The following is a 40,612-nucleotide window of genomic DNA, read 5'->3' on the forward strand; positions in this document are numbered from 1 at the left end:
AAGCGAATTATCCATGTTGACTGGTATTAAGGGCGTGTTTTACACGAGTGAATATATAACTGAAGAGCCGGATGCGGTAATTCCGCACGTCCGGATCTGTGTGGGGGCGGCTCAGTAATGGGTCGTTCTACCACGATTATCTTAATAACACCAACAATCAGTTACAACAAGTTGCAGCGGCCGGAGCCAAGTTTGCCCCTGGCACTGGCGTGTTGTCAGCACTTTGCCTGGCGCATGGCGAGGGGGTTGTCGGTCAGGCAGCTTTGCACGCGCGCAGTTTGTGCATTACTGATACCAGACTTATACCCAACTATGTTTGTGACGACGCCAGCCGCTCGGCTGAGCTTAGTGTGCCCATTGTGTATCAGGGCGAAATAATAGGCGTACTTGATGCTGAACATGCCCAAGCGGGTTTTTTCGGACAGGCTCAGCAGCAATTCACCGAAGCATTCGCTGCCATTCTTGGGCCACGGCTTGCTAACTTAATTGTCCGCCCACGTATGACAAGCCGCCAGCCGTTTTTTAGCGCTGGCTCGCGTGGTGAGCAACAACACTCAATAGTCGCTGAAAACTGGCTTACGCAGGCGGAGTTCAATAGTACTTTACTGCAGGCATTAAAGCATTTCTACACCCATAGGCGTTGGCAGAGTTTGCCCTTACAACGCCTGGCTTTACTGCAGCAAACTAAGGCAAATACTGCTTTAGCGCAGGGCGCATTGAAGCATCAGCTGGTTGAAGCGATCGCAGTTATGCGTCAACACACTGCAACGGCGTTGTGGGGAAATATCTTACATGCGCGTTACATAGACAAGCAGGACCAATTATCGTTAGCGGACCAGCAGTATATGGCATTTAGTACGCTGCGCCGCCATCAGCAGCTGGCCCAGCAACATTTGCTGCAGCAGTTATGGCAGATGGAACTGTTGTCGCGTTAATTTAAATGAGCACTTTGTTAGCATTTTGTTTGGCCTGGCTTGGTTAAACTGAGCTTGAGTAGACAAACCGCAACAAGGAGGCTCAGATGAAACTGCTTTTATTCGCTACAACATTAACTACCATTGGACTGACTTTGCCGTTACAAGCTGCCCAATACGATTTACCCTTTAAAGGGCAACATTTTGCCGACACAGAAAAAGTGTTTACCCGTGATCATGCTGTAACTACGTCGCAGGAGTATGGCTATGACTTTGGAGGTCGCCGCTACGACTTTGACAATTCACGCTGGACATCGGTAACCACTACACTCGATGCCTACAACGCCAGCCCTACCAACAATAAATACATGATTTACAACAAACCGGTGCACGCAATGCGCGCGGGTAAAGTGGTGGGATGTTGGCGCAATGCACCGGAAAACCCAAGGCCAAAATTGTCAGGGGATTCAGAACTTACTCGCCCATGGCTGCATGCTAATTTTAAGTCCGGTTTAATACCCGGTGGTGGCAACATGTTGTGGGTTGAGCATGACGATGGCACTCGTATGTTATATGCACACATGATACCCGGAAGTATAAGCTCGCGGCTTTGCCCTCACAGTGACAATCTGTTCCCTGCTCCTAAGGGCAGCAATAGTGAGTTTATCTATGTCGGCGTAGAGCCTGCGCAACAGGCTATGATCAGCAAGGGCCAATATCTTGGCCGGGTCGGTAATAGTGGCAGTTCTACCGGGCCACATCTGCATGTACATTTGCAAAATAGCAGTGGTGTTGGCCAGCCAATAGTATTTAACCGCGGTATTGCCACAGTGCCTGATAATACTAAACCTTATGGCGATAGCTGGAAGAGTTTCGCAGGCAGTACTATTCCGCAGGGGAGCCAGCTGATTTGGGCTCCCAGAACGGTAACCACACGTTATGCGCGGCACGCAGTTAAAAGTGAGGCCTATCAGGGGGTGTTTCAGCATCTGGCAGATTCTGGCTTTAAACCAAGCTGGCTGGATGGTTATAATGCCAGTGGCAGTGTGTTTTACAATATGGTGTGGCAACCGTCTAATCTGGCATGGCGTGCCTATCATGGCCGCAGTTCAGCGTCTTATCAAACCGTGTTTAATCAGGCTATAGCAGATGGATATGTGCCTGTTCATGTTGACTCACACAGCAGCGGTATTGGGCCGCGTTACAGTGTAATCTTTGAAAAGAAAGCTCTGGCAACGTTGGCGCGGCACGACCTTAGCTATGCGCAACATGTTGGTGTGATGGAGCAGGCTAAAGATTTAGGCATGCGCCCGGTAAGTGTGTCCGTTATTTCCAGTGGCGGCGAGCGTCGATACACTACGCTGTATCACAAAGCACCGGTAGGCAGCTGGACTTTAAGTTCACAACTATCGTCAGCGGCATATCAGAGCAAAGTGTTAAATGAAAAAGCCTCAGGACGCCGGCCTATATATGTGACGTCTTACCGGCATCAGGGCAATATCAACTACAGTGCGGTATTTGCACAGTTCCCATTAAAAACCTGGGAGGCGCGTCATGGCCAAAGCTCGGCCACTTATCAAAACAACTTTAATAGTTTTACCGAGCAAGGGTTTAATGTTGAAACTGTTGCAGGTACCGATGGTTTGAACTTACAACGCTTTGTCGCAATCTGGGCCAAGTAACCTAAGTTGAGTGGCAGCGCTGGTTTTGGCTTGCGCTGTCTGTTATTTCAGACGACTGATTATTGATGAGAACATATGATACCAACTAGTACACAACACGTTATTGCACAAAGTGATTTTTACCTTGAGCCTGAGCTCTTTTATGTTGCGCAGGTAAGTAAGGTGAACACGCCAGGCCTTCACCGATTGGTGTGCCAGGATGAAAAAGAAACAACAGTGATAACCACCGAATCGGGTCTGGCTGATCTTGATGTGATTGCCCGTAATAAAGAGCACTGGAACCTATTCGTGATTAACTGCGCCAACCCGTTCTACTGTGTCGGCTTCTTAACCGCCATTTCTACCGCCATGACTAATGCAGGCCTGGATATTTTGCTCACATCTACTTTTAGCCGTGATTTGGTATTTGTGCCGCAACAACATAGTGCCCAGGCAACAGAGTTGCTGCTACAGTTGGGGTTTCGCCAGCAACAAGCCATTCCGGCATAGTTGCAGCACCTAAGCCAAAACAGGGCTAAAGCCGCGAAATACCTTGCAATTGTGCTCTAAATCAGTAAAATGCTGCAGCCCTTCAGTCTGACTGGAGGTGTTGTTATTTTTTATAAAACCTGAACGATAAAATTAGAGGGCCTTATGGTAACTATTCGTTTACAACGTGGTGGCGCGAAAAAGCGTCCATTTTACCAAGTTGTGGTAGCGGACAGCCGTTTTGCTCGTGATGGCCGCTTTATTGAGCGCGTGGGTTTCTTTAACCCAATCGCTGGCGGTACTGAAGAGAAACTGCGTCTGGACCTGGATCGCGTTAATCACTGGGTAGCACAAGGTGCTTCACTGAGTGATCGCGTTGCAAATCTGGTAAAAACTGCTGAGAAAGCATCTGCTTAATTAGCAAAAGGTCGTGTGGAGTAGTCAGCTTGAGTGAGAAAGATTTAGTCGTTCTTGGCAAATTTGGTGCAGTTTATGGCATCAATGGCTGGCTGAAAGTTAATGCTTACACCGACTTCCCGGAAGGGATTTTTGATTACACACCCTGGCAAGTTAACTATCAGGGTAACTGGCAACCAATGCAGGTTTCCAGCTGGAAGCGCCATGGTAATGGCCTGATAGCGAAACTGGACGGCGTCAATGATCGTGATCTGGCACAGCGTTATGTTAATGCTGATATTGCCGTAGCAAGCCACGCACTGCCTTCGTTAGAAGACGGTGATTATTACTGGAAAGACCTGATGGGCTTGGCAGTAATAAATGTAGCAGGTTACCACTTAGGTGAAGTGACCGACATGATGGAAACTGGCTCTAACGACGTTCTCGTGGTTAAGGCTAATCGTACCGATGCATTTGGTCAGAAAGAAAGGTTGTTGCCGTTTTTAGTTGATACTGTAATTAAAAGCGTCGATTTAACCGAGCGTCGCATTATCGTAGACTGGGACCCGGCGTTTTAATGCCTGAGAACAATAAGTTGTGGATTGGCGTAGTATCGTTATTTCCGCAGATGTTTGAAGCAATAACGCAATATGGGGTAACCGGCCGGGCTGTAAAGCAAGGTATTATACAGTTGCAATGCTGGAATCCGCGGGATTACGCCACGGACAAGCATCGCACCGTTGATGACCGGCCTTATGGTGGTGGCCCAGGTATGCTGATGATGGTGCAGCCGCTAAGTGACGCAATACGCGCTGCTAAGCAAGCTGCAGGTGAGGGTGTACACACGGTGTATTTGTCGCCGCAAGGCCGCAAGCTAGACCAGCAAGGTGTCACTGAACTGGCGCAACGTTCTAAGCTATTGTTAGTAGCTGGCCGTTATGAAGGCATTGATGAGCGCGTAATAGAAAGCGAAATTGACGAAGAATGGTCAATTGGTGATTACGTGTTAAGTGGCGGTGAATTGCCGGCGATGACACTGATAGATTCAGTTTCTCGTTTAGTACCTGGTGTACTTGGGCATGACCAATCAGCAGAGCAGGATTCATTTGCATCCGGTTTGCTGGATTGTCCGCACTATACAAGGCCTGAAGTGTTATCAGACAAACAGGTGCCATCAGTATTACTGAGTGGTAACCATGAAAATATACGACGCTGGCGTTTAAAGCAGTCTCTTGGGAGAACCTGGCTTAGACGACCGGATATGTTAAATTTCCTGGCTCTGACTGAGGAGCAACGACGGTTACTGGCTGAGTTCCAACGTGAACATCAGCAAGAGTGCCGGACGGGGCAGCAAGAAGACAGTTAATCCAGGTAAAGTGAGATTGTTATGAGCAAAGTTAGCCAAAACATTATCAAAATGCTTGAAGATGAGCAGTTAAAGCAAGACGTTCCAGCGTTCGCGCCGGGCGATACTGTTGTCGTTCAAGTAAAAGTAACTGAAGGTGATAAAACGCGTCTGCAAGCTTTTGAAGGCGTAGTTATCGCAAAACGTAACCGTGGTCTGCACTCTGCATTCACAGTACGTAAAATCTCTAATGGCGAAGGTGTTGAGCGTGTATTCCAGACGCACAGCCCAATGGTAGATAGTATCACTGTTAAACGTCGTGGTGCTGTTCGCCGTGCTAAGCTTTACTACTTACGCGATCGTTCAGGTAAATCAGCGCGTATCCGCGAAAAGCTTAACTAAGCTACTGTTTAAAGGCCGACTCTTGTCGGCCTTTTTTCTTTGTGGCATGGTATTGCTATGACCACACAGCCCGCTCCCTTAGCCGAACCTATTCTTAGCCTGCTTGAAGGCCAGTTACTTAGTATAATTCTGGCATATACCCCTGCGGATCATGTAATCGAAGAGCATTACTTGCTACGGCGATTAGGTCTAAAATTACAAACTGAGATGGCCGTTAGTGAAGATCTCGCGCGATTTCAGCAACACTTTGTGTTGTACCATTTGTTATATCGCATTCAACGGCAGTTGCTTGCACAGCAGCAGGGTTTTCTAAATATAGGCCTGGCCAAAGTGCAATTTTTAGCCATTACACAGGCACCTCAACAGCATAGCGATATTGGCCGGCGCGACTATTATCTGGACTGGTACAATTTCTACAGCATGACAGAGCAATTACTTGAGCAGCAACTAGAGGCGTTTTGGCAGTATGTCGATACACGGCAGACGACATTAAATAATGTGCCTGAGCAGCATGCTCGCAGCCTGCTTGACCTACCAAAAGATTTTAGCCTTATACAGTTAAAGAAAGCCTATCGGGTTAAAGCCTTACTGCTACATCCCGACCGTGGAGGCGATCAGCAGCAATTTATTCTGTTACGACAGGCTTATCAGCAACTTTTGCTGCTTTTTTAGGCTTTATGTGTAAGTTAAATTGTACAGTTTTCAGTGTTGAAAATTAATTGCTCACATCTTGATTTTATTGGTTTAGACTGGGTTGACGCTTAAGGCTTGTATCTTTACTATGTGCAAACTGTATTTAATTGAATACGTGTTGTATTTATAAGTTTACACTTTAGCGCAGCTTAGCAAGGTCAGCGTTTTTACCTATGCTTTATAGCTACAGCACGGCATTGTGGAGTTTAAGCATGAGTATGAAAGTTGATGATTTACGTATTGTGGCGGAAAAGCCGTTAAGTCCGCCGGCAGTGTTAAAAAAAGTCCTGCCGTTGTCAGAGCAAGGCGCAGAGTTTGTGCAGCGGGCGAGAAATGACATCGCTAACATTGTGCATGGCCGGGATAAGCGGTTATTGATAGTAACTGGCCCGTGTTCTATTCATGATCCCGTTGCGGCCATTGAGTATGCACAAAGGCTAAAACAGTTACAGGTTGAGTATGCCGACAGTCTGTACATAGTGATGCGGGTATATTTTGAAAAACCACGCACTACGGTAGGCTGGAAAGGCTTTATTAATGATCCACATTTGGACGACTCGTTCGATTTGGAAACCGGCTTAACCTGGGGGCGTGAGCTATTGCTAAAAATGGTAGAGATGGAATTACCTACCGCCACCGAAGCGCTGGATCCAATAAGCCCCCAGTATCTATCAGACTTAATTAGTTGGTCAGCTATCGGCGCGCGCACGGTGGAATCGCAAACCCATCGAGAGATGGCCAGTGGTTTATCAATGCCGGTAGGTTTTAAAAATGGTACTGATGGCAACTTAAATATCGCATTAAATGCCCTGCAATCTGCAGCCAGTGGTCATAGCTTTATTGGTATTAATCAACGCGGTGAGGTGAGTTTAGTGCAAACTGCCGGAAATCCGGATGGTCATATTATTTTGCGTGGTGGCGCCAAGCCTAACTACGACGAGCATAGTATTGGCGAGGCGCTTGCCAAGCTGGATAAGTTAAATTTACCGCGTGGTATTGTTGTTGATTGCAGCCATGGTAATTCAAATAAAGACCATAACCGTCAGGGTGAAGTCGCACAAAATGTATTGGCTCAGCGTATTGCAGGCAATAAAGCCATTATAGGCATTATGCTGGAAAGCCATCTTCATGCTGGTCGCCAGGACCTGGTTGATGGTAAAGCAGATAAGTATGGCGTGTCCGTTACCGATGCATGTATCGATTGGGATGCCACGGCAAAGCTGCTGGCAAGTTTGCACCAGCAAATGCAACCGGCGGTAGCGGCGGCGTAATATGATAAAGCTCGAAGCACAGCAAGCACTTGCACCTTTACGTGAGCAAATTGACAGTATAGATAGCCAGTTGGTTGCCTTGCTGGCGAAGCGAGCCAAGGTTACTGCTCAAGTTGGTAAAATAAAGCAGCAGTATGCGCTACCGGTGTATGTGCCGGAGCGTGAACAAGCGCTATTAACTGCGCGGCGAGAGCAAGCCGAAGCGCTGGGCGTTTCGGCTGATTTAACTGAAGACGTGTTGCGACGCGTTATGCGCGAGTCATACCAAACGCAAGAAAGTGGTTTTGTTTGCTGTAAAGACGGTGGCGGCAAAGTGGTCGTTGTTGGTGGTGCTGGTGCATTAGGTGCTCGCTTTGTCAGTTTGTTTCGGCGCTCTGGCTATGAGGTTGTTGTGTTGGAACAGCAAGATTGGCCAAATGCGGAATCGCTTTGTTCAAATGCCGTATTGGTATTGATGGCGGTCCCTATTACGCTGACCGTGCAGCTGATTAATAAGTTGCCTGTGCTTGGGGCTAACTGTGTTCTGGCAGATTTAACCAGTATTAAAGCTGAACCGTTGCAGGCGATGCAGGTTAAACACCATGGGCCGGTGCTGGGCTTGCACCCTATGTTTGGCCCTGACATTACCAATTTGGTGAAGCAGGTCGTTGTGGTATGTCATGGTAATCAGGTGGAAGGTTATCAGTGGCTATTACAACAATTAACGGTATGGGGCGCCGAACTTACTGAAAAAACAGCTGCAGAGCATGATAGGGCAATGCAACTTATTCAGGCGATGCGACATTTTTCGTCGTTGGTTTACGGCGTGCATTTGGCTGATGAAAATGCTGACTTAAATGAATTGCTGCAGCTAAGCTCACCAATATACCGGCTGGAACTGGCAATGGTGGGACGTTTGTTTGCCCAAAATGCTGAATTATACGCGGATATCATGCTATCGTCTTGTGATGTCGCGACTTTGCTTGAGCGTTACCAGCAGCGCTTTAGCGTGTTACTCGAATTGCTCAAACACCAAGACAAAGCGGGTTTAATGGCGCAGTTTGGCAAGGGGCAGCAGTTCTTTGGTCAGCTAGCTGGTCAGTTTTTGCACGAGAGTAAGCAATTACTGCAAAAAGCTGCCGATAGCCGCAGTTAAATTTGCCCTAACAACAGATACTGTCAAAGGGCGGCTTCCTTACGGCGGCTTTTTCAAGCAGTAGTCTGATTGTTAGTTATTTTTTAATTTCGCTATAACCTGGCTTAACTTCATAGCATTTGAGCCTTTAAACAACACTATGTCACCACTGATAAGCGCTGAACTGAGTAATTCTGGCAAGGTGGCGGTATCTGGCAAAATTGCGCCCTGAATATTGTCAGGTAGCAGCGGCCATAACGCGGCCATGTTTTTACCCACCAAAAACACTTTATTTACGCCGGCGGCCAAAAGTGGTTTTAGTAAATCGCGGTGCAGTTTCTCCGATTGCGTGCCAAGTTCCAGCATGTCTGCCAATACGGCTATGGCACGACAATCGCGTTGTTGGCTATTTTGATGCTGGGTATATTGATACAGCAATTCCAGGCTTGCTTTCATCGAGGCTGGGTTGGCATTGTAAGACTCGTCCAATAGCACAACGTTTTTTCCTGCTATTTCAATCTCAATTCTTTCGCCCTTACCTGCTTCAGGGCTAAAGCGTTGCAGATACAAAGCATGCTGCTGCCAATTCATTCCCAGTTGCCGCAGCGCGATTAATACCGCCATACTGTTTAACACCTGGTGCTTGCCAAGTTGCCCCATGTTGTAGTGAAACGCCGTACCAAAAACGCTGATCTCAACCTGTCCTGTGGCAAAGTTGTAACTGCGTAACCGAACATCTGCAAGCACACTTTCACCATATAGAATAACCTGAACACTACTATTGCGCGCTTTCATTAGTACAAAATCCAGGCATGGCATATCAGCATTAATAATGGCTGTGCCACCTGCAGGCATGTTGTAAAACAGCGTCGATTTAAGCATGGCAATATCAGCAATATGACCAAACGACTCGGCATGAGCATTAGATAAAGAGGTGAAAATGGCAATATTTGGCCGGACGTAAAACTGGTGATGTTCGAACTTTTGCGACGCCGATACTTCCAGTACGGCATGGTTTGCACCTTGCAGTTTAGTTAGGCTATGTAGCGAGTCTTGAAATAAGTTTCTGTTTTTGCCTTTGGTGACGAATAAGTCGCCGGTGTTAGGGTTAAGCGAAAGCGCTTGCTGTAACATCATAACTGTGCTGGATTTTCCCGCTGAGCCGGTAATGCCTATTAGCCGGCACTGTGAGTAATCCCGCATAAAATTGGCGGCTTTTTTTACCAAACTAAAAGTATTATCTATCACCAGCACGTTAGCGTCGGGCACCAGCGCCAGTAGCGAGTCAGACATGGCATTAGAAACAACGAAGTTGTTATAACCCAGTTGCTGCGCTTTAGTGAGTATTTCAGCAAGGGTTTTATTCGCCTGATTATGTTGCTCTTTGGGCCAACTTTCGTCACGCAGAACAAAAAAACTGTCCGGCCGATAATCATGAAACGAGGAGCTAAAACCTGCGCAAGGTGCAGCAGTCTCACCTTGATAGAAATACAAGCCATCAGCTGCAATGTGAGCAAGCCATTGACTAATACTCAGTCGCTGATTGTCATCCTCTTCATCAACCTTAAAAGGTTGAGCAATAACGGAGTGTTCAGTATCGACCAAGCGCACTTGAAAATCGGTTAGTTTGTTGTCGGTAAGTATTTTTTGCGCGACACTTTGCCACCCATCGCCGTTATCAACCAATGATACAATCAGGCTTTGGGGTGCAGCGCCTAGCTTTTGGTATCGCCCGGGAGAATTAAACACAAAATTACCAATAGAGTAAAAAATCTGGCCAGAGCCAAACTGTTCGATCGTATCGGCTGTGTGGCTACCATGAGCAATAATATAATCAGCGCCAGCGGCGACCATTTCGCGGCACCACTCCTGCTGTTTTACCGTTACCGGCTTGTAGTCAATACCTTGCCAATGTGGGCACATGATAATGGTTGCATCTGGCTCATCGTCTCTAAGTTGCATTAGGGTATCAGCCCAGTACTCGCTGTCTGCATCGGCCACGCCGGCGCTATTGTCGCTGGCAAAAAATCCATAGTCACGGTAGCGCTTGCCAGCCAACATGGCATTGAAAATATAGATTTTTTTAGCGCAATCTGTTGGGTGGTTAATGATGTAAGGTAGGGTGGCGCGTTGTTGGTTTTGTCCCGCACCTATTACGACAATGCCGGCTTGCTCTAGCTGGGTAATCATATCCAACAGCGCATCGGCACCAAAATCCATGCTGTGGTTATTAGCCAGCATCACTGCTGTTACGCCTATTTTTTTTAAGATAGGAATAAATACATCCGGGTTGTCACGTCCAGGATATTGCTTGCCTGCTATAGCTTGCGCCGGCAGACTGCTAAGCACAGCCTCAAGGTTTATAATAACTTCATTGCTGGCATCTAACGCTGGCAATACCTGGCTAAAGAATTCTTCAGGTTGTTGTTGTAGCCGGGAAAAGGCTGCAGGATAGCGTTCACTGGCGCGTTCCAGGTAGTAATACCCCAAACTGGTGTCACCACAAAAACTAATTTTGAAACTGCGAGTCATATCATTCCTCTAAACATCTTGCTTGATATCTTACCCAGCACAGCCGCTGTATCAGAGGACATTTAGTTGATTTCCTCGCGTTTTTGCTGTGCTTTTTTGCGACGCACTATAGCATTCTAAAACCGTTTAGTGGCGTGAAAATGCATTAGGCTTCTAACTGGTAAAAGTCAGTAATTAACTTCCAGGCATGCTCTGGGGTATCAGCGTATTGGATCAGTTCAAGATCCTCCTGGCTAATTAAGCCTTCCTCTACCAGCATGTCAAAGTTAACTAGCCGCTGCCAATAGCTTTTATCATAAAGAATTACCGGTACCCGCGCCGCTTTTTTGGTTTGAATAAGCGTTAATGTCTCAAACAACTCATCCAAAGTGCCAAAACCGCCAGGGAACGCAACCAAGGCACGAGCACGCTGTAAAAAGTGCATTTTACGAATAGCAAAGTAATGAAACTGAAAACATAGTTCAGGTGTAATGTAGGGGTTAGGTTGCTGCTCTCTAGGGAGCACAATGTTTAAGCCAATACTCTTACCTCCGGCATCCATCGCACCGCGGTTAGCCGCTTCCATTACTCCCGGTCCACCGCCACTGATAATAGTCATGTTGCAGTTATCATGGCAGCAGCTAAAGCGGGTTGCCAGGGCGGAAAATTGCTGCGATGCCGCATAATATTTACTGTTTTTCAGCTGTTTTTTAGCGCTGTTTAACGCTTGCTGATGCAACTCGGTATCGGCCTGTGATAGCTGCTGTTCTGCTATCAGCAGTGCCGTTTTTGCCTGGTCTGGTGAGATAAACCGTGCGCTGCCAAATACCACGATAGTGGCATTAATATTGTGCTGTTCTAACACCAGTTGGGGTTTTAAATATTCCAGCTGTAAACGCACATGACGAAGTTCGTCTTGCATTAGAAACTCGTGATCGGCAAAGGCCAGGCGAAAGGAAGGGTTATTTTGTAGTTTGGCAACAGCATCTATTGATTGCTGAGCGGACGCCAAATGGCGTTCGTTTAACTGATGTGGGTTTGTCGTCATAGCAAATCCTTGGCAAGAGTATTCATGATGGTAGCACTACTATACGTAACTCTGTAAAAACGAACAGTTACTTTGATATAGGCTAATCTTTGCTCAGTACAATTGCGTTATAACTACAGTATGTAAACCGACAAGGACTATCCAATGCCTCTTTCTGCTACGCTTGAGTTTATAGGAGCCGCGCAACAAGTTACCGGTTCTTGCTATCTCATCCGTCTTAATAACATGCAAATATTACTGGATTGCGGCATGTTGCAAGGCGCTGATCAAATTCGTGAATGGCATAAGTTTCGCTTTGCTTTTAAACCCAAAGATATTGACCTGGTGATATTGTCACACGCGCATATTGATCATAGTGGTTTATTGCCATTACTGGTGGCGCGGGGCTTTGACGGTAAGATTATTTGTACGCCGGGTACTGCGGAGTTGTTACCGGTATTGTTGAAAGATTCAGTACATTTGTATTTGAAAGACCTGGAATGGCAAAACAAAAAGGCTGCCCGCGCCGGCAAAAAGATACAGGAGCCAGTGTTGTCGGTACACGACGCCGACCGTGTTGCCAAGTTATGTGACCCCATAGGATATAAACAACGGGTTATCCCATTACCTGGGCTTGAATTGGAATTTGCCGATGCCGGCCATATTCTGGGTTCTGCCATTGTTCAGCTTTGGCTCAAAGGCCATAAGGGCATGCGTAAATTAGTGTTTTCTGGCGATTTAGGCAACCCAGCAACGGTGTTGATGTACGACCCAACAGAGATAGGTCAGGCTGATATCGTGTTGATGGAAAGTACGTACGGCAATCGTAATCATCAAAATATGGACATGTCATTGGATGAGTTGGCTCAAGCACTACAGCAGGCCGATAAAGACGGCGGAAACGTGTTTATACCAGCCTTTGCATTGGGCCGTTCGCAAGAAATTCTGTATTACCTTGCGCTGTTGCATCATCAGGGGCGGTTAAAGCAGCGCATGGTGTTTCTTGATAGCCCAATGGCAATTAGTATCACCGCTATTTACAACGATTACCTGCGCACATTGGACCAAAAAGATTTGGCTGCTATCGGCTTTAAACCTGGCATGCAGCTAGAAGATTTACTGCCAATGCTGCGCTGTACTGAAAGCGTTGAAGAGTCTATGGCGATAAACCGTGTTACCCAGGGCGCCATTATTATCGCTGGCAGCGGTATGTGTAACGGTGGCCGTATTGTGCACCATTTAAAACACAATTTATGGAAAAGTTCGAATCATCTTATTTTTGTTGGTTTTCAAGCTTATGGCACTCTTGGCAGGCGTTTGGTTGATGGCGAGCGACGGGTGAAGCTGTTTGGACAGGACATCGTTGTTAAAGCCAAAGTACATACTATAGGTGGCTTCTCAGCGCATGCCGGTCAGAACGAACTGCTGGATTGGGCTCAGGCAATAGGTGGGCAGCCAAAATTTTATCTGGTACACGGCGAGCCAGAATCACAGCTGGTTTTGCAAAATGAGCTTAAAGCACTGGGTATACAGGCTAAGATCCCTGTGAAAGGAGATGTTATCGAGCTGTAATGTAGAATATACAATTTGTTACCTTTGAAGTGTGGTTTGTTATTATGCGCCGACATATAGTTGACAGCTAATATAGATTAACCAAAAGACATACGGACGAGTTGATGCATAAACCTTTTATTCTCTGCAGCGTTTTACTGCTAAGCCATGCTGTGCAGGCAGACAACAGCGAACTGGCAGCCCAGGTTAGCGCACTTTGGAAAACTCAGGATTATACGGCAGCACAGACGCTATTGGCGCCGTTGGTAAATAAAAAAACCAAAGATGCTCAGTTATTAGCATTACTGGGACGGACTGAAGCTGGGCTACAAAATATGGAGGTTGCTGAAGAGCTACTAGAGAAAGCGCTAAAATATAATGCACAAAATGCCGATTATCAGCACTGGTATGGTACAGCCAGTTGTAATTTGGCCAGTTCTGCCAGTATGTTTAGTGCCATGGGTTATGCCAAACGCTGTAAAAAAGCCTATCAGGCAGCACTTGAATTGGAACCGCAAAACCCGCGCAGCTATATCGCGCTGGGTAGCTTTTTAGCACAAGCACCAGGCATTGCCGGTGGTGATAAAGACGAAGCCTTAAAATTGGCGCAGCAGTTAAGGCAACTCGATCCCTTGCAAGGAGCACTGTTGGCATTGAACGCCTCGGATTTATCAGACGATACCGCCTTTAACGCATTGTTAGCGCAAGATGAACTGCTAGCCCAGCGGCCAGAGGCTTATTTACAGCGCGGAATTGCTTTTTCGCGTGCGGACGAACATGTTACCGCTATCACATTATTTGAACAGGCACAGGCCATGGAAGCCACTGATGAAGAAGCGCGCGCAGCTAAACTGCAGGCACTCTATCAAATAGGCCGCTCAGCGGTCGTTGGGAATGTCGATTACAACAAGGGTATTGCAGCATTACAGCAGTTTATTCAACAGCAGCCTGCGGCAGATAACATTGGCTGGGCAAAACTGCGACTTGGCCAATTATTTATTGCACAACAACAACGTGAAAAAGCCATTGCAATATTAGAACCGTTAATGGCGATAACGAAAGATAATCAGTTAAAGGATGAACTGCAAAAATTGCTCTGAACGGCTAAACACACTTAGTGTAAAATGTGAGTAACTTTGGGTAGTTCATTAGGCATTTTATGTTAAGACCAACATTGAAAGCCATTCATCATGTGGCAATAATTTGTAGCGATTACCCGTGCTCAAAACGCTTTTATACTGAGCTTTTGGGCTTGGTTGTCATCGCTGAAAACTATCGTCATGAGCGCGACTCCTGGAAACTCGACCTGGCGCTGCCAAACGGTAATCAGCTTGAGTTATTCAGCTTCCCAAACCCACCACCGAGGCCAAGTAAGCCAGAAGCACAGGGGTTGCGTCACCTCGCTTTTTTGGTTGAAGATGTTGCAGAATTTGTCGCTTATCTTACCAATGAGGGCGTAACAGTAGAGCCTATTCGTATCGACGAATTTACCGGTAAGGATTTTACCTTTTTTCAAGATCCTGACGGTTTACCACTGGAGATATATCAGTGCTAATTACTTTTTGTGAACGGATTATACTTTTACACCATATAGGCACAAATATTTTAACGGCCATATTGCTTAATATTTTGGCCTTGGATATGTTTGATTACATTTTTTAAACCATCATCCCCACGTAAGTTCAACCTTAACAATACATTCTTTCTAAAGGATCAAATATGACATTAAATAGCGTAATGGCAGTGCTCTGTGGCACGTTGTTATTGACGGCATGTGGTGGAGGTTCTGACTCAGGCGATACCGGAACGGGAGGCGGACCAAGCGCTCCGCTTAGTACCGCGTATTATGGCATGTGGCAACTTGATGGTGATACCTATGTGGGTATCTCTGAACGATCGATTACGACCTATGTTAATGATCCTACACAAGGTTGTATGGAAGTAGGCTTGTTTAACATTTTATCCAGTACGGCCAACTCTGTCGTCACTGAAGATGTTGAGACGAGCGAGCGCAGCACATCGCGCTTTGCAATGAGTAGCGGAAATTTGCGGGTAACAGAAGATAATGTAACACTTGAGTTCGTCCCCGGCGATTATCCAGATTTATCTAACGGTTGTGGTAGTGCAAGCAGCGTAAGGAGCATGACATTTTCGCTGGCGCTGGACTATTTGCCTCCTGCGGTCAGCATTAATCGTGGTGTGCAACTCACTGGCCGGGTGGAGTACCAGTATGGTGTGCATTTTGATATAAACCGCAACAATGTTGCGGATGCGGGCGATGTACTTGTGCAGTTACAGCATTTTAAATCAGCATCTGGCAGCGCTGAGGAAACTGCATTGTCCAATCTGGGGGCTAATATTTGGGCAGTGTTTCCGCGAAAACAGGCGCTAGGAACAACAACTACATCCTCAAGTAATAGCGCTAACATGGTTCAGGTTCAACAAAATGATTCTGTGTTGACATTCAACGTTGATGTGAGAACGCACCCCCTTGTAGGATTTATTGACGCCCAGACACCAATGTTTGTTTACACCTACATCAATTATCCTCAGCCCGAAGCCGATGTCATTGCCGGATGGTTGGATGGTCCGTGGAATTGGTCGTCTGAAACACATGAAGATCGCTACCCAGATAGTGGCTTTACCCAACCTAACTTGCACGCCAATATGCAAATGCTGGATGCACCGAATGATTTAATCAAAGGTGAAGCAAAGTGGGTAGACATTAATGCTGTAAGCTTTTCGTTTAGTCAGTAAGGCTATCTAATGTTTCAGGCACACTAACCGAAAATAGCTTCTGTTCGGTTAGTGTGCAGGCGCAAGACTCAAAGATATCCAAATTATCCAAATTATCCAAATTATCCAAATTATCAAGAGTATTGCCAAACCTGGCATACAAAAATTCAGCCTGCATTTACCTGAGTTGGCTCAATATCCTCACTAGGATAACAGCCTAGTACTTTGATAAATTTAGTAATTTTATTTAGCTCTTCTAAAGCTCGCGTCATGGCGTAGTCGTTTAGATTGGCAAAAACGTCAACGTAAAACATTTCTTCCCATGGGTTACCGTTAATCGGTCTTGATTCCAGCTTACCCATACTGATGCCATGCTGTTTCAATACTAATAAGGCATCAACCAGGGCGCCGGGTTGTTGGCCGGTATACATGATAAAGGTAGTTTTCGACGGTATGGCTTTAGCAACAGTAACTGGTTTACGCGCGACGACAATAAACCGGCTAACATTGTCTTTTTGGTTGGCTAAATCACGGGTAAGCACTTGCAAACCGTATAACTGTCCGCCTTCCTCACCACCAATTGCCACAATGGTTGGATCTTGTTGTTGTTTAATGCGATTGAAGGCGTCAGATGAGCTGTCGCAATACTCAATTTTTACCTGCGATAACCCCTGCAGGTATTGGCTGCACTGGGCGATAACTTGCGGATGAGCGCAAACCTGACGAATTTTGCTTAAATCTGTACCTGGCAAGCCGAGTAAGCAGTGGGCAATTGGGTGCGTTAATTCGCCAACTATGGATAACCGGGTGTGCTGCAGTATGTCGTACACTTCGTTAATGCTACCTGACGAGGTGTTTTCAATCGGTAGCAGGGCATAATCGGCGTGGCCCGTTTCTACTGCCTGAACTATTTCGTTAAAGCTGTCACAGCCTTGTTCGATAATCCGCTCAGCGCGGCGGGTAAAGTATTTTTGTGTCGCCCAGTAACTGTAAGATCCCTGGCCGCCGAGAAATGCCACCCGAACAGCCGGGCTGTCGGTGCCGTTAAGCTGGCCCTGAATTTTTGCCTGTTGCTGCAATACTGAATCTTCAATAATGACATGATAAAGGCGGGTAACGTATTGTGCGTCCAGTTTTAGCGGCTTGCCTTGTTCAATTAAAGATACTAAAAGTTCCTGCTCGCGTTTTTGATCACGTATCGGTTTGTTTTGCGCCAGTTTAGCGTCGGCTACAGCGAGTGCAAGTTCACGCCGGCGTGACAGCAAACCGAGTAACTGCTTATCGGTGTCGCTAATCGCGTGACGTATTTCATCCAGTTCCATGTTGTTATCTCTTGTATTGGCAAATTGGCAAAAAAAAACCTCCCTGGTTGGGAGGTTTTCTGGTTTTACTGCGCGCGCAGCTTACCGCCTCCCATGTAAGGTGGTAAAGCTAAAAAAGCTGAGCGCGATAATAAGTATTTTCATGATCTCTAAAATAGTCCGTCTGGATGGCTAAAGTCAACCCTGAGGCGTCAACAACAACTGATATTTTTTTTCTCCGGGTAAAAAGGGTAATGCAACTTCGTTTAACCAATAGTGATGGTCTGCACGGTAAAAAGGCGACAAAGGATGGCCAGACTGACCCGCAGGAATGGTTAAAATACCTTTATGCTCCTGACCTGGCGCAACCACCATTCGTTCTGACTGGCCAAAGCCAGGTAGTTGTACGCGAGGCATGTGCCTGTCACCCTTCATCGGGGTTTGCGGCATATTTAACCAATCACCTAACAGGGGTATTGCTGACGCAAGTGGGTGGCGAATATTGGCTTGATTAACCTGGCCCCAATTACTTTGCGCAATACTGCCGTATTTTTGCTCCAGTTCAGTTTTACTCTGTAGCACAGCTGCCAGTAGTAACTCTTTCCAGCTTGCGTAACCGTAGGGTAAGGTGTCAGTGCGCTGTTGCTGCAGCATTTGCCACATGGGTGTTTCAAGAGAAAATTTCAAATCCTGGCTGCGGGCACCCTGTTTCTCCAGCAAGGCAGAAAGCGATGCGAACTGTAACGTCAGCAATTGCTGGCGAAAGGCACGAACCAGCGTGTAGCCAACAGCATCGACGCTGGCGTTGTTGCTGTTGGTTTGAACGAACTGTCGATAAGACTGCAATTGATGTTCGGTAACCGTATCGTGGTCCAAGACATTTAATAAAAGCTGCTGCCAGCGCTGGAGCATAAAGGCACGATTATCCAACTGAATATGATGTAAATCTTGCTCATTGGCTTGAGGTAAGGCTTCAAGGCCTTGTTTGATTTGCCAGCCTCGGGCACCCAAATCATAACCGCCATTACCTATGATATTGTAAGCATCACCGCCGATCATGCGGGCATTTGCAGTCCATAGGCGGTCTGATGCGCTGTACTGCGGCTGTTGCTCAGCATCGTAGTAGCCAAGCCAGCGTTGTTCACCAGTGCTCCAATCTTGTGCAGTATCAAAATCGCTCAGCTGCCGTTTAGGTATCGGCCCGATAAGGCTCCAGCCAATCTGACCATGGCTATCTGCTACCAACAGGTTTTGTGCTGGCGCACCAATGTGTGGTGCAAGGCGCAATGCATCTGCGACGTTACGGCTGTATTCGAATTGCAGCAGTGAGAGATTTACCGCAATAGCATCATAGGCTACCCAGCGCAGAGCAAAGAGGTGGTTGTCGCCAAAACGCACAACGGGGCCCCATTGTGTTTCTGTCAGCTCCAAGGTTTCGTCAGGCTGGCCAGCAACCTTAATGGTTTCATAGTGATAAATAAAAGGTTGCCAGCCCTCAGGTGTGAGGTAACGTTTGCCATCATCCGAAAGTGTCAGTGTGATTAAGTCATGCCAGTCTGCAGTGCTGTTGGTAAAACCCCAGGCGATATGGCCGTTAGAGCCCGCAACTACTGCGGGGGTGCCGGGTAACGTCACGCCGCTAACGGTATGCAGGTTGCCGTTTTCCCGCCAGTTAAGCTGCGCTTTATACCAGGTGCCTGGCACGCGAATACCCAGATGCATATCGTCGGCTAAAATTGCGCTACCATGCTCGGTTAAAGTACCTGCAACGGCAAAGTTATTGCTACCAATATCGGCACTGTCCATTAAGCTGCAATCATTACATGCGGTTTTCTGCGTTTGCAGCAATTCAGGATAGGCTGAGGTGGGCATCGGCACAGGGTCAATAACACTTCCATCCAGCGCGGCTTGCCAAATATCCGAGTGCTGCTGTAAAAAATCGTACCATGGTGCTGGCAAAGACTGTTTAAGTACTGTCATCGCATAGTCATCGCGACCAACTTTGCTTTGTAGGTCGATATACATGCTATAGATCACTAAAAAAGAATCACTTGGCTGCCAAGGCTCAGGGCTTTGTTGTAACAAGGTATACTCGAACGGCGGCAGTGTAAGAGAAGTTAAGCCTTCATTTACGCCTTTAGTATAAGCACTCAGAAGGTGTTGCTCAGATGGGTTTAGCAATGCCAATGCTCGCTCAGCCCGGAAGCGAAAACGATGACGCCGCTGCGCCTGATCTGTGTTTAATGCCCGTTCACCAAATAGTGCTGACAGCTCTCCGGCTGCGTTGCGGCGCAAAATGTCCATTTGAAAGAAGCGCTCTTGTGCATGCGCAAAGCCCAGCGCGAAGGCGGCATCGTCTCGGTTAGCAGCATGGATGCTAAGATAGCCTAAAGCGTCACGTTCAAGTCGGGTGGTGTTGCTTATATTACTGGTTTTTTCGCCCTCATAAGCGGGTAAACTAAGGCGTAACAGGGTGTACATTAACACTACGATTACGGTTAATAGCCCGATTAAGATGCTAAGCGTCCACTTCCACCAATTCATATTTAAGCTTCTCTGGTATAAAATCAGAAACTTAGCATAACGGAGAGCCAGACCAATGCAACAAAAAGTAAAAGTATGGGATATCGCTGTCAGATTTTTTCACTGGAGCCAGCTGGTTTTGGTCGCGCTGCTTTGGTATACCGGCGAAGAGGGGATGATGGCGTTGCATCAGTTGTGTGCCTTTAGCTTGTTGGCATTAGTAATATCGCGTCTAGTATGGGGATTTTTCGGCAGCAGCACGGCCAGATTTAGCCATTTTTCTGCCTCACCGGCTAAAGCGCTGCGCTATTTGCGCAAACCGTTCGCTGTTGCAGGTCACAATCCTGCTTCGTTTTATATGATAGTGTTATTACTGTTGCTGCTACTGGTGCAGCTGCTAAGTGGGTTGGCTACCTTTGATAACAGTTACCTCAGTGATGGCCCGCTCGTGAGTGTGCTACCTGCCAGCTGGGTTGAGGTAGCATCAGATGTGCACAGCATTAACATTAATATTTTGTTGGCGGCAATTGCCATTCATGTCGTTGCCGCTGTGTGGCATAGCTTACGGGTGCATAATGTTATTCTGACCATGATAACCGGCAAAGACAGTGGGGTATCTGAAGAGATAGTCTTAAAGAAAAACCGCTGGTTTTTTCTACTGTTAACAGCAATATTAGTGTTGTTGTACTGGTGGCAGGGCGCCGCACTGGTGGCGCTACTGTAAACGCACCACCAGTTTGCTGGTTGATTATTCTTTGTATTGTTCGTGGCAGGCTTTGCAGTTGCGGGCAAAGTTGCCAAAGGCTTTACGAGTTTCAGCCTGGTCACCCGCATCTGCAGCGGCTTTTAATGTTGCTGCATCACTGACTAATTTCGCTCCACGGCTATTAAAGTCGTCTAAATTCTGCCAAATAGCTGCCTTGGCATCGCCACCGCCTTGTTCCGCACCTGGCACTGTAAACGCCTCCCAAGGCAACGATGTTAAGGTAGCAAGTGCCGTTGCGCGTTTTGTAACACGTTCAGCGTCATAACTCACTTCGCCTTTTAACATGTCTGCTATGTCTGCCATGTTGTGGCGAATAAGTTGAAAGCTGGCTTGGCGATACGTGACACTGTCTTTCGCGTCAGAAAAGGCACTACCGGCGCTAGCCGAGGTCGAAACGATTGAGATAAAAAGGGCCGTTATTAGTTGTTTTTTCATTGATTCGTTCTCTTTTGTTGAATTTACATGCAATAATGGATTCGTCATATCTTAACAGAATGCAATATCTTGCCAATAATCAATAGTCTTTAAAAATACAGGCAGAGTGAGTGAAGGACGTTACTTTTATTAAACCAAGCGGAATGGATTCACTGGGGCGTAAATTTGCGTTGGTGGTTTTTGTCGCAATTATTATTGCCGGCTTTGCGGTGGGATATACCGTACTGGTAATGCAACAGAGCATTGCGTTGCAGCAGCAGCAACAGGTCACGGAGCAATATGCTCAGCGTTATGCCAGACAGCTGAACCAAGACTTTGTAGAAAAAGAGCAAAAAGCGATAACAGTAAACCAGATAGTCATGCGCGAGCTGGCATCGCAACCACTTGTTGCTGCCAAAACTCAAAAAGCACTGGCAGATGGTAGTTTCCGCTCACAAGATGATTATTCCGCTGCGTTTATTTCTGCCAATGAATATAACCGTCGCACCGCCGCATTATTCGACAGAACAGCGCCGATATGGCAGCAATTGTCGCCATTGGTGTTGCAAGACTTCTTCAATTTTTACTTTATTTCAAAAGAGCAGTTTATCCGCATATCTCCAGGTGACTGGGCCTTGCAGGTAAATGTTGAACATGATTTCAATAACGATTTGTTCTACAGCGTTGCCTTACCTGAACAAAACCCTACCCGTCAGCCTCGCTGGACCCCGGTATATTACGACAGCATTTGGAAAAAGTGGATGACGAGCCTGATAATTCCATTGTATATAAACGATGAGTTTATCGGTGTTACGGGTTTTGATTACAGCCTAAATGACATTATTGAATTATTGCCGCCCACAGACACTCAGTTTCAGAGCCGTGCCTTTTTGTTTGATGAAAACGGCATTGTTTTTGGTGCTTCAGAGCAGCAACTAAGTGCAAATACGGCAATGAATACGCGTTACAGTGGCGTTAAACCAGAGCATGAAGCGTTGCAACGTTACGCAACTCAAGTTGCGGCGACGCCTAATGCAGTGAGTCGGGCTGCGTCTATTACACCTGATCAGCTAATATATGCCGCGCCGTTAACACGGCTAAATTGGTATATCGCGGTGTATACAGAAAAATCTAAAGTACTGGATTCATTAACGGCGTCACGTTCCCGGCTGTTACTGACGTTCTTTATTGTCGCCATATTGGTAGCACTATTTTTGCAGTTAGTGGTGTATCACTTTTTGCTTAAGCGATTAAACCGCTTGTCTGCAGCCATAAATCGGTTGTCTCGCGGGGATTTGCAGCAGGTAATGCTTGATGACAAGCAAGATGAAATCGGGTTGTTGAATCGCGCTTTTGGACGCATGTCTGCCGAAATTACCGAGCTTGTTAGTGGCCTAAATGCGCGGATTGAAGAAAAAGAACAGGCCGAACGTTCAGCGCGAAAACTTAGTAAAGCAGTGTCGTTTTCCAGCTCGGGTATCGTACTAACCGACCAATTCCTTAATATCGAATACATTAACCCGTTTTTAACGGAAATGATTGGCGCCAGTGCAGATGAACTGAACCAGCAACCTGTACATAGTTTGTTTGCCACCGAAATGCATCATGTTGGTGAGGAGATAACTCAAACGGTATTGGCGCGTCAGCATTGGCGAGGTGACATGCTATTGCAGTTCCAGCAACGCCAGCTCTGGGTGTCGCTAGCTATTGCGCCTATTCGCGATGATAAAGGCGATATCAGCAATTACGTTTGTGCAATGCAGGACATTTCGTTTATCAAGCAAAGCCAAAAGAAAATGGAGCAATTAGCCTACTATGATGTGCTTACCGGGCTAGCTAACCGAAGCTACTTCAGAGATCAATTACGTAAAGCGATTGCGATGGCTCACCGGGGGTACTACAACTTTGCCTTGTTGTATTTCGATTTAGACGAGTTTAAACGCATAAACGATACACTGGGCCATGATGCCGGTGATGAGCTGTTAAAAGAAATATCCAAACGCTTGATGGCGCGATTACGTGAAGAAGATACTATTGCCCGTCTTGGCGGTGATGAATTCGCGGTAATATTAAGCGGCATTAAAGATCGTGCTCAGGCCTCAACGATAGCCGCAAATTTACAACAGGCATTCGCTGCACCGGTAAAACTGGGTAATCATGATGTGTCCATAAGTGCCAGTATTGGTATTACCGTGGCGCCAGAAGATGCCTCAGAAGAAGAGTTACTGTTAAAGCACGCAGACCTTGCGATGTACGAAGCTAAAGCCCGTGGAAAAAACACCTTTCATTTTTTCAGTCCTGATCTTAATGAAGCAGCAAATGAACGCTTACTCATTGAAAATCAATTGCGTGAAGCGATTCGTGAGCACCAGTTCTTACTTTATTACCAGCCAAAAATTGATATTCGCGATAACACTATCATAGGTTATGAAACCCTGCTGCGTTGGTTGCGGCCGGACAATACGCTTGTGCCACCGTTGAGGTTTATCGGTGTGGCGGAGAGTACAGGGTTAATTGTACAAATTGGTGAGTGGATTATTTGGGAAGCGTGCCGCTTTTTATCCCGCCAACATAGCCGTGGCTACACCGTATCGTTATCCATTAACTTATCTGTTCGCCAATTTAATGATGACAATTTGCCAGAAATTGTTGAGCGAATTATTAAACGCACAGGGGCCGATCCGGCGTACTTAATTTTCGAAATTACCGAAAGTATGTTAATGGGAGACACCGATGCGGCTATTAACCAACTAAATCAGTTAAAGCGCCTCGGAGTGTCTTTATCTATTGACGACTTTGGTACAGGCTATTCGTCGCTTAGTTATTTAAAGCGATTTCCGGTAGATGAGCTGAAAATAGATCGCTCGTTCGTCAAAGATATTCCTGAAGACCGCAATGACATGGATATTGTCGCGGCAATTATCGCTATGGCACAGAAGATGAATCTTCGTGTTGTGGCCGAAGGAGTAGAAACAGTCGAACAAGCCGATTTTTTAAGAAAAAATGCTTGCTACCAGGTTCAGGGCTATTACTACAGCATGCCATTGGCAGAGCAAGAGCTTAGTCGGCTGAACTTTGTTATTAGTAGTTAACTTTTAATTCAGGAACACGTTATGACCATAAGCCGCCTGTCGAAGGTTGGTTCTGCGTTGCTTATCGCTTTTGCCGCGAGCAGCCAAGCTGATCAGACCTCTCCGTTACAAGGTATCATTGATAAAACGCCTAATTTAATTGCCCTGACCGGTGCTACTGTTTACACCGAACCGGGCAAAAAACTACAAAACGCCACCGTTTTAATTTCCAATGGCCGTATCAGTGCTGTTGGCACAAGCGTTGCCGTTCCAGCGGGTTATCAACAAATTGATGCTAGCCGCTACATGGTGTATCCAGGTTTTATTGACCCCTATACTCAATATGGTATTGAGGCAGCAAAACCGGCGGCTCGTGGTAGCTATCGTGATGCGCCGGTCTACAAAAATGACCGCAAAGGAGGCAATGCCAGCAATGCCGCTATCCATGCGGAGCTTGACTGGATAAGCGAGTTTAAACCTGATGCGAAAGCAGCAGAAGCGCTGCGGCAGTTAGGCTTTACTGCTGCGCAATCAGCGCGATTTGACGGTATTTTTCGTGGGCAGGCTTTTGTCAGCGCATTAGTGGACGGTTTGCCAAACGACGTTGTATTAAACGCCAGGGGACCGCAGTTTATGGCGTTTAGCAAAGGGACGTCAGAGCAAAGTTATCCGTCTTCTCTTATGGGCAGTATTGCACTGATTCGTCAAACTTTAAGTGACGCTAATTGGTATAACCAGGCTTACGGAAAAACAGATGTGCGCTACTTTAATGCGCCGATTGAGTATAATGCTGCACTGCAAGGCTTAAGTAACATTAATCAGCAAGGTGCCATTTTTGAAACCACTGATGACAGATCGATGTTGCGTGCACATCTGTTGTTAAATGAGTTTAACCTGACCAATGCCACTATGGTGGGATCGGGTTATGAATATGTGCGACTTGATGACGTTAAAGCGATGCAGCGCAAGCTGATACTGCCATTGAATTTCCCCGCAGCGCCAGAAGTTGAGCAGCTATCAGACCAGATTGATGTAAATCTTGCAGATTTGCGGCATTGGGAGCGTGCCCCAGCGAACGCAGCAACATTGGCAAAAGCGGGTGTCCCATTTGCATTAACTACCTTTAAGTTAAAAGACAAGAAAGATTTCTGGCCAAATTTACGTAAAGCGGTAAAACACGGTTTATCCGAGGATACGGCGTTAGCCGCGCTTACCACGGTACCCGCTTCTATTGCTGGGGTGTCAGACAAGCTGGGTAAAATTGCACCTGGTTTTCAGGCAGATTTAGTGCTGGCCAGTGGTGACTTATTTGCTGATGGTGAAATTGTTGCCACTTGGGTGCGCGGCAAACAACATAGCATTAAACCGATAACGCCGATTGAATTTGCTGGTGATTACCAAGTCTCTGTTGCGGGTAAACCTTTTACAATTAGTTTGACCGGCGATGCAGAAAAGCTTAGTGGCAGTGTCAAGGTAGATGCTGGCGATGCAGAAGCCAAAATTGTAAAACTCGAACAGGTAAAGACACAGCAGCAGCTGTTGCAGTTTAATTTGAATCTTGCTGACTTAACGGGCGATAAGCAGATTGCCCAATTTAGTGGCCAGCTGTTGGACAACAATTTAACAGGTAAATGGCAGTTAATGTCAGGTACTGAAATGTTGACTGCGAAACGCCAACCGCCAGTTAGTGTTGAAACTGATGACAAAGCCGATGACAGCGTTGATATTAATATGCTGTCAAAGATAACGTTTCCAAATCGTGCTTATGGTCTTCCTGAGTTAGCAAAACAGCAAAACGTACATATTAAAAATGCGACGGTGTGGACAGCTGAGAAAGAAGGTGTGCTGCAAAACACCGACGTTATTGTGCGTAATGGTAAGTTCGATAAGATCGGTAAAAACTTAACTACGCCACGCGGCTTTGACGTGATTGATGCCAACGGTATGCACCTGACTCCAGGTATGATTGATGAGCACTCACACGTTGCCATAGAAGCTGGCGTCAACGAAGGGACCGATGCTGTTACGTCAGAAGTTCGCATTGGCGATGTGTTAAATCCAGAGGACATTAACCTGTATCGTGGTTTAGCTGGTGGTGTAACCACAGCGCAACTCTTGCACGGCAGTGCCAACCCCATTGGTGGGCAGGCGCAGGTTATTCAGTTTCGCTGGGGCGAAAATGCACAGGGCCTGAAAATGAAAGCGGCACCACCAAGCATTAAGTTTGCATTGGGTGAAAACGTTAAACAGGCAAATTGGGGCGATGCTTTTACTGAGCGCTACCCGCAAACCCGCATAGGTGTAGAAACAACAATTCGTGATGCTTTTGTTGCAGCCAAAGAATACAAAGCCAAACTGGCGGCCTATAACAAATTGACTAAGCGTCAGCGCGAGCAAGTTGCTGCACCGCGCATAGATTATCGCTTAGAAGCGTTGGTGGAAATTCTGGATAAACAACGTTTTGTGCATACTCACTCTTATGTTGCCTCTGAAATATTAATGCTGATTGAGTTGGCAGATGACATGGATTTTAACATCACCACTTTTACGCATATTCTGGAAGGTTACAAAACCGGCAAAGAAATGGCAGCACATGGTGCAAGTGCATCAACGTTTGCTGATTGGTGGGGGTTTAAGATTGAAGTACAGGACGCTATTCCAACCAATGCGTGTTTAATGGCAGAGCAGGGCGTGAATGTCAGTATTAACTCTGATGATGCAGGCTTGCAGCGTCGTTTGAATCAGGAAGCGGCTAAATCGGTTATGTACTGCGGTATGGATCAGCATGAAGCGCTAAAAATGGTTACGATTAACCCTGCTATGCAGTTGAAAATAGATACCGTTACCGGCTCTATTAAAGAAGGTAAGCAAGCTGATTTTGTGTTGTGGAATACGCATCCGTTATCTGTGTATAGTCAGGCCCAACAAACCTGGATTGCTGGTACCAAATACTTTGATATCAACACAGACAAGCAGCTGCAGCAGCAGCTGGAAGCGGAAAAAATCGCACTGGTACAAAAAGTACTGACCTCGGGTGACGCAGCTAAAGCGGGTGATAAAGAAGGTTTCAAACCGTACGAACCCGAGTGGCATTGCGAGGACCAGGGTGACTGGTGGCAGATAGGTAGTCATATTCACGCCAATGGCCATAAGCACTAAGGAGTAGCAGCATGAAATTAACGAAAATCTGTATAAACGTGTTTGCCGCCTTAGCTAGCAGTTTAACTACAAGCGCTGTTTTGGCACATGACATGGTACCGGGCCAGGTGCAAAAAGCCCCAATACTGTTAACCGGCCTTACTGTACACACCGTAACCAACGGCGTGAAGGTGGATAACGATGTGTTGCTTGTTGATGGCAAAATTGCCGCTGTGGGCAAAGATTTAACTGCACCAGACGGGGCCACTGTAATGGCCCTGGACGGCAAACATCTGTATCCGGGATTAATCGCGCTGGCGAATCAGTTGGGTCTTATTGAGATTGAAGCCGTACGTGCGACTGATGACACGACTGAAGTGACGCAGACGAATCCAGATATTAAAGCCAGGCTAGCTTACAACGCAGATTCTGAAGTGATACCAACGATCCGCAGTAACGGCTTCGCCTACAGTATGGTATACCCTTCAGGCAGTATGCTGATGGGACAATCCAGCCTGATGCAATTAGACGCTTGGAACCATCAGGATGCGTTAGTTGCAGAGGGTACTGGCTTGCATATTCGTTGGCCAAACGCCAGTACCTTAGGTTCGCGCTGGAATCCGAAACCGGCTGATGAAGTTCGTAAAGCCAATGCTGAACAGTTGGAAAAGCTGCAGCAGTATTTTAAAGATGCAAAAGCTTATTATGACGCTGAAAAGGCAGGATTAAACACCGGACTAGATTCACGCTGGCATGAAATGCTGGCCGTGTTTGACGCCAAACGCCCCTTATTTGTTCATGCCGACGATGAAAGGCAAATACGTCAAGCGATATTGCTGGCTAAAGAGTACGGCCTTAAGTTAACCATTGTTGGCGGTCGGGACAGTTGGCGTATGGCTGATGAATTAGCTGCGGCAATGGTTTCAGTGATTTATACTGCGCCTTATGGTTTACCCAGCCGTGGCGACGAAAATTACCAGCAGGCGTTTATCGTACCCAAAACTTTGCAAGATGCAGGTGTGCAGTATGCACTGTCATTGGATGGTTTTTGGGATACACGTAATTTAGTGTTTGCAGCAGGGCAAGCGATTAGTTTTGGTTTAACGCCAGAGCAGGCGTTACGTTCTGTTACGATTAATGCCGCGCAAATTGCCGGTGTTGCCGATAAAATTGGCAGTATTGAAGTTGGAAAAGCGGCTAGTTTGGTCGTTTCCGACGGTCATATTTTTGACTATTTAGGCCATAAGGTTACACATCTATGGATTGATGGTCGTGAAGTGGATCTCAATAACCGTCACAAACAATTGCATCAGAAGTATCAGCAGCGCATTAATTAAGTTATTACTTAATTGAGCCGCTATTGTGTCATTGTCAGTGCCAGCCTTTGCTGGCACTGCTGTTTTAAGGAAGTAAGATGAAACACAGGTTTTTAGTTGCTGCATTGGCTTTTGCTGCTGTTACCGGCTGTGCCGGCAATGCGCCACATATTGCAGAAACAGGCTCAACTGCCAATGCTCAAGCCATTGAAGCGCATATGCAATTTTTGGCATCTGACGCACTTGCCGGGAGAGAGACTGCCAGTAAAGAGCACGAGATTGCCTCTCTGTATATCGCTAGCCAGCTGCAGGCATTGGGCTTAGAGCCTGCAGGAGAGCATGGCAGTTATTTTCAGCGCGTACCTATGCGCAAGGCGCGTTTGGCGCAGGACAGTGCAAAATTTGTATTACATGTCGATGGTAAAAGTACCGCGCTAGCTTATCCAAAAGCGTTTTTTACCGGCCCTAGCATGCAGTACACACAAACCGATGTGACTGCACCTATGGTGTTTGCTGGCTATGGTTTGGTATCCACAGAGTTTGGTCTGGATGATTATGCTGGCTTAGATGTTGAAGGGAAAATCGTCGTGATATTAACTGGCCGTCCGGACAGTTTGCCCAGTGAAGAAGCGGCCCATCTTAACAGTTTAAAAACCAGGCTGGCTGCTGAACGAGGCGCAGTGGGTGTTGTTACCATACACACCCCTAAACAGGAAAAAAGCCGGCCTTACGCCAACAGCTTATTGTATTTAACAGCCCCTGGCATGGAATGGCTTCAAGCTGATGGTTCACCTGCAGATAGTTACCCAAATTTAAAGGCAGGTGCTTATGTGCATCCTGATGCTGCAGCGGCTTTATTTGCCAAGGCGCCGTTATCGCTGGCTGATATTTTTACCCAGTTGGAAAACAAACAAAATCCAAAGGGGTTTGATTTAGCCGTGTCTGCGACATTACAGCGCACCAGCAGCCATGAAGAAATTTCCAGTCCAAACGTGATTGCTGTGTTGCCCGGCTCTGATCCGGTATTAAAAAATGAGTATGTTGTGGTTACCGCACATTCTGATCATATTGGCTTAAGTAATGACTTACGCAGTGATGACAAAATAAACAATGGCGCGATGGATAACGCTGCTGGTGTCGCTATTTTGCTTGAAACTGCACGGTTATTTGCTCAGCTGCCAGAGGCACCAAAGCGTTCTATTTTGTTTGTGGTGGTAACCGGCGAAGAAAAAGGTTTACTAGGTGCAGACTACTTCGCTAATAACCCCACCCGGCCAATTGAAGCGCTGGTAGGGAATGTTAATTTAGATATGCCGGTGTTGCTGTATCCGTTTGCCGACATGATAGCATTTGGCGCCAACCACTCATCGCTTGGCAAAGTGGTGGAGCAGGCTGCGGCAAAAGAAGGTATCGCGCTAAGTGCTGATCCTATGCCTGAGCAAGCCATTTTTACCCGTTCAGATCACTACACCCTAGTAAAGCAGGGCGTACCGGCAGTATTTTTAATGACAGGTTTTAAGTCGAAAGACCCAAACCAGGACGGTGGCAAAATATGGGGCAGCTTCTTTGCCAAGCATTACCACAAGCCATCGGATGACATTGCTAGTTTGACCAAAGAGTATGGCCCTATCCGTTACGATGCGGGGGCGGTGTTCACTAATATTAATTTTAATATTGCGCTGGATATTGCCAATACCGAGCAGCGGCCCTACTGGCTAAAAGACAGCTTCTTTAATGGGGTTTTCGGCAAGTCGTATAATCGCGAAGCGGTAAAGTGAGCAGCCCATCACTTTAGCCGCAGTGAGAACCAGTTTGCTCTAAGCTAACCGTTGAAGCCCTGGACGGGCTGAAACGAGCCCCCAGGGATGGGTTTACGGCGTGTTAGTGTGAGCAAATTGGTTCGGAAACACTGATGTCGGTGCTGAGCATAATTAAATGATCAGCCACCGGCCCATTTAGTTTTAAAGCCTTCTGCCTGCAACAATTGCTCAACCAGCTCGCGCTTGTCGCCCTGAATTTCAATGACGCCATCTTTTACCGCGCCGCCACAAGCACATTTCTTTTTTAGTTTTGCCGCTAGCAGTACTAATTCATCATGCGTCCTGGCTATGCCCGTTATGGTTAGCACAGCCTTTCCGCCGCGACCTTTCGTTTCACGACGAATACGTATTGCACCATCGGCAAAGGCTTCTGCTACTTGTTGAACTACTGGCTTTGGGGTTACCCGGCCACTTTGGGTACTAAACACAAGGTTAGGGTCATCTTTTACCGCAGCTTTATTGCCTTGCGGGTTCATTTTTTCTTGCCAGTCAGCGAGTGAAATTTTATTGGATGCCATAAAGTTTTAATGTTCATTACTTAACAATAGTGCCAGCTTAAACATCCCTTTGCTGTGCGGCAATAATTTCTCTCAGATCTGCGTTGCTTGCTTGGTTTTTTAATCACTTCTGCTAAAATGCCTCTAATTTTTAGAAATCTGGATGGCTATAATGTCTCAACATGTTTTTTCAGCGTCTGATTATGTAGCACGTTCAGGCTTGGCTGAGCAATTTGGTGATATCGCGGCCAAGGTTGAGCATTTTCAACGTGCATTAAACGAATATATTGCTAATGCCGAGTTACCTCAGCTGCAGTGGCAATACCGCGTACCGGAATTGGGTGAGGGCGGGGCGTGTTCACTGTTTGGTCAACTTGCTGATGAACCCTATGATCTTACTGCAATTTTAGGTGGACAGACTGATGTTAATCAACGTGCGCTGACACAGTTATCATTAATTACTGCATTTTATCGTCAACATTCTGGCTTAGACTGGTTTGGCATTTATCAAGCCAGAGCAAACATGAGCGGTGATAATGTTTTGGTGAAGTTAGCCTATTACGGCGCGGCGTCTCGGGCGGAATTTCCGCTAAATGCGACCTTTGCTCAGATCAGTAATAACAGCACGGTTGGGTTAAGCGGTAAGGCTAAAGTGATTAATGACGTGGCGGCGTACTTAGGCTCTGGTGGCGAGTATTATACCTGTGATCCAAAAGTTCAGGCTGAAGCATGTTTGCCTCTGTTTGACCAATCAGGCAAAATATGTGGCATTGTTGACGCTGAAGATTTTAATAAAAACGTATTTACTGCTGATGCTATGGCATTGTTAGTGGCGGTATGTTTAACCATACCGGCTTATTTGCCTTAAGCGCAGTCTTTTTTCATGCAACTTTAATTCAGGTAGAACCTTATGTTTGCTCAGTTACAACCGGTGGCCACCGATCCCATCCTAGGCTTGATGGCAGCGTACAAAGAAGATACTAACCCAAACAAAGTTGACCTTGGTGTTGGTGTGTATAAAGACGAGCAGGGCCACACTGCAGTGCTTAAATGTGTGAAAGAAGCTGAAGCGCTGCGGCTAAAAAATGAAGACAGTAAAACGTACATCGGCATGGCGGGTGACTTAGGTTTTAATAACCATATTGAAAAACTGGCATTTGGTGTTGGACATAAAGCATTGTTGGCCAACCGCATTACTACCGCACATACCCCTGGCGGTACCGGTGCACTTCGTGTTGCCGCTGAGTTTATTAAAAAAGCGAACCCAAATGCAACAATTTGGGTAACCAGCCCAACCTGGGCGAATCATATTTCCATGTTTAAAGCCGCGGGTCTCAATGTAAAGGAATATACGTACTATGACTACGCAACTAAAGGCCTGAACGAAGAGGCGATGTTTGCTGATTTAGCTACTGTGCCCGCGGGTGATGTGGTACTGGTACATGCCTGTTGCCATAACCCCAGTGGTATGGATTTGACCTTTGCTCAGTGGCAGCGTTTTACTGATATTGCTAATGAACGTGGATTTACGCCGCTAGTTGATATGGCATACCAAGGTTTTGGTTCAGGTCTGGATGAAGACGCAAAAGGCTTACGTTATCTTGCTGACAACGTCGAAGAGATGTTGTTGTGCAGTTCCTGCTCGAAAAACTTCGGTTTATACCGTGAGCGAATCGGTGCTGTGTCAATTATGTCGGCAGACAGCAAGGTGATGGAAATTACCCGGGTTAATTTGCTAAGTGTGGTACGCAGTATTTATTCGATGCCACCTGCGCATGGTGCTATTGTTGTGGCGAATATTCTTGATAGTACTGAGCTAACAGCGTTATGGCATCAAGAGCTGGCAGAAATGCGTGATCGTATTAACAACTATCGCCAATTGATCATCGACAAATTAGCCGGTGAAGGCGTACAGCAGGACTTTAGTTTTATTACACGACAGCATGGCATGTTTAGCTTTTTGGGCATAGATAAAGCGCAAATTGCCCGCTTACGCAGTGAGTTTAGCATTTATATGGTTGATTCAAGCCGTGTAAGCATTGCAGGCTTGAACCATAGCAACATTGATTACTTTGCTAAATCAGTTGCTACAGTGTTGCAAGGCTAACAAAGTGCTAACTGAAAAAACCGCAGCGCACTGCGGTTTTTTTATGCCCGTAAAAAGTGCTGTATGGCCTTAGCGACGTCAGCGGGTTGTGTCATATGGCAGTGATGGCCACCTGTTGCCCATACCAGTTGCAAGTTTGTAAAGTGTTCGGCTAGTGGCGCTTGGGAAGCAAAGGGGCCGTCTTTTGCCAGTACTGCCAGTACAGGACACTTTACCGCTAGCATTAGCGCTTGTGCTTGCTCGGGTGTTAAGCGGTAGACTGAACGTTGGCGTAGCCGCATGTCTGCCCGCCACGTAACACCTTCTGTTGTCGCGACAGCGCCGCGCTCAGTTAATATCATCGCTTCTTTTAAGTTAAAATCGCTCTGTCGATGGCGTGCTGCTGCCGCATCAACGAATGACGCATAATAGGGTTTACCGGAAGCTGGTTTTAAGCGTGATGTTATGCCTTCTCTGAGTTGCTTAGCACTTTGCTCCGGGGCGTCAGTAACAAAGCCTATACTGTCTATCAAAATGATTTTTGCTACAAGCTCAGGAAACGCTGCTGCCAATGCCGTGGCGACCATCCCGCCCATTGAGTGGCCAATAATGGTCAGTTGCTGCCAGTTTTGCTGTCGGCAAATTGTAACCACGTCTTGTACCCAGTCAAAAAAATAATAGTAAGCATCGGTTCCACGATGCTTAGAGTGACCATGGCCCGGAAAATCAATAGCCACCAGTGGTACATCATCCATCTGATGAGCAAGCGGTATAAAACTGGCGGCATTATCTAGCCAGCCATGTAAACACAATACAGGTTGGCGATTGATATCAAGGACAACATTGCTTATTGCAGCAATACCCGCAGCGTCGCCTGATAACGGATACTGAAACTTCATGTAAGCCTTCTTTAATCGGATACCAAATATTGGTGATAAACGTTATCACAGCTTCGGCAATTGAGATATTGCTATTGCCTGTATTTATGACGCAATAGACTCGGCCTATAATGGCTTGTTCAGTGGTTTATAGATTAGAATAACTAACCATAATTGTGCCGATTTTAAACGGGGTTAAATCGCACGGCATAGCACTTTTACGTTAACTAACCTTAATAATCCTGCATAAATCTTTATAATTAATGCATAATAATGATTTTTAGTTGGCGGGTCGTATATTGTTTCGCCAATGCAGTTTGAACTGAAAATTAATTTAATATTTAAAGTGCATTAGAAAAGTTAATGCTTTGGTTGTAATTTATCTCGTTCGTGCTCAGTGTGAAAAATAGGCATAATGCGCAGCATATAGCCACAGCGCAAACACAGAGGTAAATATGAGCACGTTAAATACAGCCGCCACTAAACAGAACTTGACCGCGAGGCGCAGTAATGTAATTGCTCGTGCATTATTTGTACGAAAGCTAAATAAATTGCTGAGTCTGATGGGCCGTGCATTAAACACTGCGGCAATGTCCGTTAGCAAATAACGCTTACCAGGTTTCATCCAGAAAAGCCACGCGTCCCCAACCCGCGTGGCTTTTCTACTTCTGCTGCTTGTTCCAACGATTCGCTTGCATTAAAGTAACAATGATTACAGCGGGGAGATGAAATAATGACAGGGCATGAAAACATAAACTATATAGAATTTCCTGCGGCTGATTTGAGCGCCACTAAACAGTTTTACAACAAAGTATTTGGCTGGGTGTTTGCAGATTACGGCCCGGACTACATCGCTTTTGCTAATTCAGGTGTGGATGGTGGCTTTTACCGCTCAGATAAGACATCGTCTGTAGCTAACGGGGCGGCTCTGGTAGTGTTATACAGCAAAGATTTAATCAAGACTGAACAACGTATAGTTGCATCAGGCGGCAAAATTATTAAACCGGTATTTTCTTTTCCGGGAGGAAAACGGTTCCATTTCTCTGACCCAAGTGGTAATGAATTAGCCGTATGGTCTGAGCAGTAATAAGAAGATGTAATAAGAGATCGCTTACGCAACAGTAACTGCGTAAGCGATATGCTGAGTACTGCATAGAATATCTCTTATTCGTCATCTGTATCTTTTTTGTCTGCCTGTAGTGGTGCTTCTGTTTGTGACACGCTTTGTTCTGCTAACACCGCGCCGGCAGAAAATAGCAATTCTGTCGTCGTGTTCTCTAGCGCCAACTTGGCTTGTAGTTTTATGTTTTTCCCCAGTTCAGCCAGTTGACTCGTTACTACCTCAGTCAGTTCTTCTGTAATGCTGCTCGCTTGTGCTGGTGAAGCTAAATTGACAGCAAACACGGTGGCCAAGGTTAATGCAGTTAATGTTTTCATTTTGTGATCCTTAATTACCATTTGATTAAATAACACTGAACCTATATCAAGCTGCGTGCCAATTGTTTTTATTAATTTAAGTATTTGAAATTAAATGATTATTATTTTTTTGTGTAGGATTTTCTGGTAGGGCGGTTCACCTTGATATTATATTTTTGGTGAAAATGACTAAAAGTTAGTGAAAATTATTTTGCAAATTTCAAGTGTGGCACTGCAGGGGATTTGCGCTATGATTCAATGATTATGCAGGCATGATGTAGGCTAGAATGTTAAAAGCGTTGTTGATGGTTTTTAGTTGCTGCTGTCTTTATGTGCAGGCCCAAACACTTGCCCCAATTCGGGTAGTGACTGAATATTCACCACCGCACCAAACCCTGGTTCAAGGCGAAGTTAGCGGGCTGAGTACGGAGTTGGTACTTGCTATCTTAGCAGAAGCGGGGGTTAGCGCGACAATTGAGATGTTCCCCTGGGCCAGGGCATTTAATATTGCACGTAGCCAACCTAATGTATTGATTTACAATATGGCCCGTACGCCAGAGCGCGAAGAACAATTTCACTGGTTAGGCACAGTTGCAGCATATCAACTTGGTTTTGTTGGCCTCAGTCATCGACAAGACATTACTATCACGTCATTGGATGAGGCACTGGCATTTACCATAGCCGTACAACGAGACGATCTCTCGGCAAATTTTTTGCTTCAACAGGGTTTCGAACTTGGCGTGCAACTGGTGTTGGTTGCCGACATTAGCGAATCTTGGCAATTATTACGCAACGGTAAGGTTGATCTTATTATTGATGATGCCGTTGCGCTTAATGATATGGTAGCAAAGCTGGATCTGCCACAATCATCTGTCCGATTCGTTTATGCTATCCCACAGCTTAAGCAGCAAACCTGGCTGGCAGCAAGTTTAGCAACCTCGCCTGAACTTATTAACGCAATAAAGTTTGCCCACAAGAAAATTGCACTCTCACCGCGATATCATCAGATTATGTCGTCTTCTTATCGTGAGTAAAATAAAACCGCCCGCAATTGCGGGCGGTAGCGGGTTAGATTTTTTTATATTTAATACGATGCGGCTCTAACGCATCGGCACCATATGTCGCTTTTAGCCAGGCTTCATAGTCAGAATAGTTGCCTTCAAAGAAGTTAACGTTGCCTTCATCACGGTAATCAAGAATATGCGTTGCAATGCGGTCCAGGAACCAACGGTCGTGCGATATCACCATGGCACAGCCCGGGAAATCCAACAGGGCATTTTCCAGCGCTCGCAGCGTTTCAACATCCAAGTCATTGGTAGGTTCATCCAGCAGCAACATATTACCGCCAGCTTTTAATAACGCCGCTAAATGCACACGATTTCGCTCACCACCGGATAATTCACCGATAAACTTTTGTTGATCGTTACCTTTAAAATTAAAGCGACCCACATAAGCACGACTAGGAATTTGGAAACTGCCAATTTGTAGCATGTCCTGACCGTTAGAAATCTCCTGCCAGACGGTATTTTTAGGGTTCATACTGTCGCGGAATTGGTCAACACTGGCCAGTTGCACGGTGTCACCGACACTGATATCACCTGAGTCTGCTTGTTCGGTGCCGCTGATCATTTTAAATAGCGTTGATTTACCGGCGCCGTTCGGGCCGATGATGCCAACTATGGCACCTTTGGGCATGCTAAAGCTTAAATTGTCTATTAATAAGCGTTCGCCAAAAGACTTACGCAGATTAGTCACTTCCAGCACTTTGTCTCCCAAGCGAGGGCCAGGTGGAATAAACAGTTCGTTAGTTTCATTACGTTTTTGAAACTCCTGGCTTTGCAGTTCTTCAAACCGTGCCATCCGGGCTTTACTTTTAGCATGGCGGCCTTTTGGATTCGTGCGCACCCATTCCAATTCTTGTTTAATGGAGCGTTGACGGGCATTTTCAGTTTTCTCTTCTTGCTGCAAACGCGCATCTTTTTGCTCTAACCAAGAGGAGTAGTTACCTTCCCAGGGAATACCATAACCGCGGTCTAACTCGAGGATCCAACCAGCAACATTATCCAGGAAGTAACGGTCGTGGGTAATGGCCACAACAGTACCCGGATAGTCGTGCAGGAAACGTTCTAACCAAGCAACAGACTCAGCATCAAGGTGGTTAGTCGGTTCGTCCAGCAGTAGCATGTCAGGACGTTCTAACAGTAAACGACAAATGGCTACGCGGCGGCGTTCACCCCCTGACAGATGCTCGATTTTGGCATCCCAGGGCGGCAGACGCAGCGCATCTGCGGCGCGCTCTAAGGTATTATCCAGGTTATGACCTTCTTTGGCCTGAATTAATGCCTCCAGCTCACCTTGTTCGCGGGCCAGTGCATCAAAATCGGCGTTTTCCTCGGCATAGGCGGCGTAAACTTGATCTAATCGCGCTAAAGCATCTTTTACGTCACTGACGGCTTCTTCAACGATTTCACGCACGGTTTTACTGGTATCTAACACCGGTTCTTGTGGCAAATAACCAATTTTAGTGCCTGCCAACGGGCGGGCTTCACCTTCAAATTCGGTATCAACACCAGCCATAATACGTAGTAAGGTAGATTTACCAGAACCGTTTAAACCCAACACGCCAATTTTGGCACCCGGGAAAAACGAAAGTGAAATGTCTTTTAATATTGTGCGTTTAGGGGGAACCACCTTCGAAACGCGATACATCGAGTAGATATATTGAGCCATAATAATACGCTTATTTTTGCCTGAATTAGTGCGGTTAATTGTACGTTATTTTCGCAGAACAGGGAAAGGCGGCAACGCGCAGATTAAGATAAAACTCGCTTTTGAGCGCTGCTTTCTGGTCTAATAGCACTAATACTTTACCTGGGGTGAAAATCATTATGAGTCAGTTTGCACAAGATCCAAGTTTTCAGCGTTTCGTAGAAGAAGCCAAAACCCACGGTGTGGTTTATGTGTTGGCCGACGGCGAAGATTTGTTGGTTGTAGAGTCCGTTGAATTTGAGGACACTGACGTCATGCCGTTTTGGTCTGATGAAGCATCAGCGATAGCGCACTGCTCAGAAGAGTGGGCGGTTTATAAGCCAGAAGCTATTCCGCTAAATGTGTTTTGTGACGGTTGGCTTAAAGAAATGTACGATGATGGCGTTTTAATTGGTACAAACTGGGACGAGAGCCTTAATGGGCCTGAAGTTGAACCGCGCGAACTGCTTGAAGCTTTGTCATTAGTACAATAATCCTGCCGCAAGCTCTGCTCTGAGTTTTGACCTTTCGGAGCAGGTATTTTGCATAAAAATGGCAAAAAAAAGACAATCCCCGTAAACTATCGGCAATGGCGACACGTATTATGGTGATTGAAGCCGGGTTGGATAAAGTTATGTTACCAGATGAAGCAATATTGGTTCGCAGTGCGTTAGAAGCCCAAGGGTTAGAAACCCCGATGCTGGATAACGGTATGTCTCGTGACCAAAAATACGACAAAATTAACGCGCTGATGACTGAAGTTGTCACAACACTTGGGCTAGACCTTAGTGATGACAGCCTACGCGAAACGCCGCATCGCATTGCAAAAATGTATGTTGACGAGATTTTTGGCGGCTTAGATTATGCTAATTTTCCAAAAATTGCGCTTATAGACAATAAGATGCAAGTAAAGGAAATGGTAAAAGTGAAAGATATCAGCTTTACCAGCACCTGCGAGCATCACTTTGTCACTATCGATGGCAGTGCAACAGTAGCCTACATTCCTGAAAAACGTATTATTGGTTTATCCAAAATCAACCGTATTGTTCGTTTTTTCGCTAAGCGACCTCAGGTACAGGAACGTTTGACGCAACAAATTCTGGTGGCATTACAAACTTTACTGCAAACACCCAATGTGGCGGTAACGATGGAAGCCGTGCATTACTGTGTGAAATCACGTGGCGTGATGGATGTAAATTCTAAAACACAAACAACAGCACTTGGTGGCACGTTTAAAGATGACGGACGTACCCGTGCAGAATTCTTAGCGCGATATTAATTTCGAATGTTTGCATTTAAAAAAGGCGCCGTGTGGCGCCTTTTTTGTCGATGTTAATTGCTTACAATAGCTCGGTACGTAGTTCCTTACAGGCTTTCACCATGTTGGCCAGCGCCGTGCGTGTTTCGTTCCAGCCTCGCGTTTTCAAGCCACAATCCGGATTAACCCATAACCGTTGTAATGGGATTTTTTCAGCCGCTTTGTAGATAAGTTGCTTCATCCAACTTACGCTGGGGACATTGGGCGAATGAATGTCATACACGCCCGGACCAATCTCATTAGGATAATCGAAGTGCTCAAACGCATTGAGCAACTCCATATTGGAACGCGACGTTTCAATGGTTATAACATCAGCATCCATTGCTGCAATTGACGCAATGATGTCGTTAAATTCGCTATAGCACATATGCGTGTGTATTTGTGTGGTGCTGTTTATATCGCGGCAGCTTAGTTTAAATGCTGCAACAGCCCAGTCGAGATAGTGCTGCCACTGACTATGTTTTAACGGTAACCCCTCGCGAAACGCGGGTTCATCAATTTGAATAATATTGATGCCGGCCTCTTGCAGATCTTTTACCTCTTCGGCCAGTGCTAAACTCAGTTGTAAGGCGATATCTGCGCGGCTAATATCCTCGCGTGGGAATGACCATCCCAGCAGTGTTACTGGGCCAGTAAGCATACCTTTTACCGGTTTATCTGTGAGAGATTGGGCATAGCGCGTCCAGCTTACGGTCATAGCTTGTGGCCTGCTGATATCGCCGATTATAACCGGGGGTTTTACACAGCGTGAGCCATAGCTTTGTACCCAGCCAAACTGAGTAAATGTATAGCCTTCCAGCAGCTCACCAAAGTATTCCACCATGTCGTTGCGCTCAGCTTCACCGTGCACTAATACATCTAAGCCGATTTGCTCTTGCTCTAGGGCTTGTTGATCTTTCGAGATGGATTATTAGACAGCATGATGGGCTGGTACAATTACTTTCGCCAAAAACTAACCATGACAACCCATCATGCCAAGGACAATGTTAACAGACGAGTGCTGGTCAAAGCTAATCAGATTGATGCTTAAAACAGGCCGCATTTATGACAAACCGGAACACAGAAATACTTTCGAAGGCATTTTGTACCGGATGCGGGTCGGTTGCCCATGGCGCGATGTGCCAGAAACTTTTGGAGATTGGAGCGCCATCTACCGGCGTTTTAACTTGTGGTCTAAAAAAGGCATTCTGATGCAGCTATTCGCCGAGTT

At 46.2% G+C, this 40,612-nt stretch carries 35 protein-coding genes and 1 pseudogene; 26 read left to right on the forward strand and 10 right to left on the reverse strand.

The genetic code is table 11. The features are described 5' to 3' along the window. Positions 1 to 98 precede the first annotated feature (98 nt). The 10 genes from H595_RS0112635 to tyrA all read left to right on the forward strand — a co-directional run bounded on the left by H595_RS0112635 (position 99) and on the right by tyrA (position 8,306). Positions 99 to 935, forward strand: a complete 837-nt coding sequence (locus H595_RS0112635) for a GAF domain-containing protein (protein WP_027671541.1) — start codon at positions 99 to 101, stop codon at positions 933 to 935. 86 nt (positions 936 to 1,021) lie between these two features. Continuing rightward, positions 1,022 to 2,596: a M23 family metallopeptidase gene (locus H595_RS0112640; protein ID WP_027671542.1), complete on the forward strand. Its 1,575-nt coding sequence runs from the start codon at positions 1,022 to 1,024 to the stop codon at positions 2,594 to 2,596. A gap of 75 nt (positions 2,597 to 2,671) precedes the next feature. Next, positions 2,672 to 3,085 (forward strand): ACT domain-containing protein, encoded by a 414-nt coding sequence (locus H595_RS0112645; protein ID WP_027671543.1) that lies wholly within the window; start codon positions 2,672 to 2,674, stop codon positions 3,083 to 3,085. Between the two features lie 144 nt (positions 3,086 to 3,229). Next, positions 3,230 to 3,481 carry a 30S ribosomal protein S16 gene (gene rpsP, locus H595_RS0112650; protein WP_027671544.1) on the forward strand — a complete coding sequence of 84 codons (252 nt, stop codon included), beginning with the start codon at positions 3,230 to 3,232 and terminating at the stop codon, positions 3,479 to 3,481. A gap of 29 nt (positions 3,482 to 3,510) precedes the next feature. Further along, on the forward strand, positions 3,511 to 4,038 hold the full coding sequence (gene rimM / locus H595_RS0112655; RefSeq protein ID WP_027671545.1) for a ribosome maturation factor RimM: 528 nt from the start codon (positions 3,511 to 3,513) through the stop codon (positions 4,036 to 4,038). Beyond that, a complete protein-coding gene (gene trmD / locus H595_RS0112660; protein ID WP_027671546.1) occupies positions 4,038 to 4,826 on the forward strand; it encodes a tRNA (guanosine(37)-N1)-methyltransferase TrmD in 789 nt (262 codons plus the stop codon). Before rimM ends, trmD begins: the two co-directional genes overlap by 1 nt. Before the next feature lie 21 nt (positions 4,827 to 4,847). Then, entirely contained in the window at positions 4,848 to 5,207 is a 360-nt protein-coding gene (gene rplS / locus H595_RS0112665; protein ID WP_027671547.1) for a 50S ribosomal protein L19, read from the forward strand. A 57-nt stretch (positions 5,208 to 5,264) separates the two neighbouring features. After that, on the forward strand, positions 5,265 to 5,879 hold the full coding sequence (locus H595_RS0112670; RefSeq protein ID WP_027671548.1) for a DNA-J related domain-containing protein: 615 nt from the start codon (positions 5,265 to 5,267) through the stop codon (positions 5,877 to 5,879). 233 nt (positions 5,880 to 6,112) lie between these two features. Further along, a complete protein-coding gene (locus H595_RS0112675) occupies positions 6,113 to 7,171 on the forward strand; it encodes a 3-deoxy-7-phosphoheptulonate synthase (protein ID WP_027671549.1) in 1,059 nt (352 codons plus the stop codon). A gap of 1 nt (position 7,172) precedes the next feature. Beyond that, positions 7,173 to 8,306: a bifunctional chorismate mutase/prephenate dehydrogenase gene (gene tyrA / locus H595_RS0112680; protein ID WP_027671550.1), complete on the forward strand. Its 1,134-nt coding sequence runs from the start codon at positions 7,173 to 7,175 to the stop codon at positions 8,304 to 8,306. 72 nt (positions 8,307 to 8,378) lie between these two features. On the opposite strand, the gene H595_RS0112685 is transcribed toward tyrA, so the two are convergent. Both H595_RS0112685 and H595_RS0112690 read right to left on the reverse strand, forming a co-directional pair. Continuing rightward, positions 8,379 to 10,817, reverse strand: a complete 2,439-nt coding sequence (locus H595_RS0112685; protein WP_027671551.1) for a CapA family protein — start codon at positions 10,815 to 10,817, stop codon at positions 8,379 to 8,381. A gap of 145 nt (positions 10,818 to 10,962) precedes the next feature. Further along, positions 10,963 to 11,844: an LOG family protein gene (locus H595_RS0112690; RefSeq protein ID WP_027671552.1), complete on the reverse strand. Its 882-nt coding sequence runs from the start codon at positions 11,842 to 11,844 to the stop codon at positions 10,963 to 10,965. Positions 11,845 to 11,988: 144 nt separating this feature from the next. Here H595_RS0112690 and H595_RS0112695 point away from each other — a divergent pair, with 144 nt between their 5' ends. The 4 genes from H595_RS0112695 to H595_RS0112715 all read left to right on the forward strand — a co-directional run bounded on the left by H595_RS0112695 (position 11,989) and on the right by H595_RS0112715 (position 16,131). Then, positions 11,989 to 13,395 (forward strand): MBL fold metallo-hydrolase RNA specificity domain-containing protein, encoded by a 1,407-nt coding sequence (locus H595_RS0112695; RefSeq protein WP_027671553.1) that lies wholly within the window; start codon positions 11,989 to 11,991, stop codon positions 13,393 to 13,395. A 104-nt stretch (positions 13,396 to 13,499) separates the two neighbouring features. Beyond that, entirely contained in the window at positions 13,500 to 14,474 is a 975-nt protein-coding gene (locus H595_RS0112700) for a tetratricopeptide repeat protein (protein WP_037054738.1), read from the forward strand. 59 nt (positions 14,475 to 14,533) lie between these two features. Next, the gene (gloA2, locus tag H595_RS0112705) at positions 14,534 to 14,929 is read left to right on the forward strand and encodes an SMU1112c/YaeR family gloxylase I-like metalloprotein (protein WP_027671555.1); all 396 of its coding nucleotides are present in this window, start codon (positions 14,534 to 14,536) and stop codon (positions 14,927 to 14,929) included. 164 nt (positions 14,930 to 15,093) lie between these two features. Beyond that, positions 15,094 to 16,131, forward strand: coding sequence for a hypothetical protein (locus tag H595_RS0112715; protein ID WP_027671556.1), 1,038 nt, complete (start codon positions 15,094 to 15,096; stop codon positions 16,129 to 16,131). 146 nt (positions 16,132 to 16,277) lie between these two features. On the opposite strand, the gene H595_RS0112725 is transcribed toward H595_RS0112715, so the two are convergent. Next, entirely contained in the window at positions 16,278 to 17,432 is a 1,155-nt protein-coding gene (locus tag H595_RS0112725) for a chorismate mutase (RefSeq protein ID WP_027671557.1), read from the reverse strand. Positions 17,433 to 17,609: 177 nt separating this feature from the next. Then, on the reverse strand, positions 17,610 to 19,955 hold the full coding sequence (locus tag H595_RS0112730; RefSeq protein WP_027671558.1) for a penicillin acylase family protein: 2,346 nt from the start codon (positions 19,953 to 19,955) through the stop codon (positions 17,610 to 17,612). A gap of 55 nt (positions 19,956 to 20,010) precedes the next feature. On the opposite strand from H595_RS0112730, the gene H595_RS0112735 reads away from it, so the two are divergent. Beyond that, complete coding sequence (locus H595_RS0112735) at positions 20,011 to 20,658, forward strand: cytochrome b/b6 domain-containing protein (protein ID WP_027671559.1); 648 nt, start codon at positions 20,011 to 20,013, stop codon at positions 20,656 to 20,658. A gap of 24 nt (positions 20,659 to 20,682) precedes the next feature. Here the strand turns inward: H595_RS0112735 and H595_RS0112740 are convergent, their stop codons facing one another. After that, a complete protein-coding gene (locus H595_RS0112740; protein WP_027671560.1) occupies positions 20,683 to 21,135 on the reverse strand; it encodes a c-type cytochrome in 453 nt (150 codons plus the stop codon). 110 nt (positions 21,136 to 21,245) lie between these two features. Between H595_RS0112740 and H595_RS0112745 the strand changes: the two genes are divergently transcribed. The 4 genes from H595_RS0112745 (at position 21,246) to H595_RS0112760 (ending at position 30,417) form a co-directional block, all read left to right on the forward strand. Continuing rightward, complete coding sequence (locus H595_RS0112745) at positions 21,246 to 24,206, forward strand: EAL domain-containing protein (RefSeq protein ID WP_027671561.1); 2,961 nt, start codon at positions 21,246 to 21,248, stop codon at positions 24,204 to 24,206. 21 nt (positions 24,207 to 24,227) lie between these two features. After that, positions 24,228 to 27,344 (forward strand): amidohydrolase family protein, encoded by a 3,117-nt coding sequence (locus tag H595_RS0112750; RefSeq protein ID WP_027671562.1) that lies wholly within the window; start codon positions 24,228 to 24,230, stop codon positions 27,342 to 27,344. Positions 27,345 to 27,355: 11 nt separating this feature from the next. Beyond that, positions 27,356 to 28,660 (forward strand): amidohydrolase family protein, encoded by a 1,305-nt coding sequence (locus tag H595_RS0112755; protein WP_027671563.1) that lies wholly within the window; start codon positions 27,356 to 27,358, stop codon positions 28,658 to 28,660. Positions 28,661 to 28,737: 77 nt separating this feature from the next. Further along, positions 28,738 to 30,417, forward strand: coding sequence for a M28 family metallopeptidase (locus H595_RS0112760; RefSeq protein ID WP_027671564.1), 1,680 nt, complete (start codon positions 28,738 to 28,740; stop codon positions 30,415 to 30,417). 161 nt (positions 30,418 to 30,578) lie between these two features. Here H595_RS0112760 and H595_RS0112765 read toward each other — a convergent pair whose 3' ends face one another. Further along, the gene (locus H595_RS0112765) at positions 30,579 to 30,977 is read right to left on the reverse strand and encodes an SUI1 family translation initiation factor (RefSeq protein ID WP_084153589.1); all 399 of its coding nucleotides are present in this window, start codon (positions 30,975 to 30,977) and stop codon (positions 30,579 to 30,581) included. 151 nt (positions 30,978 to 31,128) lie between these two features. Between H595_RS0112765 and H595_RS0112770 the strand changes: the two genes are divergently transcribed. Beyond that, positions 31,129 to 31,824 (forward strand): GAF domain-containing protein, encoded by a 696-nt coding sequence (locus H595_RS0112770; RefSeq protein WP_027671566.1) that lies wholly within the window; start codon positions 31,129 to 31,131, stop codon positions 31,822 to 31,824. Positions 31,825 to 31,866: 42 nt separating this feature from the next. Continuing rightward, complete coding sequence (locus H595_RS0112775) at positions 31,867 to 33,063, forward strand: amino acid aminotransferase (RefSeq protein WP_027671567.1); 1,197 nt, start codon at positions 31,867 to 31,869, stop codon at positions 33,061 to 33,063. 41 nt (positions 33,064 to 33,104) lie between these two features. Here the strand turns inward: H595_RS0112775 and H595_RS22290 are convergent, their stop codons facing one another. Next, positions 33,105 to 33,941 carry an alpha/beta fold hydrolase gene (locus H595_RS22290; RefSeq protein ID WP_037054741.1) on the reverse strand — a complete coding sequence of 279 codons (837 nt, stop codon included), beginning with the start codon at positions 33,939 to 33,941 and terminating at the stop codon, positions 33,105 to 33,107. Between the two features lie 712 nt (positions 33,942 to 34,653). Between H595_RS22290 and H595_RS0112790 the strand changes: the two genes are divergently transcribed. Continuing rightward, the gene (locus tag H595_RS0112790; RefSeq protein WP_027671569.1) at positions 34,654 to 35,007 is read left to right on the forward strand and encodes a VOC family protein; all 354 of its coding nucleotides are present in this window, start codon (positions 34,654 to 34,656) and stop codon (positions 35,005 to 35,007) included. A gap of 77 nt (positions 35,008 to 35,084) precedes the next feature. Here the strand turns inward: H595_RS0112790 and H595_RS0112795 are convergent, their stop codons facing one another. After that, the gene (locus tag H595_RS0112795) at positions 35,085 to 35,357 is read right to left on the reverse strand and encodes a hypothetical protein (RefSeq protein WP_027671570.1); all 273 of its coding nucleotides are present in this window, start codon (positions 35,355 to 35,357) and stop codon (positions 35,085 to 35,087) included. Between the two features lie 311 nt (positions 35,358 to 35,668). Here H595_RS0112795 and H595_RS0112800 point away from each other — a divergent pair, with 311 nt between their 5' ends. Next, entirely contained in the window at positions 35,669 to 36,370 is a 702-nt protein-coding gene (locus H595_RS0112800; RefSeq protein ID WP_240474891.1) for a substrate-binding periplasmic protein, read from the forward strand. A gap of 34 nt (positions 36,371 to 36,404) precedes the next feature. On the opposite strand, the gene ettA is transcribed toward H595_RS0112800, so the two are convergent. After that, positions 36,405 to 38,066, reverse strand: coding sequence for an energy-dependent translational throttle protein EttA (gene ettA, locus H595_RS0112805; protein ID WP_027671572.1), 1,662 nt, complete (start codon positions 38,064 to 38,066; stop codon positions 36,405 to 36,407). Between the two features lie 158 nt (positions 38,067 to 38,224). Here ettA and H595_RS0112810 point away from each other — a divergent pair, with 158 nt between their 5' ends. Together H595_RS0112810 and folE are read left to right on the forward strand one after the other, a co-directional pair. Continuing rightward, positions 38,225 to 38,578 carry a DUF2750 domain-containing protein gene (locus H595_RS0112810; protein ID WP_027671573.1) on the forward strand — a complete coding sequence of 118 codons (354 nt, stop codon included), beginning with the start codon at positions 38,225 to 38,227 and terminating at the stop codon, positions 38,576 to 38,578. A 95-nt stretch (positions 38,579 to 38,673) separates the two neighbouring features. Then, positions 38,674 to 39,363 (forward strand): GTP cyclohydrolase I FolE, encoded by a 690-nt coding sequence (folE, locus tag H595_RS0112815; RefSeq protein ID WP_240474892.1) that lies wholly within the window; start codon positions 38,674 to 38,676, stop codon positions 39,361 to 39,363. Between the two features lie 61 nt (positions 39,364 to 39,424). Here folE and metE read toward each other — a convergent pair. Beyond that, a pseudogene (gene metE, locus H595_RS0112820) lies at positions 39,425 to 40,279 on the reverse strand (5-methyltetrahydropteroyltriglutamate--homocysteine S-methyltransferase); the annotation flags it as partial. Between the two features lie 94 nt (positions 40,280 to 40,373). On the opposite strand from metE, the gene H595_RS0112825 reads away from it, so the two are divergent. Then, positions 40,374 to 40,612, forward strand: a 239-nt coding sequence (locus H595_RS0112825) for a transposase (protein ID WP_156885981.1), incomplete at its 3' end; no start/stop codon positions are given.

The sequence above is a fragment of the Rheinheimera baltica DSM 14885 genome (assembly GCF_000425345.1).
GTDB classification, from domain to species: domain Bacteria; phylum Pseudomonadota; class Gammaproteobacteria; order Enterobacterales; family Alteromonadaceae; genus Alishewanella; species Alishewanella baltica.

What these genes read in the sequence shown, in the direction of transcription:
- H595_RS0112725 (WP_027671557.1), bottom strand. Translation starts at nt 17,432, where the DNA reads ATGGAACTGGATGAAATACGTCACGCGATTAGCGACACCGATAAGCAG.
- H595_RS0112695 (WP_027671553.1), top strand. Translation starts at nt 11,989, where the DNA reads ATGCCTCTTTCTGCTACGCTTGAGTTTATAGGAGCCGCGCAACAAGTT.
- trmD (WP_027671546.1), top strand. Translation starts at nt 4,038, where the DNA reads ATGCCTGAGAACAATAAGTTGTGGATTGGCGTAGTATCGTTATTTCCG.
- H595_RS0112765 (WP_084153589.1), bottom strand. Translation starts at nt 30,977, where the DNA reads ATGGCATCCAATAAAATTTCACTCGCTGACTGGCAAGAAAAAATGAAC.
- folE (WP_240474892.1), top strand. Translation starts at nt 38,674, where the DNA reads ATGGCGACACGTATTATGGTGATTGAAGCCGGGTTGGATAAAGTTATG.
- gloA2 (WP_027671555.1), top strand. Translation starts at nt 14,534, where the DNA reads ATGTTAAGACCAACATTGAAAGCCATTCATCATGTGGCAATAATTTGT.
- H595_RS0112670 (WP_027671548.1), top strand. Translation starts at nt 5,265, where the DNA reads ATGACCACACAGCCCGCTCCCTTAGCCGAACCTATTCTTAGCCTGCTT.
- H595_RS0112770 (WP_027671566.1), top strand. Translation starts at nt 31,129, where the DNA reads ATGTCTCAACATGTTTTTTCAGCGTCTGATTATGTAGCACGTTCAGGC.
- H595_RS0112750 (WP_027671562.1), top strand. Translation starts at nt 24,228, where the DNA reads ATGACCATAAGCCGCCTGTCGAAGGTTGGTTCTGCGTTGCTTATCGCT.
- H595_RS0112715 (WP_027671556.1), top strand. Translation starts at nt 15,094, where the DNA reads ATGACATTAAATAGCGTAATGGCAGTGCTCTGTGGCACGTTGTTATTG.
- H595_RS0112675 (WP_027671549.1), top strand. Translation starts at nt 6,113, where the DNA reads ATGAGTATGAAAGTTGATGATTTACGTATTGTGGCGGAAAAGCCGTTA.
- H595_RS0112810 (WP_027671573.1), top strand. Translation starts at nt 38,225, where the DNA reads ATGAGTCAGTTTGCACAAGATCCAAGTTTTCAGCGTTTCGTAGAAGAA.
- H595_RS0112740 (WP_027671560.1), bottom strand. Translation starts at nt 21,135, where the DNA reads ATGAAAAAACAACTAATAACGGCCCTTTTTATCTCAATCGTTTCGACC.
- H595_RS0112775 (WP_027671567.1), top strand. Translation starts at nt 31,867, where the DNA reads ATGTTTGCTCAGTTACAACCGGTGGCCACCGATCCCATCCTAGGCTTG.
- H595_RS0112700 (WP_037054738.1), top strand. Translation starts at nt 13,500, where the DNA reads ATGCATAAACCTTTTATTCTCTGCAGCGTTTTACTGCTAAGCCATGCT.
- H595_RS0112790 (WP_027671569.1), top strand. Translation starts at nt 34,654, where the DNA reads ATGACAGGGCATGAAAACATAAACTATATAGAATTTCCTGCGGCTGAT.
- tyrA (WP_027671550.1), top strand. Translation starts at nt 7,173, where the DNA reads ATGATAAAGCTCGAAGCACAGCAAGCACTTGCACCTTTACGTGAGCAA.
- rplS (WP_027671547.1), top strand. Translation starts at nt 4,848, where the DNA reads ATGAGCAAAGTTAGCCAAAACATTATCAAAATGCTTGAAGATGAGCAG.
- H595_RS0112755 (WP_027671563.1), top strand. Translation starts at nt 27,356, where the DNA reads ATGAAATTAACGAAAATCTGTATAAACGTGTTTGCCGCCTTAGCTAGC.
- H595_RS0112645 (WP_027671543.1), top strand. Translation starts at nt 2,672, where the DNA reads ATGATACCAACTAGTACACAACACGTTATTGCACAAAGTGATTTTTAC.
- H595_RS22290 (WP_037054741.1), bottom strand. Translation starts at nt 33,941, where the DNA reads ATGAAGTTTCAGTATCCGTTATCAGGCGACGCTGCGGGTATTGCTGCA.
- H595_RS0112760 (WP_027671564.1), top strand. Translation starts at nt 28,738, where the DNA reads ATGAAACACAGGTTTTTAGTTGCTGCATTGGCTTTTGCTGCTGTTACC.
- rpsP (WP_027671544.1), top strand. Translation starts at nt 3,230, where the DNA reads ATGGTAACTATTCGTTTACAACGTGGTGGCGCGAAAAAGCGTCCATTT.
- H595_RS0112640 (WP_027671542.1), top strand. Translation starts at nt 1,022, where the DNA reads ATGAAACTGCTTTTATTCGCTACAACATTAACTACCATTGGACTGACT.
- H595_RS0112730 (WP_027671558.1), bottom strand. Translation starts at nt 19,955, where the DNA reads ATGAATTGGTGGAAGTGGACGCTTAGCATCTTAATCGGGCTATTAACC.
- H595_RS0112690 (WP_027671552.1), bottom strand. Translation starts at nt 11,844, where the DNA reads ATGACGACAAACCCACATCAGTTAAACGAACGCCATTTGGCGTCCGCT.
- H595_RS0112735 (WP_027671559.1), top strand. Translation starts at nt 20,011, where the DNA reads ATGCAACAAAAAGTAAAAGTATGGGATATCGCTGTCAGATTTTTTCAC.
- H595_RS0112795 (WP_027671570.1), bottom strand. Translation starts at nt 35,357, where the DNA reads ATGAAAACATTAACTGCATTAACCTTGGCCACCGTGTTTGCTGTCAAT.
- H595_RS0112685 (WP_027671551.1), bottom strand. Translation starts at nt 10,817, where the DNA reads ATGACTCGCAGTTTCAAAATTAGTTTTTGTGGTGACACCAGTTTGGGG.
- ettA (WP_027671572.1), bottom strand. Translation starts at nt 38,066, where the DNA reads ATGGCTCAATATATCTACTCGATGTATCGCGTTTCGAAGGTGGTTCCC.